Here is a 57,671-nt window from a genome sequence, read left to right as displayed (position 1 = left end):
TGCGCATAAAAAACCCCGCGAAGCGGGGTTTTTTATATTGCTGTGTGTACTTAAATTTTCTTTAACAAGGCAGGGATATTGACATCCTGCACTGCCACGCCCGGCCTCTGCGTTCCGCGACGGTCCTGAATCCACATATCTCCCATCATCTGATTTAAACCGCGATCCAATCCGGTCACCAGCCCTGCACCCGGGGTGAAGGTCAGCTCGCCAAAGTAGATCTGTTCGTCGTGGATATACCAGTCCACACGCACATAGTCGAAATCACTGGCCAGTTTCTTGCTCAGTTCCAGCGCATGCTCCAGCGAAGGCATGATTGGCGAGACATCCAGACCGGTATCACGAATCTTGTGATACGCCTCGCTGAGGTTGTTCACATAGAAATTCATCGACAGCAGCGGCTGGCAGCGGTTGTAGATCACCTGCAGCACATATTCGAACCTGCCATCACGCTTGTTGAACATGTGAAACTTGTAATCGACTGGCGCGCTTTTGCCATCACCAATGTACTTCTCCACCAGAATGCGTGGCTTGATGTAGCGATAGTGGATCTCACGCGCTTCGTTAGCGAAGTCGGTCTTCAGCCAGCGGTAACAGTCATGAATGATCTGCTGCTTGCGCAGGGCATCCGGCTCTTCCAGCAGAATCTCCACCATGTTGGAGGCGTGGTTCGGCTTGATCACTGTGCCTTTCCAGCAGGGCAGGCTGTTCAGCGTAGTCGGGTCAGTGGTTTCGTGAACCAGCGGGATCAGGTATTCATTACCGATTTTCTCAGCAATGAATTCGCGCACCGAGTATTTATCTGACAGGCGACCGTAATTCTGGTAGTCACCGAAGATAAATTTGCGATACAGCACCTTCTCGTTGAACACCTTTGGCTGACGCAGATTGGGCAGCTTTCTGAACTTGTGGAAGTAGTAGATGCGGTCCTGATAAGCCCAGGGCATCTTCTTGATAAAGTACTGCACACTTCTTCTGAGTTCTTCTTTCAACTTGAGCATATCTGACCTCATTTGTAGGTTTTGTAGTTGAGTGAGGAAACCTGAATCTTTTGAATGACGCCGTTTTTAAAGAAGTAATTCATGACGGTCAGGGACAAAAGCTCTGAAAGGAACACGCTCCACGCGGCTCCCATGATGCCGTGCCCCTGAATCAACCACCAGGAGAGCGGCAGACTAATGACCATCAGACAGATGATCTTCCTCAGCAGGTAGTTGAATCCTCCCTCTTTAACCATGTAGCGATACGCGACTGTCCCCATTGCCGAAAAGCTGGTCGCTATCGACAGCAGCGTAATGAGACTGCCTGACTGTGTGTATTCCGGCCCGTAGAGCGCAATGATGATCCGCTCGCCATAAAGCGAAATCACCAGCAGCATCAACAGCGAGACAGCCATAACATAGCCATTGAGCCGCGCAGCCAGCTTAATAGCGACCTCACCGCGCTCTCTGAAAATTTCAGTGAAGCAGGAGGTGATGAGCGCCACCGGGATAAAAATCCAGGAAGCGGAAATGGTATTGGCCGCCGCAAACAGACCCAGATCGCGCGCGGGCGCGGTGCCCGCCAGAAACATCTGAGCGGCTTTAACCTGCACCGAGATAAAGATGCTGGAGATGGCCAGCGGCAGACCGGCGTACATCAGATAACGCAGATAGGCGGTGCGCTTTTCGCGCGGCGGCATCTGATCCTGATGGTCCTGATAGAAGTTGCGGCGTTTAATCAGGTAAGGCACCAGTGTCACAGCCACAATCGACAGCGTCAGCCAGAGCGGATTAAGACGCAGCCAGGCGATAGTGAAGCTGATGGCAAAGCTCAGCAGCATGCCTGTTGCGTTGGCAATCGTGTTCAGCCGTGAGGCAAGCCGGGCGTTGTTATAGACGCTGAAAGTGTCCTGAGTGACAAACACCGAGGCCACAAATGAGGCCAGTGCAAATGCCAGGAAATTTTCCTGCATGTTGTACCAGACCCAGATTAAGACTGGCACCGACGTTGCCAGCAGCAGCACCATTCGCAACGTGCGTGCGATCGTCATCAGACGCAGACCTTTGGCCGCATTTTTGCTGACGCGTTTGAACAGAATGGTTTCGGTGCCAAAGATTGCAACAGTCTGCACCATTGCAAATAGTGAGGTAGAAAACGCCATCTGGCCGAACACGGTCGGACCAAAGGATTTCGCCACGTAAGACGTCACAAAAATGACGCCAAATACAGAGATGATCTTTTCAGACATCATCCAGGCGGCATTAGACATTACGCTCAATTTCATCGACTCTTCCTTAGTAATGCTCAACTACAACCGCTTCGGTACAACATCCCTGTAACGAATTAATAAGCGCGCAGTGGGCCTGGCGAAAATGTAAGACTTCAGACCAAACTGGTCCGAAAAAGTGAGAAGCAGATCATATTCCGAAGAGTGAATTCAGGATAATTCTTATTATAAATGGTGCGAATCACTTCAGATGGAAACGATTTCAGGCTGAAAGCAGAACAGCCCTAAAGAGCCTTATCAGCAAATTAATCTTGTCGGACAGACTAAATATCCAATGTACGTAGATTTTTTTCGTAATTTGGATGCGATGAATTTATAACAAAAACCCGCCTCCAGGAAGGTACGCCCGGCCGATAAGAATAAAATAAGATTTATCCCATGATGATATTTATTTCAAATATCTTAATTTAGGCTTCGCAATTCAACTCGCGCACTTTAATACTGCCTTAATAGAATCTTACAGTGCCAGAAATTATTAAAGTCATTCTCATCCATTAATCGATAAGAAAGGTAAGAGCATTTATGAGAAAGTCACGATACAGCGAAGATCAAATCACAAATGCCATTAAAGCTTCTGAATCAGGCGTGAAAGTCAGGGAAATCTGTCAGGAGTTAGGTATCTCCGAAGCCACTTTCTACAGCTGGAAGAAGAAGTTTTCTGGGTTGTCTTCGGAAGAAGGCAGGAAAATCAAGGATCTGGAAGATAAACTGCAGAACATTACACGTGAACTGCAGACCCTCAACTCTGACAAAGAGATGCTGCAGAGCGTGCTGAAGCACTTCTTTACGACGAATGAAAAACGTCAGGCTGTGGATTTTCTGCAGAGTACTTTTGACATCGGCACCCGCCGCAGCTGCCGCTTATTAGATATCAGCCGCAGCGTGTACCACTATCCGTCAGGCACGGAGAATCGCTGAAGCCAATGCTACCGCGCTTTTTAGACTTAACGCTGAGATTTGTTCTTACCAGAAGAGATGAAGATCATTTAACAGGACAATTGCGGCCCCCTTTTCCGCTCCATTTATAACTAATGAATGGCTTCACGGCTAAGCTTCTTTTTTTGCGGTAAAATTGATTCACAACAGCAAAAGTCTCGCATTCTACGCCTTTTCTTCCTCTCCCGGCTCCGTTAACACGGGGCCGGGCCCCTTCTTTTTCCGATAAGCTCTGCTAATCGTCAGAACGAAATACACCGGATATGATTAAGCTGCCTTAAACACCGGACAAAAAACAAACATCTCTTTATTAAGTTAACAGTGGACCTGACGGCATTTTTTCCGGCTTCGCTTTAATTGTTGTCGGCGCGGTTTATTGCATTAACCGCCACCAGGAATAATCCATGAAAAATAGTTTATTGCTCCTTAACACTATCGTTATCTGACGTGTACCGGGTTCTCTTCATTGCGCATCATTGATGCCAGAGATTAATATTTAAATATTAACGCAGCGGCGGAATTTTCTTACTCCCTTATCTCTGAATGAAGTTAATCGTGGTTTTTAACCTGCTTTTCTCAGGGCCAGACCACAATAAAAAGCCGTGGATAAAAGCGTCATGTTCACAATGATGCGTTTTTTTCCCTGATTACTGACCGATATCTGAACAGTGAATCCCTTTTCGTTTTGAAAAAGCAGGGGCTGGAGACAGTAAAAGGGGTGTTTTTTTACCTGCTGACGGGCGACAGAGGGGACAACAGTAGGGGTTGGCGCATGCCCACGGCACAATGAAAACGATTTCGCGGCATAAATCTGCCGATGAGCATGCAAATCGGCATAGGACTTAATCTTAAAATGCCGCGCAGCGTCGTCTCTGCGCGGCAATGACCTGCTGCTTTGCGTGGGGGTTTAGTCGTTCACCGACACCACCCGCGGCTGCGGTTTGATGCGCATGGCCCAGATGACTCCAGCCATCAGACAGAGAATCCCCGTAACGGTAAGCGACGGCGGCCAGCGTTGATACCAGAGAAAAGTCCATAACAGGCCGAACAGGATCTCGAAGACAATCAGCGGCCCCATCAGCACGGTGGGCAGACGCTGACTGGCTGCGTTCCAGCACAGGGTGCCGAGCCAGGAACAGAACAGGCCGATCGCCAGCATCAGGGTGATAAATACCACGGGACGCGGACCAAAGGGCAGCGAAAATGCGGGCTGTTGCCAGGCGATTTGCACACTGACCAGCCCATACATCACCAGCGCCATTGGCAGCGTTACCAGCCCCTGCGCGGTTGCCCAGGTCGAGGGCCGCAATCCGGGATGCGTGCGCAGCCAGCGGGCGTTGCGTAGCGGATACCAGGTCCAGCAGACCACGGCCAGCAGCGCCAGTACAATTCCGGTCAGGTAACGGCTGAGATCCAGCGTCTCGCCCTGATTCTGTAACTCCGCCGCGTTCACGCAGAGCAGCCCAACGGCCATCATGATTAGCGCCGGTAGCAGCCGCCGCCATGACAGCCGTCCTTCAAGATGGCCGTAACAGAGATTGGCAGTCACGGCGATCACCACCGGCAGCGTACCGATAATCATCGTGGAAACCGGTCCGCCGGTCCGCTGAATGGCACTTGCCAGAAAGGCATAGTAGAAGAGGTTTCCCACCAGCGAGAGTTTAATCGCTTCGCGCCAGTCTGCCTGCACCAGCTGACGCAGGCGACGACGATCGTACCAGGCCAGCGGCAGCGCAATCAGCCCGAACGCCACATAACGGCCCGCCGATTGCAGTGCGCCAGGGTAATCGGGCACCAGCAGCGGCCCGACAAAGATCAGCCCCCACATCAGCCCGGCAGTGATAGCAAAGATGACGCCAGCAAACATGATTTTTTTCCTGTATGGCATTTTTGTGCAGTCTGGCGGGTTCGGGCGGGGAATGCTTGTAGCAGATTGCGCTTGTATCAGGGCTGAAAGATCTGCTTCTGATAGCGGCCAGGCGTAATGCCATAGCGGTTAGCAAAGGCGCGGGTCAGATGCGCCTGATCGGTTAACCCGACCGCCGCTGCAACGCTGGCAGCGGCTTCGCCGCGCGCCAGCCGCTGTTTGGCGTCGTAAAGCCGGAACGCCATCAGCATCTGATGCGGGGTAACGTGATAATGCTGGCGAAAAGCGCGTAAGAAGTGCCACGGCGATAGCGAAGCCAGCGCCGCCAGCTCCTCCAGCCGTACCGGTTCTGCAAGGTTTGCACGCAGATAATCACGCACCGGGTCAAAGCGGTGGCCGGTTCCGGCCTGCCCCGGCGAGGCCATGCGTGCCCGCGGACGGATGTGCAGCAGCAGTTCCGCAAGCAGACTATGACGCGCCAGATCAGACTCCGCCTGCCAGAGTGCGGCCAGCGTGCGCGAAAGCGGCTGCGCCACGCGTGGATCGGTCAGCAGCGCCTCATTGAACCACCAGCCACGGTCGCCGGTCAGTTCATCCATCAACTGGGGCTGAATATAGATCATCTGATAGCGCCACCCCTCATCACAGGCTGACTCACCGGTATGCAGCTCATCCGGGTTCATGGTCACCAGCGAGTTCACCGGCGCGGTATAGTGGGTACCGCGATAGCGAAAGCGCTGCGCCCCCGCTTCAATAGTGCCAATGCCAAAGGCTTCATGGGTATGAGGTTCAAAAGCGTAGCGGGAGATGTGAGCCTGATAGAGTTCCACACCGGGCAGGCCGGCCGGTTGCTGAAACTGTGCGCGGTCTTTTTCACAGGGAAAAACAGCCGGAACACCTTCCACTTCTCTCTCCTTATTTATCCGATGTCGGATTAGCATGCCTGCGACCGGGGGGAAAATGCAAAAGATTGCTATCCGCCGCGCCGCAGGTAACACTCTTTTTTTATTCTGAGGGAGTCAGCATGGCACAGCGAGTCGTCATCGTCATAGATATGCAGAACGGCGTGTTCAGCACACCCCGTTTCGATCAGGCAGGTCGGATCGCCCGGATCAACCGGCTGACCGAACACGCCGATACCGTCCTTTTTATTCAGCACCGCGAAGGCACGATGTGCGAGGGTGATCGCAGCTTTGATCTGTTGCCGGAACTGGTTCAGCCTGCGGGCGCGCATTACGTGACGAAAACCGCCTGCGACAGCTTCTGGCAGACAGAGCTGGCTGCGCTGTTAACGCGTCTGGAGGTGGAGGCATTTGTCGTGTGCGGCTGTGCGACGGACTACTGTCTGGATACCACGATTAAGGTGGGCGCCAGTGCGGGCTATGCGATTACCGTGGCGGCAGATGCGCACACCACTGCCGATCGCCGCTGGGTCGGGGCCGAAGCGCTGATTAATCAGCACAATGACGTATGGGCCTCACTCCTGATCCCGGGCAACGTGCCGCGCGTGATGAGTACCGATGCCGTGCTGGCAGAATGGTCATAGCCACACAGCCGGGGCCGCACATAAAAAAAGCCCGCATAGCGGGCTTTTTAAACGCGTCAGACCATAGAATCAGAATGGAATATCGTCGTCGAAATCCATTGGCGGTTCATTGTTATTGCTGGCCGGTGCGCTCTGAGGCTGCTGCTGTGGACGGGACTGCGCGCCGCCGCTGAACTGATTGTTGTTGCCCTGCGGCTGCTGCGGCTGGCCCCAGCCATTGTTGTTGCCACCGCCCTGTGCACCTGCACCGGCGTTACCGCCCTGCTGACGGCCACCCAGCATCTGCATGGTGCCGCCGACGTTAACCACAACTTCAGTGGTATAACGTTCCTGCCCGCCCTGATCCTGCCATTTACGGGTACGCAGCTGACCTTCGATGTAAACCTGCGACCCTTTTTTCAGGTATTCGCCTGCGACTTCAGCCAGTTTGCCAAACAGCACCACACGGTGCCATTCGGTAATCTCTTTATTTTCACCGGTCTGCTTGTCACGCCAGCTCTCAGACGTCGCCAGCGTAATGTTCGCAACCGCGCCGCCATTAGGCATATAACGTACTTCCGGATCCTGACCCAGATTCCCGACAAGAATCACTTTGTTAACGCCACGACTGGCCATGTTGCTGTCTCCCGATGAGTTAATGCATACAGTCTAATCCATCAATTCTAACACGTCCTGCGTACTGTTTCCCACTTTCGAGCCGCGTTCCGGTTTTAATCTCTGGGGCGCCCGGACCACAGAGTACTGGATATTTATTCAGTCTATTTTTTGTGCCATAATGACACGTTTATTCTGGCCGTGTCGGCAAGGCGCGGTGAGTGCTGCTAATCCGGGAAAGGTGAATGGATAAGATCGAAGTTCGTGGTGCCCGCACCCATAATTTGAAAAACATTAACCTGACCATCCCACGCGACAAACTCATTGTGGTGACCGGCCTGTCAGGCTCCGGTAAATCCTCACTGGCGTTTGATACGCTGTATGCGGAAGGTCAGCGCCGCTACGTAGAATCGCTTTCTGCGTATGCGCGCCAGTTTCTTTCGTTAATGGAGAAGCCGGACGTCGATCACATCGAAGGTTTATCGCCCGCCATCTCTATCGAACAGAAATCCACCTCGCACAACCCGCGTTCGACGGTGGGAACCATCACCGAGATCCATGATTACCTGCGTCTGCTGTTTGCCCGCGTGGGCGAACCGCGCTGCCCGGATCATGATGTGCCGCTGGCGGCGCAGACTGTCAGTCAGATGGTCGATCAGGTGCTCTCTCAGCCGGAAGGCCGTCGCCTGATGCTGCTGGCGCCGGTGATTAAAGATCGCAAAGGCGAACATACCAAAACGCTGGAGAATCTGGCGGCACAGGGCTATATCCGTGCGCGTATCGATGGCGAAGTGTGCGACCTCTCCGATCCGCCGAAGCTGGAACTGCAGAAAAAACACACCATCGAAGTGGTGATTGACCGCTTTAAAGTGCGCGACGACCTGTCGACCCGCCTGGCGGAATCCTTTGAAACCACGCTGGAGCTCTCCGGCGGCACGGCGATTGTCGCGGATATGGATGACGCGGAGGCTGAAGAGCTGCTCTTCTCGGCTAACTTCGCCTGCCCGGTCTGTGGTTACAGCATGAGCGAACTGGAGCCGCGCCTCTTCTCGTTCAACAACCCGGCGGGTGCCTGCCCGACCTGTGACGGCCTGGGCGTGCAGCAATATTTCGATCCCGATCGTGTGGTACAGAATCCGGATCTCTCTCTGGCAGGTGGCGCTATCCGCGGCTGGGATCGCCGTAACTTTTACTACTTCCAGATGCTGCGTTCGCTGGCGGACCACCTCAGCTTTGATATTGAAGCCCCGTTCGGCAGCCTGCCCGACAATGTACAGAAGATCATTCTGTATGGATCGGGCAAAGAGAACATCGAATTTAAGTACATCAACGATCGTGGTGACACCTCGGTACGCCGTCATCCGTTTGAGGGCGTGCTGAATAACATGGAGCGCCGCTACAAAGAGACCGAATCTTCTGCCGTGCGCGAAGAGCTGGCGAAATTCATCAGCAACCGCGCCTGCGCCAGCTGTGAAGGCACCCGTCTGCGCCGCGAAGCACGTCATGTTTATGTCGAGAACACCACGCTGCCGACCATCTCTGAGATGAGCATCGGGCATGCGATGTCCTTCTTTGAAAATCTGAAACTCAGCGGCCAGCGTGCACAGATCGCCGAGAAAGTCCTGAAAGAGATTGGCGATCGCCTGAGCTTCCTGGTGAACGTCGGCCTGAACTATCTTTCGATGTCACGTTCTGCCGAGACCCTGTCCGGCGGTGAAGCGCAGCGTATCCGTCTGGCCAGCCAGATCGGGGCCGGGCTGGTCGGCGTCATGTATGTACTGGATGAGCCCTCTATCGGCCTGCACCAGCGCGACAACGAACGTCTGCTCGGCACGCTGATTCACCTGCGCGATCTCGGTAACACCGTGATCGTGGTTGAGCATGATGAAGATGCGATTCGTGCCGCTGACCATGTGATCGATATCGGTCCGGGTGCCGGTGTGCATGGCGGTCAGGTGGTCGCGGAAGGCACCGTGGATGAGATCATGGCGCAGGAAGCGTCACTGACCGGTCAGTTCCTGAGCGGCAAGCGTGAGATTGCGGTGCCGGAAGCGCGCGTTAAAGGCGACCCGTCTAAAGTGCTGAAGATTACCGGCGCGCGCGGCAACAACCTTAAGGATGTCACGCTGACACTGCCGGTCGGCCTCTTTACCTGCATTACCGGCGTGTCCGGCTCGGGTAAATCGACGCTGATTAACGATACGCTGTTCCCGATTGCGCAGCGGGCGCTGAACGGCGCGACCATTGCCGAACCGGCTCCTTACCGCGACGTGACGGGTCTGGAGCACTTCGACAAGGTGATCGATATTGACCAGAGCCCGATTGGGCGTACCCCGCGTTCTAACCCGGCCACCTACACCGGCATCTTTACGCCGGTGCGCGAACTCTTTGCGGGGGTGCCGGAAGCGCGTTCGCGTGGCTATAACCCGGGTCGCTTCAGCTTTAACGTGCGCGGCGGACGCTGCGAGGCCTGTCAGGGCGATGGCGTGCTGAAAGTCGAGATGCACTTCCTGCCGGACATCTATGTGCCGTGCGACCAGTGCAAAGGCAAACGCTATAACCGTGAAACGCTGGAAGTGAAGTACAAAGGCAAGAGCATTCATGAAGTGCTGGAGATGACCATCGAAGAAGCCCGTGAGTTCTTCGATGCGGTGCCGGCGCTGGCGCGTAAGCTGCAGACGCTGATGGATGTGGGTCTCTCCTACATCCGGCTCGGTCAGTCCGCGACGACGCTTTCGGGCGGTGAAGCTCAGCGTGTGAAACTGGCGCGTGAGCTTTCCAAACGCGGCACCGGCCAGACGCTCTACATCCTGGATGAACCCACCACCGGCCTGCACTTTGCCGATATCCAGCAGCTGCTGGAAGTGCTGCATCAGCTGCGCGATCAGGGCAACACCATCGTAGTGATTGAGCACAATCTCGACGTGGTGAAGACCGCTGACTGGATTGTCGATCTCGGCCCGGAAGGGGGCAGCGGCGGCGGTGAAATCCTGGTGGCAGGCACGCCAGAGACCGTAGCGGAGTGTGAGAAATCCCACACGGCGCGCTTCCTGAAGCCGCTGTTAGAGAAGTAATCCCCTCAGGCCCGCCGCGTGCGGGCCTTTTTGTTGCCCCTGCCGATTCAGCCAGAAAAATGCAGGATCAGGCAAGATTCAGACATGTATAGGCATATACGCTTTTCATCACGCTGACTATCCTTAAGCGGTTCCTCTTTGGCACGCCCTGCGTCGCCCTGTTTTTGCAGCCCGTTGACGGCTGCACTTCATCAGAAAAACTCACGACACATCGACACTGGAGACACCATGAATATTACGCATGCCTATGCTGCTCAGGATGCAAAATCCAGACTGGCACCGTTCGATTTCAAACCGCGTGAGCTGCGCGCCCATGACGTCCAGCTTGAGGTGCTGTTTTGTGGCGTTTGCCATTCAGATTTACATCAGGCCCGCAATGAGTGGAAAAACACGATTTTCCCTGTTGTACCGGGCCATGAAATCGTCGGTCGCGTGACCGCCGTTGGCCCGCAGACGCAGAAATATAAAGTCGGCGATCTGGTGGGCGTGGGCTGTATGGTTGACTCCTGTCGCAGCTGTCCGAGCTGTCAGCAGGGGCTGGAGCAGTATTGCGAAAACGGGTTCGTCGGCACCTACAACGGTGAAGATCGTGAAACCGGCGCGATCACCTACGGCGGCTACTCCACGTCGATGGTGGTGGATGAGAGCTTTGTGCTGCGCATTCCGGAAAACCTGGAGCTGGCGGGCGTCGCGCCACTGCTGTGTGCCGGTATCACCACCTACTCCCCACTTCGCCACTGGAACGTTGGCCCGGGCAAGAAAGTGGGCATCGTCGGGTTAGGCGGTCTGGGCCACATGGGCGTGAAGATTGCCCACGCAATGGGCGCGCATGTGGTGCTGTTCACCACCTCAGAATCCAAAATCGAAGATGGCAAACGTCTGGGTGCCGATGAGGTTGTTATCTCTAAAGATCCGGCGCAGATGGCGCAGCATGCCAACAGCTTCGACTTTATTCTCAACACGGTGGCGGCACAGCACGATCTCAACCCGTTCATTACCCTGCTGAAGCTGGATGGCAACATGACGCTGGTCGGTGCGCCGGAGCACGATCACCCGGCGCCTCAGGTGTTTAACCTGATCTTTAAACGCCGCAGCATTGCCGGTTCACTGATTGGCGGCATCGCAGAAACGCAGGAGATGCTCGACTTCTGTGGTCAACATAACATCACGTCAGACATTGAACTGATTGCGATGGATCAGATCAATGAAGCCTACGAGCGTATGCTGAAAAGCGACGTGAAGTACCGCTTTGTTATCGACATCAATACGCTGCGCGAACAGCCTGCCGCGTAACCGCCCTGCGTCCAACCCTCTTGCTCAGGTAAGAGGGTTTTTTGCCGTTTAACGGCCCGCCGCCACCTGCTGCCAGGAGGCGTCGATCAGGTAGTAGATCTGCGAATCTTTCAGCGAACCGTCGAGAAACAGCGTGCTCCAGTGGGACTTATTCAGATGCTCGCTGGGAATAATGTCGCTGTGCTCTTCACGCAGTAACTCGGCCAGTGCCGGCGTCGATTTCAGCGATATCGCAGGCCGTCCTTTGGCCTCGTGCACCATGGCAAACAGCACGCCGTTGCTCTTGATCTGTGTCGCCTTCCAGTCGCTGTGAACGCTCTGCTCCGCGCCCGGCTTGCTCATGCAGTAGGTCAGTAAGTCTGAGTTATTCATGACGATTCCCCCTGTAACGTCGCGACAATTCGCCTGGCACCGCCATCAATGCGATGCTCGCCCAGCCAGATACCCTGCCAGGTGCCCAGCACCAGACCTCCCCGCTGAACCGGTAAGAGTAACGACACGCCCAGGGTTGAGGATTTAATATGGGCGGGCATATCATCGCGTCCTTCATAATCGTGCTGATAAGGTGCATTTTCCGGTACGTGCCGCATGAAATGCTGCTCCATGTCGCTGCGCACCGTCGGGTCACAGTTCTCATTTAAGGTTAACGACGCCGACGTATGCTGTAACAGCAGATGCAGCAGGCCGGTTTTGATATCCCGCAGGCCGGAGAGCGATCCGACAATCTCATCGGTGACCAGATGAAAGCCGCGCGGCTTCGCGCTCAGCGTGAGGGTTTGTTGATGCCACATAACGGTTTCCTTAAACGGTTGTCCCGTTTAAGTGTGCAGCATGTCGCCCAAAGGTAAACCCTGCCCCATAAAAAAACCGCCGGAGCGAACCCGACGGTTTTGTTCACAGCGTGGCGCGTCGTTACATGACGGCGGCGAAGGCCTCTGCCACCTGATGCACGTTTTTGCTGTTAAGACCGGCGACGCACATGCGGCCGCTGCCCACCAGGTAGATGCCAAATTCGTTGCGCAGGCGATCGACCTGCTGCGCGCTCAGCCCGGTGTAGCTGAACATGCCGCGCTGCTTCAGCAGGTAGTCAAAGTTTTTGCCCGGCAGCGCGGTGCGCAGCACCTCGACTAATGACTCACGCATCGCGAGGATACGCAGACGCATCGCTTCCACTTCTGCCAGCCAGCTCGCCTTCAGTGCCTCATCATTGAGGACACGCGCCACCACCTGCGCACCAAAGTTCGGCGGGCTGGAGTAGTTACGGCGCACGGTCGCTTTGAGCTGGCCCAGCACGCGTGCTGACTCGTCGGCGCTGTCGCAGACGATAGAGAGACCGCCTACGCGCTCACCGTAGAGTGAGAAGATTTTGGAGAACGAGTTGCTCACCAGCGCAGGCAGACCGGCCGCCGCGACGGCACGCAGCGCATACGCATCCTGCTGCATACCGGCACCAAAGCCCTGATAGGCGATATCCAGGAAAGGAATCAGCTGCTGTGCTTTCAGCACCTCAATGGTTTCATCCCACTGCGCGTCCGTCAGGTCTGCGCCGGTCGGGTTATGGCAGCAGGGATGCAGCAGGACGATGCTGCGGGCTGGCAGGGTTTTCAGGGTGTTGATAAAGGCATCGAAGCGCACACCGTGGGTTTCTGCGTCATACCAGGGGTAAGTGTTCACATCAAAACCGGCACCGTTGAAGATCGCGATGTGGTTTTCCCAGGTCGGATCGCTGACCCAGACAGCGGACTGCGGAAAATAGCGCTTCAGGAAGTCTGCGCCGACTTTCAGCGCGCCTGAGCCGCCCAGCGTCTGAATCGAGGCGATACGGCCCGCCTGCAGCATCGGATGATCTGCCCCGAACAGCAGCGGTGCAATCGCACTCCGGTAGCTGTTAAGCCCTTCCATTGGCAGATAGAGCGATGCCTGATGCGGCTCAGCATAGATCTGCTCTTCAGCAGCCGCCACAGCCTTCAGCTGCGGGATGATGTTCTGTTCGTCGTAATAGAGCCCGATACTCAGGTTAACTTTGTGTTCGCGCGGGTCTTGTTTGAAGGCTTCCATCAACGACAGAATCGGATCGCCAGCATAGGCATCAACGTTTTGAAACACGGTTAAGGTCTCCAAGAGTGGTCCAGAGGTAAAACGGGTTAAACCCGGTAGCGTCCCGGACGGTGGTTCATTGCAATAATCAGATTCAGGATCACCGCTCCCGCAATTGAGGCGAGCAGGATCGGGCCGCTCACTACAAACAGGGACGCCAGCACGACGCAGGTATCCACCGCCATCTGCAGTTTTCCCGCGCGGATTCCAAAGCGGTCCTGAAGCCACAGCGCCAGAATATTGATGCCGCCCAGGCTCGCTTTATGACGAAACAACACTATAAACCCGATTCCCATGATGACGTTACCGAACAGTGTCGCATAGAAGGGGTTGAGATCGGAAAAGTGGACAAACAGCGGATGCAACTGGGTAAACAGCGACACCAGACCGACGGCGCTGAAGGTTTTCAGGGTAAATTCCCAGCCCATGCGTTTTATCGCCAGCCAGTAAAAAGGGATATTGATCAGGAAGAAGGCGCCGCCAAACGACAGCGGCGACAGGTAACTGATCAGAAAGGCGATCCCTGCGGTGCTGCCGGTCAGCGCCCCGGCCTGTTTCAGCATAATGACGCCGAATGAGACCATCAGGGTGCCCAGCACCATCGCCAGCGCATCTTCAATGCGTGAATGCGGGATGCGGGCGGGTTCTGCGATGTTATCCATGGCGGTTTTCTCAGTGCAAATGATGCGGTTCCAATGCAAAAAACGCACCATCGGTACCGCCTTCACCGGCGGCTGCGCGAATGCCCGCGATATCTCATTGATATCAAAGAGACTTGAGAACAGAACTTTTTGCCTGAACGCGGCTTGTCACCGTCATATCATGCGCAAAATCTCGTTATGATGCGCGTTATTTGCATGCTTTGCCGCCAGTGTGCACCAAAAGCGCACAATGTGCACCTTTTTAGCGCGTTCTGCTCTCCGGCATCATCATCAGCCCGTTCTCTTTCATGCGGCCCAGCACCACCGAGGTTTTCACATGGGAAACGCTCTGGTGACCCGCGACTAACTGACTGATCAGCGCACTCAGGGCGTTAAGATCGGCCACGGCGACTTTAAGCAGATAGTCCGCATCACCGGTGGTTTTATAGGCATCGACAATCGCCTGCTCCTGCTCCACCATGCGGTGAAAACTCTCGACATATTCCGCCGTGTGGTTAATCAGTCGTACCTCAATCAGTCCCACCATGCCCAGCCCGATGGCATCGGGCGAGAGCCGGGCGTGATAGCCCAGGATCAGGTTAGCCTGTTCCAGATTGATACGGCGGCGGGAGCATTGTGAGGCCGAGAGGCCGACCAGATCGCTCAGTTCCTGATTGGTCAGACGGCCGTTGGATTGTAATAAGGTCAGGATTTTAAGGTCGTAATCGTCTACGTGAGTCATTCCGTTTCCACAGCGTAATGTCGTCGCTTTGTTACAGATAACCCGATAACCCGAGAGGTTGTCCAACACTATTTTCTGATGATGGGAGCTGTCATGCACAGATCGTGCATGACAGCCCGGTGCAAAGATTATTCGTCGTCGTATTGCGGGCCTGCATAGTTATCAAAGCGTGACCACTGACCGTTAAAGGTCAGGCGCACCGTGCCGATCGGACCGTTACGCTGTTTACCCAGGATGATCTCGGCGATCCCTTTGAGATCGCTGTTTTCGTGATAGACCTCATCGCGATAGATAAACATGATCAAATCCGCATCCTGCTCGATCGAGCCCGACTCACGCAGATCCGAGTTCACCGGACGCTTATCGGCGCGCTGTTCCAGTGAGCGGTTGAGCTGCGACAGCGCCACAACCGGCACGTTCAGCTCTTTCGCCAGCGCCTTCAGCGAGCGGGAGATCTCCGCAATTTCCAGCGTACGGTTGTCCGACAGCGACGGCACGCGCATCAGCTGCAGATAGTCGATCATGATCAGGCTTAATCCGCCGTTCTCACGGTAGATACGCCGGGCGCGGGAGCGCACTTCGGTGGGCGTCAGGCCGGAAGAGTCATCGATATACATGTTTTTCTTCTCCAGCAGGATACCCATAGTGCCGGAGATGCGCGCCCAGTCCTCATCATCGAGCTGGCCGGTTCGGATGCGGGTCTGATCGACGCGGGAGAGTGACGCCAGCATACGCATCATAATCTGCTCGCTGGGCATCTCGAGGCTGAAGATCAGCACCGGCTTCTCCTGCAGCATAGCGGCGTTTTCGCACAGGTTCATCGCAAAGGTGGTTTTCCCCATCGAAGGACGGGCAGCGACAATAATCAGGTCAGAACCCTGCAGACCCGCCGTCTTTTTATTCAGATCCTGATAACCCGTATCGACACCGGTGACGCCGTCGTGCGGCGTCTGATAGAGCGATTCGATTCGGGAAACGGTCGACTCCAGAATCTGCTCGATATTTTTCGGACCCGCATCTTTATCTGCACGCGCTTCCGCAATCTTAAAGACGTTCGACTCCGCAAAATCCAGCAGCTCCTCACTGTTGCGCCCCTGCGGATCGTATCCGGCATCGGCGATCTGATTAGCGACAGCAATCATCTCACGCACCACTGCACGTTCGCGAACGATGTCCGCATACGCGCCAATGTTCGCCGCACTTGGGGTATTTTTTGCCAGCTCAGCCAGATAGGCGAAGCCACCCGCCATCTCCAGTTCGCCGCGCGTTTCCAGCGATTCGGAGAGCGTAATCAGGTCGATGGGTTTGCTGTTTTCCAGCAGCCGCTGCATCTCTGAAAAAATCAGCCGATGCGAACGGTTGAAAAAATCATTCGCGACGACGCGCTCAGAGACGTTGTCCCAGCGCTCGTTATCCAGCATTAACCCACCCAGCACAGACTGCTCCGCTTCCAGCGAATGCGGGGGCATTTTCACGCCTGCGAGCTGGCTATCCTGCGTTTCGTTCGATTTGTTGGTGGGTTTATTTCCTGCCATAGTGAATGCATTACCGATCTTCTGTGGGGACGCGCAAGTATACCTCAGTTAAGGGGCGCGCCTCACGCTCATGATAAAACAATCACAGGAGTCAGAATGGCAAAGCGTATTCAGTTCAGTGCGCACGGCGGGCCGGACGTTTTAGAATGGACAGATTTTGAACCTGCTGAGCCAGCGGAACACGAAGTTCAGGTAGAGCATCGCGCTATCGGCATCAACTACATCGATACCTATGTGCGCAGCGGCCTTTATCCGGTGGCCACGTTTCCTTCCGGCCTGGGGACGGAAGCGGCGGGCGTGGTGTCACGGGTGGGCCGGGGCGTCACCCTGTTTAAGCCCGGCGACCGCGTGGTCTACTGCCTGGCGTCCATGGGCGCCTATAGCGAAGTGCACAACGTGGCGGAAGATCGCCTGATGCATCTGCCGGAGGCGATCAGCTTTGAACTGGGTGCAGCCAGCTATCTGAAGGGGCTGACCACCCAATATCTGCTGCGCCAGACCCATAAAATCAGCGCCGGGGAAACCTTCCTGTTTCACGCGGCGGCAGGCGGCGTCGGACTGATCGCCTGTCAGTGGGCAAAGGCGCTGGGCGCGCACCTGATCGGCACGGTGGGTTCAGCGGAGAAAGCTACGCTGGCGCAACAGGCAGGGGCCTGGGCGACCATCAACTACCGTGAAGAGGACATTGCGCAGCGCGTCAGCGAACTGACCGACGGCAAAAAAGTGGGCGTGGTCTACGACTCTGTCGGCAAGGATACCTGGGAAGCCTCGCTGGATTCGCTGCGTCGTCATGGCCTGCTGGTCAGTTTCGGTAACGCGTCCGGACCGGTGACCGGGGTTGACCTTGGCATTCTGAATAAGAAAGGGTCACTGTTTGTGACGCGCCCTTCACTGTTTGGTTACATCACCAACCGCCAGGAGCTGGAAACCGCCAGTGCCGAACTGTTCTCGCTGCTGGCCAGCGGCGCGATTCGTGTGGACGTCCCGGCGCAGCAGACGTTTGCGCTGAAAGAGGCCAGCAGAGCGCATCAGATGCTGGAAAGCCGTGCCACGCAGGGCTCCTGCCTGTTAATCCCCTAAGCGTCAGCAACAAAAAGGGCTTCCCGCAGGAAGCCCTTTTCTTTTTTTCTTTTTTGTTCGCGCTGGTGTAGGGACAGCGGCGATGAATTCATGTCGAGTCGATGGCACATCGAATTGACGACAGCATCCTGCCAGAAAACATAAGTAAAAAATATGTTTAATTGCAGATCTGCATTAAACAATCTCTCACTCTGTGATCGTCACCGCATTTAACGCCAGCCTTTTCGGTCTAACCTGTTGATCTTACGACGCAGCCGGCGGCGGACTCGCGCGTCGCGGTCGCCAAAAAAAGCCCGATGCAGCCAGACGGCGATCACCGCCAGCACCAGCCACGGTAACACTTTGATAACAAGTGCGAACAGTCCCCCGACAAACATCACGAGAGTGGCCACCACCAGTGCCGCCAGTACGCCCAGCAGCGAAACGCCAGTGAGCAGCAGCATCAGGAAAAAACCCAATACGAATAAAATTTCCACGTCAGCGATCCTTTTTTGATAACAATTGTTATGGTTGTTACAAAAAGCATGCCAACTGATAACCACCTGCTTTTGCAGGAATGAAAGAAGAAGCCGACTCTCTTACCTGGTGAGAAAAACCAGATTATGGCGTAAAAAAAACCAGCCCAGAGGCTGGTTTTTTAATGCTCCAGAAGCGGATCAGGCCTCCTGCGGGATTTTATCCGCGACCAGCGACAGCGCCGCTTCCAGTACACGCACGTCCGCGCCCGGCTTGTGAGCATTTTCGCTGAGATGGCGACGCCACTGGCGCGCGCCAGGAATGCCCTGGAACAGCCCCAGCATGTGACGCGTAATATGGCCCAGATAGGTGCCCTTCGCCAGCTCCGCGTCGATATAAGGATACATGGCGCGCACCACCTCAACCGGATTCACCGCCGGATGCTGTCGGCCAAATAAAGTCTGATCAACCTGCGCCAGAATGCCGGGGTTCTGATAGGCTTCGCGGCCCATCATTACGCCGTCGAGGTGCTGCAGATGGGTCTGCGCCTCCTCCAGCGTTTTCACGCCGCCATTGAGGGCGATGGTGAGGTGCGGGAAATCCTGCTTCAGCTGATAAACGCGTGGATAATCCAGCGGCGGAATTTCGCGATTCTCTTTGGGGCTGAGGCCGGAGAGCCAGGCTTTGCGCGCATGGATGATAAAGGTGTCGCACTCGCCGCGCCCCGCGACCGTCCCGATAAAATCGGTCAGGAACCCATAGCTGTCCAGCTCATCAATGCCAATACGGGTTTTAACGGTAACCGGGATGGAAACCACGTCGCGCATCGCTTTAATGGCATCCGCGACCAGATTCGCCTCGGCCATCAGGCAGGCACCGAAACGGCCATTCTGCACCCGATCCGAAGGACAGCCGACGTTCAGGTTGATCTCATCGTAGCCACGCTGTTCTGCCAGCTTCGCACACTGCGCCAGCGCCGCCGGATCGCTGCCACCCAGCTGCAACGCAACCGGATGTTCGGCCTCACTGTAAGCCAGATAATCCCCTTTGCCATGAATGATCGCGCCGGTCGTCACCATTTCGGTGTAGAGCAGCGTGTCGCCGGTCAGCTGACGATGAAAATAACGACAGTGGCGATCGGTCCAGTCGAGCATAGGGGCGATGGAGAAGCGTTGCGAAGAAAAAGTAGCCATGTAGCGCAGACAATCCGGTAATTATGGGTGATGGAATTCTGTGCAAGGATAACACAAGGGCGGGCGATAGTGCATCGCCCGCCCCCAGGAGAACCGGAATAACGCGCTTAGAAGTTAAAGCCGAGCTGCGCCATTGCACCCCAGGTGTTATTAGCACCGACGGAGCCCGCCAGATCCAGATGGACGGTGTTGTTAAACGGCGAGAGACCAAAACCGGCGGTAGCCACATTCTCGTCGTTGGACCGCATGTCCGCACGATAGCCGGCGCGCAGCTGCAGCCAGTCGAGTACGCGGTATTCCGCGCCCACTGCCGCATACTGGCTGTTATCCTGGCTTTTGAAGCGTTTTGTCTCCGTCAGATCCACATCGCCTGTCACGGTAAATGGACCTTTATCCCAGGCCAGGCCGGTGGTGACCAGTGGGCGAATCTGGTAGGTATCGCGATAACCATTGACCTCCCGGGTCTGCAGGTCGCGCGACACCAGGTTCTGACCGGTGACGCCCAGCGTCCAGTTCTCAGCAAAGGTCGTCGCCAGACCGGCATCGACGTTGAACCCGGTATCTGTGCTGCGATACTGGCTGTTGTTGATGTCGTTCTTGTCGTAGTTATAGATGCTGGCGGTGTAGTTATAGAGCCAGGTTTTCTGCACTTTCGGCGTGACGCCCACCGACACCGGCTGACCGGCGATGGTGAACTCATGGGCGACCGCCACACCATAATCGGTGACGAGGGCCGCAAGGCCATTTGCGCTGGAGCGAAGCGTGTTCTGGTCGCCCTGACGAGGCAGTATCGTGCCATTAGCCACGCCGCGCAGATAGTCGATATCGCCCTGCACGACGTTAGCGCGAACGTGCGCGGTTCCGTAGGCTTTGGTAATGAATGCGAACGGCAGCGTCTCATTCGGAACCGTCACAGCAACGGCGACACCCGCCGAGCCATCAGCCTTATCGCCGCGCAAGTCACTCAGCCTGTTAGCCACATCACCCGAGGCCGCTCGCAGTTCAGGATAGCCACGAAAATAGTCTGCGGGCGTAAAGTTACCCAGGACTGAGCGGTAACGATCCACGGTGTCCGTAATGTCGTCGACCTTGTTAATCAGGTCATCTTTGTCGGTGACCTGAATACCGGCTGACGGAAAAATAATGCTGACGTTATCGTCGGGTCTGGCACGCGTCATCAATGCCGGGTTTGCCAGCACGGCGGAGCCATAGAGAGAAGAAGCGACGCCGGTGCCACCCATGGCGTCATTACGTGCATCGTACCAGGTCCCTGCCGCCATGGCGGAAGAAGAAAGGAAAAGCGCGGTCACCGCAGCGGAGTACTTCAGCGCCGGACGTTGAGCGGATTTTTTCACCATTTGCCTGCCATCACCTGAAAATTGTCATCAATACATTCAATGACTGAATAATTTGTTAGCCGTATTGTGAATGCTGGCTAACGCGTCGTTGCTGTGAATTCAAAGGAAACAGTGCCTTAATTCAAGGGATTGGACGTTTTCCAACCAAAAACATGTTGTGATTGTTCAAACTGAGTCGGGGGATTTCAAAAAATACCAGACGTTTCTTAAGTCTTTCTGAACATTACTTCTTAACTCCGTGAGATGCAAAGCAAAATGCCGATAAATTCCTCTTCCGGTTGATTCAGAATGGATCTGTTTTGTCGCCAGTAAGGGTAAAAATGCGGACCGGAATGCTGAATATGCTGGTTTAACAGGCAATTAATGCTGTTTTTTTCAGCCAGAAGCCACTTAAGCACCTCGCCGCTAATTGTGATAAAATAACATCACTTATCCAGCGGAGAATTTTCATGACAACCATGACGACGCAGCAAATTCTGACCCAGGCCGAAAAAATGTGCCTGCAGCGCGGTGTGCGTCTGACGTCGCAGCGTGCTGAAGTGCTGCGCCTGATGGCCGAACAGCCTGGCTCCATCAGCGCCTACGATCTGCTGGACCAGCTGCGGGTCAGTGAACCTCAGGCCAAACCGCCTACGGTTTACCGGGCGCTCGATTTCCTGCTGGAACAGGGCTTTATCCATCGTGTGGAGTCCAATAATAGCTACGTAATGTGTCACCATTTTGAAGCACCAGCACATACCTCGGTGATGCTGGTCTGCGATCGCTGTGCCGCCGTCACAGAAAAACAGGCGCAGGGCGTGGAGACCATTATCACGACGCTGGCGGGCGAAGCGCGGTTTGCTCTGCGTCATAGCGTGATCGAAGCGCATGGGTTGTGTGAAAACTGTGCGGAAGTAGCAGCCTGTACGCATCATGAAAGCTGTGAACATGATCATCAGGATGAGGGAAAAAAGCGGGGAAAACGGGGCTAGCGGCAACGCCTGAAGGCAGTTCCGGTGAGGCCTCACCGGAACAGAGGCTTGATTACCAGCGGTAATCTTTGTTGTGCGTTTCCCAGTCCGTTACTTCGCGCTCTGCTTCATCTTTCGCATAGCCGTAACGCTCCTGAATTTTACCCACCAGCTGATCGCGTTTACCTTCGATTACCTGCATGTCGTCGTCGGTCAGCTTGCCCCATTTCTCTTTCATCTTGCCTTTGAACTGCTTCCAGTTGCCGCTCGCTTCATCTTTATTCATGGCAGACCTCCAATCCTCGGGGTTTTATTAGCTGGCTACTCAACGTAACCTCGATACAAAGCGCTACTTAACTGCGCTGTATAGCGTTAATAGTAGTCGGTTTATTCCAGTTAGCAGAATAATACAGAATAATCTGTATCCTTTTGCCACCGCAGCTGGATCACGCCTCAAACCAGCTGTTCTGACGCCAGTGCCGGCGCCAGATGAGCCAGAGCGTCAGGCCCCGCAGCGCCAGAAACACGGTGACCGCCAGCCACAGTCCGTGGTTACCCAGCAGCGGTACGCTCAGCAGCGTCAGAAAGTAGCCCGCAGCGGCCATAACCATGCTGTTGCACATGTCACGACCGCGCGTTGCGCCGATAAACATACCATCCAGCAGGTAGCACCAGACGCCCGCCAGCGGCATGATCACCTGCCAGATCAGATAGCGATCGGCAGTCTGTTGCAGGGAGGTAAGTGAGGTCAGCAACGTTACGATCTGCGGGCCAGCGACCGCATAGACCAGTGAGAAGAACAGTGCAACGGCCACCGCCTGACGACAGGCAGCGTGCCAGACGCGCAGCAGTTTGCTGCCATCTTTTGCGCCATGTGCCTCACCGGCAAACGCCTCTACCGCATAGGCAAAGCCATCCAGTGCGTAAGCGGTGAAGGTAATAAACATCAGTAAGACGGCGTTTACCGCGACCACGTCGGGGCCGAGTCGTGCGCCCAGCACGGTCAGCGAGGCGAAACAGAGTTGCAGCATCAGGGAGCGCAGCATGATATCCCGGTTGAGGCGCAGCAGCCGGGCTGTGTCACCGCGCCAGCTCTGTTTCAGCAGGGCTGGCGTGATGCCGTGCCGTTTCAGTACCCGCCAGACCATGATACTGCCGACGCCCAGCGTGATATATTCGGCCAGTGCCGTGGCAGTGGCCGCACCCGCGACACCCCAGTGCCGCCCCATGACCAGCCAGAGATCGAGCACGATATTCACCAGATTCCCCACCACCAGCAGGATCACCGGCGCGCGTGCATACTGCACGCCCAGCAGCCAGCCCAGAATCACCAGGTTTGCCAGCGTGGCCGGCGCACTGAGCCAGCGAATCTGAATAAATTGTGCCGCCTGCGCCAGAACCTCGGGACTGCCGCCGACCAGCTGTGTCGCCAGCCGGATAATCGGATAGCGTAAGGCGATAAACAGCACACCAGCCAGCAGCGCAATCATCAGCGGCTGGACCAGCGCCCGCGCCAGCGCCGTCCTGTCGCCTGCACCCAGCGCCTGCGCCGTGAGGCCAGTGGTGCTCATTCGCAGAAAAAGCAGCAGCATAAAGAGGAAACTGGTGACGGTGGTCCCGACCGCGACTCCGCCAAGATAGACAGGGCTGTCGAGATGACCAATAACTGCGGTATCGACCACGCCCAGTAAGGGCACGGTGATATTTGAAAGGATCATCGGCAGCGCAAGCCGCCAGAGATTTTTATCGGTTGCCGTGATAAAGCGCATTCGCCGTTCCGTGCTCAGTGTCGCTGGGCAAACAGGGCCGCAGCAAAATCAGGGCAGACAGAATAGCATCAGAGAGGGCGAATGCACGCGGGCATAAAATCAGAGCCACTCGCCGTTGCGAACCACGCCTACCGCCAGACCTTCAATGGTCAGCGACTGCGCACGGGTATCAACCACGATCGGATCAAACTCGCTGTTTTCAGGCAGCAGATGGACGATAGCCCCCTGCTTTTTCCAGCGCTTCACCGTAACTTCATCATCAATGCGCGCCACGACAACCTGCCCATTACGCACATCCTGGGTTTTATGCACCGCGAGCAAATCGCCATCCATAATCCCGATATCTTTCATCGACATTCCACTGACGCGCAGCAGAAAGTCAGCCGACGGCTTAAACAGGCCCGGATCCACCTTGTAGTGGGTTTCGATATGTTCCTGCGCCATGATCGGCTCACCGGCAGCGACCCGGCCAATCAGCGGTAAGCCTTCTGAGGCTTCTTCTTCCATCAACAGACGGATGCCGCGCGAGGCGCCGGACACGATCTCGATGACGCCTTTACGCGCCAGCGCTTTCAGGTGCTCTTCTGCCGCATTCGGCGAACGGAATCCCAGCTGCGCGGCAATCTCCGCACGCGTAGGCGGCATGCCTGTTGAAGTAATATGGTCGCGAATCAGGTCATAGACCTGCTGCTGCCTGCTGGTTAATGCTTTCATCCCGCCCCCTGGTTGTTTATACAGTCGCTGTGAGTATATACAGGTATTGGCGAAATGGAAACCGATTGTCCCGCAAAACGCGGCTTCCGACGCGATATGGAACGCTTATCGCAAATGTGTCCAGAGCAGCGCGATCCAGACAAACAGCGCCAGTAAAATGGTGATCAGCACGGCGGCCGACCCCATATCTTTCGCCCGACCGGCCAGGGGATGAAGCTCCTGACCGATGCGGTCAACCACAGATTCAATCGCGCTGTTAAGGATTTCGACAATCACCACCAGCACCACGGAGCCAATCATGAGGATACGGGAGACGACATCCACATCCAGCCAGCAGGCGATAACGATGGCGGCCAGCGCGGCCAGCGCTTCCTGGCGAAATGCCGCTTCATGCTGCCAGGCAGCACGCAGCCCCTGCCATGAGTAACCTGCGGCTTTAACTATTCTGATAAGTCCGGTGGCATTATTTGCCATGATGGGGGAACCCTTTCATCGTATTGACGTCAATGTCTGGGCTGCGTGCAATTAGCACCACCACAGATCTTCGCTGCACTTTCTGGTATGCTTGCGGCGCTTTGCTAACAAGAGGCTTCATGTTGTCTATGTCAGGTTGGCGTAAACTTTATTACAAACTGCTTAATTTACCACTGTCGTTTTTGGTAAAAAGTAAGGCCATTCCGGCCGATCCCGTTTCAGAACATGGCCTGGATCCGACCCGGCCTATTATGTATGTTTTGCCTTACGATTCGAAGGCCGACTTACTGACTTTGCGTGCCCAGTGTCTGCGACATCATCTGCCCGATCCGCTCTCTCCACTGGAGATTGACGGTTCGCTGCTGCCGCGTCACGTTTTTATTCACGATGGCCCACGCGTCTTCCCCTATTTTGTGCCCAGCGTCGAATCTGTGAAAATCTTTCACGACTATCTCGATCTGCATCGAAACAATCCCACGCTGGATATTCAGATGCTGCCGGTCACCGTGATGTTTGGCCGCGCGCCCGGACGTGAAGTGCAGGGTGAAGCGACGCCGCATCTGCGGGTCCTGAACGGCGTACAGAAATTCTTTGCCGTCATCTGGCACGGGCGCGACAGTTTTGTCCGCTTCTCGCCCACCGTCTCGCTGCGCCGCATGGCAACCGAACACGGAACGGACAAGTCGATCGCCCAGAAGCTGGCCCGCGTGGCCCGCATTCATTTTGCCCGCCAGCGGCTGGCCGCGATTGGCCCGCGTTTACCGGCGCGTCAGGATCTCTTTAATCGTCTGCTGCAGTCCAAAGCGATTGAAAAAGCGGTTGAAGATGAAGCCCGCAGCAAAAAAATCTCCCATGAGAAAGCGCAGCAGAATGCCATCGAGATGATGGAAGAGATTGCGGCCAACTTCTCCTACGAAGCGATTCGCGTGACTGACCGGGTAATGGGCTGGCTCTGGAGCCGCCTCTATCAGGGCATCAACGTCAACGGCGGCGAAAAAGTGCGTCAGCTGGCGCAGGATGGTCATGAGATCGTCTACGTGCCCTGCCACCGCAGCCACATGGATTATCTGCTGCTTTCTTACGTGCTCTACCATCAGGGACTGGTGCCGCCGCATATCGCAGCCGGGATCAACCTTAACTTCTGGCCGGCAGGCCCGATTTTCCGTCGTCTGGGCGCGTTCTTTATCCGCCGTACCTTTAAAGGCAACAAGCTCTACGCCACGGTGTTCCGCGAATACCTCGGCGAGCTGTTTACCCGCGGCTATTCGGTTGAGTACTTCGTTGAAGGGGGCCGCTCACGCACCGGTCGCCTGCTGGACCCGAAAACCGGCACTCTGGCGATGACGCTGCAGGCGATGCTGCGCGGCGGAAACCGCCCGATCACGCTGGTGCCGATCTACATCGGCTATGAGCACGTGATGGAAGTGGGGACTTACGCCAAAGAGCTGCGCGGCGCAGCGAAAGAGAAAGAGGGCTTCATGCAGATGGTGCGTGGCTTACGCAAGCTACGCAATCTCGGTCAGGGCTACGTTAACTTTGGCGAGCCGATGCCGCTGGTCAACTATCTCAACAAGCGCGTGCCCGAATGGCGCGATGCCATTGATCCCATTGAGCCGCAGCGCCCAAGCTGGTTAACGCCGACCGTCAATGATATTGCAGCCAGTCTGATGGTGCGTATCAATGAAGCGGGCGCAGCCAATGCCATGAACCTCTGCGTCACGGCCCTGCTTGCCTCACGTCAGCGCTCACTCACCCGCGAACAGCTGATTGAACAGCTGGCATGCTATACCCAGCTTCTGCGCAACGTCCCCTATTCACCCAACGCGACGGTGCCCGATCTCACCGCGGAAGCGCTGCTGGATCATGCCATGGGCATGAACAAGTTTGAGAGTGAAAAGGACAGTATCGGCGACATCATCATTCTGCCGCGCGAGCAGGCGGTGCTGATGACCTACTATCGCAACAACATTCATCACATGCTGGTGATGCCGTCGCTGATTGCCGCCATTGTTCAGCAGCACCAGACGCTGAGCGAAGCCGAACTGCTGCGTCAGGTGAGCCTGATCTATCCGATGCTGAAGAGTGAGCTGTTCCTGCGCTGGCAGACCGATGAACTGCCGCAACTGCTGACCGATCTGTGTCAGGAGCTGGCGCGTCAGGGCCTGATCACGCGTGAAGCCGGTGAGCTGCGCTTTACTGCGGCACGCTATCGCACGCTGCAGCTGCTGGCGGCCGGGGTGCGTGAAACGCTGCAGCGTTACGCTATCACCTTCTCAATTCTCAGCGCCAAGCCGACGATTAACCGCGGCACGCTGGAAAAAGAGAGCCGGACGCTGGCACAGCGACTGTCAGTACTGCACGGCATCAATGCACCGGAGTTCTTCGACAAAGCCGTCTTCACCTCGCTGGTGCTGACGCTGCGCGATGAAGGGTATATCAGTGACAGCGGCGATGCCGATGTCACGCAGACCCAGGCGACCTGGCATATCCTGGCGGATCTGGTGACCAATGACGTTCGCATGACGATTGAAACCGCCGTGGCGCACGACTGACACCTGCGTACAGCAAAAAAGGCGACCTCATAAGGTCGCCTTTTTTATGCCCAAAACTTCGGAGCAAAAGAGATCTGGAAGCAATAAACAGGCTCAACACGCCGGGAACACGGTCAGAAGAGGAAAGCGTCCCGCGCCACGGATGGCGCGGGCCGAGCATGACAGGGATGGCGGCTTTTGCGTCTTTCCGATCTGATCGTGTTTCCTGCGCACGCTCGATCTCGCCGCTAAATGAGCCTTTTTACACCCAAAACTTTCAGAACAGCTGGCTGAACGGCGGCGTATTCATCAGCACGCCCAGGAACAGCACCATCCCGACATAGTTGTTATTCAGGAACGCCTGAAAACAGAGCTGACGCTCGCGCCCGGCGATCAACTTCTGCTGATAAACAAACAGCGCCGCCGCCAGCAGCAGCGTCCAGTAGAAAGCGCCATTCAGATGCAGCAGCATCCCCACCAGCGCCATCAGCACCAGCGTCGCCAGCTGCAGCAGGCCGATAATCAGCTTGTCGAAACGGCCAAACAGAATCGCGGTCGACTTCACGCCAATCTTCAGATCGTCATCCCGATCCACCATCGCATACTGCGTATCGTAGGCGACCGTCCAGCAGATGTTGGCAATAAAGACCAGCCAGCAGACGAGAGGTAAGGACTCACTAACTGCGGACCACGCCATAGGAATTGCCCAGCCAAAGGCAGCGCCCAGTACCACCTGCGGCAGATGGGTATAGCGTTTCATAAAGGGATAAACCCAGGCCAGCGCCAGCCCCACGACGGAGAGCATAATCGTCATCAGGTTCATGGTCAGCACCAGCGCAAAGGCCGCCAGTGCCAGGATCACAAACAGCAGCTTCGCCTCTCTGGCGCTCACCGCTCCGCTGGCCAGAGGGCGGTGCTTCGTGCGCTCGACATGACCATCCACCTTACGGTCGGCATAGTCATTAATCACACAACCCGCCGCGCGCATCACAAACACCCCGGCGACAAAGACCGCCAGCACCGGCAGCGGCGGCACGGCCCTGTCTGCCAGCCACAACGCCCAGAGCGTGGGCCACAGCAGCAGCAGCGTCCCGATCGGTTTGTCGATACGCATCAGACGGGCATACGCCCGCCATTTCATCGTCATACTCGTTTGCACTACAGAGCCCTCAATCCCGATCGCGATAGAATGGCGATGCGGGTAAAAACAGTTCAGTCAACAGCAGCGGTTTGCCGGAGAGACGCAGGCGTGAACGCCGCCCCCATAATCCCTCCACCTGCCCCGGTTCGATAAAATCACGTGTCAGGGTCGACGCGGAGAAAAGATAGCGGCCCAGAGGACGGGTGCCGAGCTGTTGCAGCATCGCCTCCGGCCCGTTGAGAGTGCTTTCCGGTACCAGTGTGCGGCCAGCCAGCCAGGGCTGACCGTCGCCAGACAGCAGCACTTCCCGCAGCCAGAAGCGTTCATCGTCCGGCAACAGCGCCTTTTCCTCGCCCAGTTCGCGGGCGTCGATAAAGCCTTCACGCAGCGGCTGTACCGTGACCCGCTGACAATGCTGCTCAAAGCGGCGCGTCATTGAGTCCTCCTCCATCAGCCAGTCAAGCTGGGCGGGCGCAGGGGCTGCCTGCGACGGAGAAAGCCAGTTGAGCGCACGTAATAAGCTGAGCGCGTCTTGCGACATAGCACCACTCCCAGTAATTTTCAGGTCGGTAGTTTAGCGCAGAGACGCGATGCGAACACCTGCCGTCGTAGCCAACGGCAGAGAGATTACTCGCGTTTGAGCCGGTTGCTGTTTGCCAGCCACAGCGTGACCACCAGAATCAGTATCGCGGCCGAGTAACAGAGCGTATCGAAGGGATTTTTATGGTCGACGATGATCAGGCGGATAATGGCCGTGATCCCGATATAGACAAAGTAGCGCAGCGGAAAGTGATAACCCGACTGAAAGTACTTCACAATCAGCGCAATAAACTCGAAATAGAGGAAATAGATGACGATTCCCTCAATCAGCAGGTAGGAAGAGGCCTGCTCGCCGGTGTTGAACAGTACGTTTGCCAGGTGGATTGTCTCTTTGCCCAGGAAGACGATAAGGATGATCGCCAGACTCAGCAGACCCAGATTGAGCACCCACTGCAGCAGCGTGGCAAGGTGGCGGGCAAACGGATTTTTTTCACTCATGTTGCGCCTTAAAAAAGAGTTATCAGCGCAGGCTATCATGCGCGAGTGTGACACAAATCACAATATTGACTCAGGCCTCCACATCCACACAGAGCGCATCGTAACGCCAGTATTCGCAGTCACAATCAATGACTTCCCGATGCTGATTGCGATTGATACGGGTGATTAGCAGGCCGGGGCTGCCGGATGCCACATTCAGCGTCGGCGCGGCAATCTCCGGCAACGGACCGGGCAGGATGGTGAAACGCGCTCCGCCGTAACGGATGCCGTAACGCTGGTCGTAGAGATCGGTCAGTGAACATGTCAAATCTTCGCCAAGTAAACCCGGGAAAAACCGGGGATTGAGGTAGTGTTCGACATAGAGCACCGCGCGGCCATCAATGCGCCGCAGGCGGCGGATGCAGTAAACCGCCGTACCCGGCGCCAGCTGTAAGGCGGTCGCCACGCTGTCGTGCGCCGTGACCGCTTCGGCGGCAATCACTTCGGTGGTTGCCTGCCGTCCCTGCGCGCGCGCCATGGCATGAAAATGGCTGTGATGCAGCGGGTTATAGATCAGCCGCGGTGGCGCAATAAACCAGCCGCGCCGCAGCTCCCGGTAGATCACCCCCTGCGCTTCCAGCTTGCCCAGGGCTTCCCGCAGGGTAATGCGGGTGGTGCTGAACGCCTCGCTCAGGGCGCGCTCGGCGGGCAGGCGTCCGCCGCTGAACTCGCCAGAGTGAATGCGCGTCAGCAGGGCGCTGGCAATCGCATCCGCCGATTTGAGTACTGGTGACGCCACAACATTCGCCTCATTTTAGTGCGACCCCGCACGCTTACTGTTCAGGTAACAGCGTCAGCGACCAGCTGACGGGTCGCCGTTTTCTTTACCCATCCCCCGCTCCGCGCCGCCTTGTCATAAATCGTTCACAGTCAGGGGCTACATTGGCTCGGTTCTTGCTGGACTAGACCAGACAGGCCCATCAACTTACACCCGGAGCAACTGAGATGAAAGCGTTTATCGCCTCTGTAGTAGCCAGTGCTGTTGTGCTTACCCTGCCCGTCGCGCAGGCCGCCGATAACGACCTTGCCGCGCTGGAAAAAGCCGCGCGCAGTGAAGGTCAGGTCAACAGCGTCGGAATGCCGGACAGCTGGGCCAACTGGAAAGATACCTGGCGTGACATCAGCAGCAAATATGGCCTGAAGCACAGCGACACGGATATGTCGTCAGCCCAGGAGCTGGCCAAATTTGAGGCGGAGAAAGAGAACGCCAGTGCTGACATCGGTGACGTTGGTGCCGCCTTTGGGCCCATCGCCGTGGCTAAAGGTGTGACCCAGCCCTATAAACCAACCCACTGGGATCAAATCCCGGACTGGGCCAAAGATAAAGAGGGGCACTGGGCGCTGGCCTATACCGGCACCATCGCCTTTCTGATCGACAAGCAGCAGGTGAAAGATATTCCCCACAGCTGGGCCGATCTGAAGAAAGGTAAGTATGTGGTTACTATCGGCGACGTCGGCGTGGCAGCTCAGGCGGCTAACGGCGTACTGGCGGCAAACTACGCGCTGGGCGGCGATGAGAAGAACCTGAAACCGGCGCTGGCCTTCTTTGCCGACCTGGCAAAACAGGGGCGTCTCGGCGTGACCGATCCGGTGATTGCCAACATTGAAAAGGGCGAAGTGCAGATGGCGGTCGTGTGGGACTTTAACGCCCTTAACTACCGCGATCAGATCGACAAAACGCGCTACGAGGTCGTAATCCCTTCTGACGGCTCCGTGACCTCCGGCTACACCACCCTCATTAACAAATACGCGAAACACCCTGCGGCAGCGAAACTGACCCGCGAATATATCTTTTCCGATCAGGGACAGATCAATCTGGCGAAAGGCTATGCCCGCCCGATCCGTGCTGAGCATCTGACGCTGCCGGCGGACGTTCAGGCTCGCCTGCTGCCACAGTCGGAATATCAACATGCCCGTCCGGTTAAGGACCAGGCTGCGTGGGATAAATCGTCGAAAATGCTGCCGCGCCTGTGGCAGGAAAACGTCATCATCAACATGCAGCAGTAGTCTCTGGCGGGGAGAACGGAATGAAAACGATTCTGGTGGTGCTGGACGGTCTGAGCAATCAGGTCGCACAACATGCAATGGGTTATCTGCATGCCGAATGTTCGCAGGGCAGCGGCTTCTACTACCCTATGACCTGTGAGCTGCCGTCACTGTCTCGCCCGCTTTATGAGTGCATTCTGACCGGTGTTCCGCCGGTCAGAAGCGGCATTATTCATAATGGCGTCAGCCGGCTGAGTCGCGAACGCAGCGTGTTTCACTTTGCGCGGGCCGCCGGACTGACGACGGCGGCCGCTGCCTATCACTGGGTGAGCGAGCTGTATAACCGGACGCCGTTCGTCGCGGCGCGCGACCGGCACACCGACGCGCCGGACCTGCCCATCCAGTATGGCCATTTTTACTCTGATGACAGCTATCCCGACTCGCATCTGTTTGAAGATGCAGAGAGCCTGCGGCTGCGCCACGATCCCGATTTTCTGTTGATCCACCCGATGAACATCGACGATGCCGGGCACAAGTCGGGCCTCTGCTCGCCGCAGTATCGTAACCGGGCACGCATCGCCGATGGCCTGCTCTCGCAGTGGATGCCGCAGTGGCTGGCGGAGGGTTATCAGGTGATGGTCACCGCCGATCACGGCATGAACGACGATCGCTCCCACGGCGGGATTCTGCCGGAGGAAACCACCGTGCCGCTGTTTGTCTTTGGCCGCGCGTTCTCGCTGCAGCCGGACCTTGCGCCGCAGCAGACTGACCTCTGCGGCACCCTGTGCGAGCTGCTGGCGGTCGCGCATGACAAGCCGGTCTGTCGCGGGCTGCTGGTGGAGCGGTCACAATGAAAGGCAAAGGGATCGCGCTGTTGCTGCTGCTGCCTTTTTCCCTGTTCTGGATCGCCTTTCAGCTGGCCCCGCTGGTGTGGATCGCCATCAACAGCTTCTGGAGCGAAATGAACAGCCGGTGGGGCTGGGATAACTATCAGGATATCCTGACCTCACCCTTCTATCAGCAGGCGTTCCGCTTTTCGCTGGATATCTCGCTCTGGTCAAGCCTGTATGGATTACTGATTGCGCTGGTGACCGGCTATTCACTGCATCAGCTCGGCGGCGGACGGCTGCAGCGCTTTCTGCTCTCCTTTACCAACATGACCAGTAATTTTGCCGGTGTGCCCCTGGCCTTTGCCTTTGTGATCCTGCTGGGGCTGAACGGCTGCCTGACGCTGCTGCTGCGCCACTATGGTGTGATTGAGAGCTTCCGGCTCTTCTCGCGTAACGGCATGGTGCTGGTCTACACCTGGTTCCAGATCCCGCTTGGCGTGCTGCTGCTCTATCCGGCGTTCGACGGGCTGAAAAAAGAGTGGCAGGAATCGGCGGCGCTGCTGGGTGCCAGCCGCTGGCGCTACGGATGGCACATCGGGCTGCCGATTCTCTTTCCGGCGCTGATCGGAACCTTTGTCATCCTGCTGGCAAATGCGCTGGGCGCTTACGCCACGATTTACGCCCTGACCACCGGAAACTTCAACGTGGTGCCAGTGCGCATTGCCGCGCTGGTCTCCGGCGATATTTCGCTGGACCCTGCCACCGGCAGCGCGCTGGCCATGCTGCTGGTGGCAATCATGGCGCTGATCACCCTGGTGCAGCAGTATCTGGTGCGCCGCAGCTATCTCAATGCGAAGCAGCCATAACAGGAGCCGCCATGTCACGCGCCGAACATCTTTATCATCGCCTCATGGTCGGGCTGCTTTTTACCCTGCTGGCGCTGCCGCTGCTGGCCACGCTGCTCTATGCGCTCTCATCCGACTGGAGCAACACCATTCTGCCGCAGGGCTATAGCCTGAAGTGGTTCATCCAGCTCTGGAGCGACCCGCGCTTTCTGACGGCACTGGGGCACTCTCTGCTGATCTGCTTTGGCGCGCTGCTCTTCTCGCTGGTGCTGGTGCTGCCTGCCATGTTTGTGATCGCTTACTATTATCCGCGGCTGGATGCGGTCATGAACGTGCTGATCCTGATGCCATTCGCCGTGCCGCCCGTTGTGTCGTCGGTGGGTCTGCTGCAACTCTACTCCGCCTCCCCGCTAATGCTGACCGGTACACCCTGGATTTTAATCGGCTGCTATTTCACTATCGCGCTGCCCTTTATCTATCGGGCGCTGGCAAACAATATGCAGGCAATCAACCTCAAAGAGCTGATCGATGCCGCACAGCTGCTGGGCGCCAGCACCTGGCAGGCGGCGCTGTGGGTCGTGCTGCCCAACCTGCGTAAGGGGATGCTGATTGCCGTCCTGCTCTCGTTCTCCTTTCTGATCGGCGAGTTTGTCTTCGCCAACATTCTGGTCGGCAACCGCTACGAAACCCTGCAGGTCTACCTCTTCAACATGCGCAACGGCAGCGGTCACTTCACCAGCGCACTGGTGATCTCCTATTTCGTCGTCGTGCTGCTGGTCACCTGGCTGGCTAACGCCCTGAATCCTGAACGAGGCTGAATATGAGTTATCTGGAAGTCAGAGAGCTGAACAAGTCCTATGGACCCACACCCATTTTTGAACAGATCGATTTCAGCGCCGCAGAAGGGGAATTTGTTACCCTGCTGGGCCCCAGCGGCTGCGGCAAATCGACGCTGCTGCGCTGTCTGGCGGGATTAACCGACGTCGACAGCGGTGAAATCCGGCTGGAGGGCAACGATATCGTGCCGCTGGCCCCGCAGAAGCGGGCCATCGGCATGGTGTTTCAGAGCTATGCGCTGTTTCCTAATATGACGGTGGAGAAGAACGTCGCGTTTGGCCTGAAGATGCAGAAACTGCCCGAGGCGCAGATCCGTCAGCGGGTCATGGAGGGACTGGAGCTGGTGGAACTGAGTGACTATGCACACCGATATCCGCATCAGCTCTCGGGCGGGCAGTGTCAGCGCGTGGCGCTGGCGCGTTCGCTGGTGACGCGCCCGCGTCTGCTGCTGCTGGATGAGCCGCTGTCGGCGCTGGACGCGCGCATTCGTCGCCACCTGCGCGATCAGATTCGGCGCATCCAGCGCGAACTGAAGCTGACCACCCTCTTCGTCACCCACGATCAGGAGGAGGCGCTGACGCTCTCCGACCGTATCGTGCTGATGAATCGCGGGAAAATCGTGCAGAACGGCGATGCGGAGGCGCTTTATACTCAGCCTGTCGATCTCTTTGCTGCCGGGTTCATTGGCAACTACAACCTGCTGAGCGCCGCAGAGGCGACGCGGCTGACTGGCCAGTCCTTCGCCAGCCAGGTCGCCATTCGCCCTGAATCGATGCGCTTTACCGCGCCGGGCCAGGGGATCCCCGCTGAAATCCTCAGCCACAGCCTGCTGGGCAACGTCATCCGCTACCGTATCCGGGCAAACAGGGTCGAACTTTCGGTGGATGTGCTTAACCGCTCGGCGGCTGATTTGCACCCCGCTGGCAGTCAGATTGGTCTACAATTGGAGATGTCGACTTTGCGCCAGGTGGCTTAAAACACAGGAAAAAATCACGCACAGCGCGGCAATCCCCTTCGCAGATTGCGCTTCCCGTCAGGCTGGCAGTCTGTGTTTTGCGCCTGACGAACGAGGAGCGCCGCCCCGTGTTAACTCTGCTTAATCTGCTCTCTGCTGTGGCCCTGCTGGTCTGGGGCACCCACATCGTGCGAACCGGTATCATGCGGGTCTACGGCGCGGATCTGCGGCGGGTTCTGAGCCGCAGCATCGAAAAAAAACCGATGGCCTTTCTGGCAGGCATTGGCGTCACCACGCTGGTGCAGAGCAGTAATGCGACGACATTACTGGTCACCTCTTTCGTGGCGCAGAATCTGGTCAGCCTGACACCCGCCCTGGTCGTCATCCTGGGCGCCGATGTCGGCACGGCGATCATGGCGCGTATTCTGACGTTTGATCTCTCCTGGCTCTCACCGCTGTTTATCTTCTTTGGCGTGGTGTTTTTCCTCAGCCGCAAGCAGACGCGCGCCGGCCAGCTGGGTCGCGCCAGCATCGGTCTGGGTCTGATCCTGCTGGCGCTGCAGCTGATCGTTGCCGCGGCGCGCCCGATAACTCAGGCTGCCGGTGTCCAGGTCCTCTTCTCCAGCCTGACCGGCGACGTGATGCTCGACGCGCTGCTGGGCGCGGTCTTCGCCATCATCAGCTACTCCAGCCTGGCCGCCGTGCTGATCACCGCCACGCTGACCGCAACGGGCGTGATCTCGTTCAAGGTGGCGCTCTGTCTGGTCATCGGTGCCAATCTGGGCAGCGGCCTGCTGGCGATGATCAACGCCAGCGGCTCGAATGCGGCGGGCAAACGCGTGGCGCTTGGGAGCCTGTTGTTCAAACTGATCGGCTGCATCCTGGTCCTGCCGTTTGTCGATATCGTGGCGAGCTGGCTCGATAAGCTACCGGTTAACGACGAAGAGTTAGTGATCTTCTTCCATGTGTTTTACAACCTGATCCGCTGTGTGGCGATGGTCCCCCTGACTGATCAGATGGCGCGTCTCTGCCGTCGCCTGATCGCCGACGATGTCGACACCGCGCTGCATCTTAAACCCAGACACCTCGATCGCAGCGCGCTGGATACGCCCGCGCTGGCGCTGGTCAATGCGGCTCGCGAGGCGCTGCGCATCGGGGATGTGCTGGAGCAGATGCTGGAGGCGTTCAACAAAGTGGTGCATGGCGAATCCCGCGAGGAGCGCACGGTCCGGCGGCTGGATGATGATGTGGATGTGCTCTACACCGCCATTAAGCTCTATCTGGCACGAATGCCGAAAGAGGATCTGCCGGAAGAGGACTCCCGCCGCTGGGGAGAGATCATTGAGATGTCGCTGAACCTGGAGCAGGCCGGAGACATCATTGAGCGGATGAGCAGCGATGTGGCGGACAAGTCCCTGGCCGCCGGCCGCGCCTTCTCTGCCGAAGGCTTAAAAGAGCTGGAGGGGCTGCAGGAGCTGTTGCTCGCTAACCTCAGAATGAGTCTGTCGGTGTTTCTGTCGCACGATGTCACCAGCGCCAGACGTCTGCGTCGGGCGAAACATCGCTTCCGCCTGATGATCAGGCGCTATTCACACGCGCATGTCGATCGTCTGCATCAGCAGAACGTGCAGAGCATCGAAACCAGTTCACTCCATCTTGGTCTGCTCGGGGATATGAAACGTCTTAACTCGCTGTTCTGCAGCGTGGCCTATACCGTACTGGAGCAACCCGACGATGAGCGTGACTACGAATAGGTCCTGAATCGACGGTTGCGCCGTAGGGCGACGCAACCGGGATCGTCCCGCTATCCTGCGAGGTTACGGGGCCTTCTTCTTAATCGCTTTTCCTGACCAGTAACCTGCCAGCAGTGAGCCTGAGAGGTTATGCCACACCGAGAACAGCGCGCCTGGCAGGGCGGCCAGCGGCGAGAAGTAGAGTTTGCCCAGCGTCGCCGCCAGACCGGAGTTTTGCATGCCCACTTCCAGCGCCAGGGTGCGGCAGGTCGACTCATCAAAGCCAAACAGCTTACCGCCCCAGTAACCGCCCAGCAGACCGATCGCGTTATGCAGGATCACCGCTGCAATCACCATCAGACCTACCGAGCCGATAAAGCCCTGGCTGCCCGCCACAACCGCGCTGATGATCAGCAGAATGCAGATCATCGAAAATGCAGGCAGCCACGGCTCCACCCGGCGAACCACGCTGTTCATGCTGTGATGAATGATCAGTCCCAGGGTAATCGGGATCACGACGATCTTCACGATGCTCAGCAGCATACCTGCCACATCCACCTGAATATGGGTGTCAACATAGAAGCGGGTCAGCAGCGGCGTAGCAAAAACGCCCACCAGGGCTGAAACCGAGGAGATAGTCACTGACAGCGCCACATCCCCTTTGGCCAGATAGATCATGACGTTGCTGGCGGTACCGCTGGCCACGCTGCCGACCAGGATCATGCCGGCGGCCAGATCGGGCGGCATATTGAACAGTTTTGCCAGCCCCCAGGCCGCGAGCGGCATGACCAGATAGTGCAGAAAGGTCCCGGCAATGACCGGCGCAGGCCGGATAAGTACCCGTTTGAAATCATCGATATTCAGGGTCACCCCCATGCCGAACATAATCAGCATCAGCAGATAAGTGACCCAGGGTCCGATGCCGAGAAAGGTGCCGGGCGAGAAATACGCAGCGGCAGATAATAACACGGCCCAGAGCGGGAACAGGCGGGTCAGGGTGGCAAGCATAGCCAGACTTCCTTATAAGAATGTGATGTTTTATGCAGCGTTGCCTTAGCGATACGTCATGCAGGAACGACTGCCGTGACGAGGGCGGAATCATAACATCTCATGATCGGGACGTAAGGCGAAGATAGAGCAAGGCGGGAAAATGCGGATTGACTGCTGCCGATCTACAGAATATCGACGAAATTACGCTGCTTTTACCTGTTAACTGTGGCAGATCACACCAGCCGCAATCGGCATCAACCAGAGCATCTGCAGCTGAACCTATGCCAGACTCGCGAAATCGATCCACCGCCCGGAAAGGCTGCGGGCAGACGAGTATGCCCGCAAGCGTCCACTGCCCCAGCAACCCCGAATTGCCTGTCATTCACTGCCGCTGAATGAGTCAGGTCAGCGACGGGATTGTCAATCCTGCGCAGCGCAGCGCAGAGGGTCGAAGGTGAGCAGGAAAGCGCGCGTCGCCTTGTGACGGGGACAGGCTGAAATAACGATCTGATGGCATGAACAGGACGCGTAACGCTAAACGACCGTCCAGAGGCGGCCCGTTCAGTCAGGCTCTCAGGCCGCGTGAAGGCGGCCTGAGAACAGCGTGCTTACTCGAACAGATTATGATGCAACGTCCGCACCACGCTTTCCGCATCGTTGCCAGGCACCAGGAAGCAGAGGTTGTAGCTGCTGGCACCGTAGCAGATCATCCGCAGGTTGAAGGGATCAAGTACCCCAAACACCTCTTTGCCAACGCCGCAGGCTTTTGACAGCTGGTTGCCAATAATCGCCACCAGCGCCAGATCTTCTTCCACTTCAACCCGGCACAGCGACGAGAGTTCCGTCAGCAGCGCCTGGGTCAGCAGGCTGCCACTGGTCGAGGTAGAGCCGGTGGTATCAAGAGTCAGCGCCACGCTCACTTCGGAGGTGGTAATGAGATCAACAGAGACGTTGTGACGCGCCAGAATCGCGAAAAGCTCAGCGAGGAACCCAAATGTGTGCAGCATGTTCAGGCTGTGCAGCGTTAACAGCGTCTGCTTGCGGCGCAGGGCCAGCGCCCGGAACAGCGGCGGGTTACGGGTTTCATTGCAGACGCGGGTGCCGCCTGCTGCCGGGTCCTTGCTGGATCCGACAAAGACCGGAATGCCGCGACGTACGGCGGGCAGCAGCGTGGCCGGATGCAGCACTTTTGCACCGAATGTCGCCATTTCGGCCGCTTCTTCGAACGTAATCTCATCGATGCGTTTTGCCGTCGGCACCACGCGGGGATCGGTGGTATAGATGCCCGGTACGTCAGTCCAGATATCCACCCGCGCCGCATTGAGGGCTTCACCCAGCAGCGCCGCCGTGTAATCACTGCCGCCACGTCCTAAGGTCGTGGTGCGCCCTTCACTTTCGCTGCCAATAAAGCCCTGTGTCACCACCAGCGCCTGGCCGATGCGGGGCTGCAACTGTGCCGTCGCCTGCTCCGCCAGCACGGCGACATCTGGTGCGGCACGGCCAAAGTGGTCATCTGTACGCATCACTTTGCGGACATCAAACCACTCGGCGTTCACCTGGCGTTCACGCAGAATTTCCACAAACAGCAGCGTAGACATCAGCTCGCCGTGGCTGACCAGTTCATCGGTCAGGGCATGTGAGTTGGCCAGCGAAGCGGCTTCGGAGAGCATGCTGATGTTGTCGATCATCCGATCGATTTCATCGCGGATCACAGCCGGACGCTGCAGACGGTCAACGATGGCATACTGAATGCGACGGATATCCTCAAGCAGCACCGCACGCTGGGCAGCCGGCTGGCCTTCTGCCAGCGCCACCAGCAGATTGGTAATGCCCGCTGAGGCAGAAAGCACGACCAGACGCGTATTCGCATCCTGCAGGACGACATCGGCACTGCGGTTCATCGCTTCAAAATCGGCCACGCTGGTGCCGCCGAATTTTGCCACTATCAGAGTTTGAGACATGTAGGACCTCGTGTCAGGTTATCTTGTTCTCGCCGCAGAAAGGGTCGAGAAACATTCTTTCAGCCAGGCACAAGGAAAGAGCAGAAACGGGCAGACCAGATCGGATAGACGAGTCACCCAGAAGCGCCCCACCTTGCGAAACGTCGACTGCAGACGTTTCTGGTGACAACCCAGAGGATTCAGCCTCTGTAGCCGACAGACAACACACCGTGTGCTGAACCGCCTCGGCGTCGCTCCCCATCATGTGTTTTCACCGGATACGGTTCCTCCAACACACTGCCTGGGCGACGCGCCTCTTCTGGCTTGCGCACAGGTGCGCAAGTAGGCGCATAGATCTAGCCTTTTCTGGCCCTGCTGTCAACGCCAGTAAGGCCCGGATTGCCGCATCAGAAAACAAATTGCCCTGCGCCGCAGCGGCTAGAGTGCTTAATGGGTTCAGCTCATGCAGGTATCACTGATACCGCACAACGTTTTGTGCCGGCTTTCGCGGCACACTTTGCCACGTCGTGTTGCTGTGCCGCACGCCCCTTCGCGCCACGCAATGCTGGCGAAAAGCGGCCGGTGTTCCGTGCGTCAGCCCGACGGGCACTGACAAAATTTTTCCCTTTCAGTTACAACTGTGGTCATACTGAAACGCTAAACGGGCAGGATCTGCCCCCGATGGAATGACGGTTCTTAATATCAACAAGAGTGTTGCCATGAAAAATATCAATCCGACACAAACCGCAGCCTGGAAAGCGCTGCAACAGCATTTTGAGCAGATGAAATCGGTGGAAATTGCCGACCTGTTCGCCCAGGATGCCGATCGTTTTGCCAAATTCTCTGCCACCTTTGATGATCAGATGCTGGTGGATTTCTCCAAAAACCGCATCACCCAGGAAACCCTCGATAAGTTACAGGCGCTCGCGAGAGAGACCGATCTGAGCAGTGCCATTCACGCGATGTTTTCGGGCGAGAAAATTAACCGCACCGAAGATCGCGCGGTGCTGCATGTCGCCCTGCGCAACCGGAGCAACACGCCGATTCTGGTGGATGGCAAGGATGTGATGCCAGAGGTCAATGCGGTGCTGGAGAAGATGAAAGCCTTCTCCGAACGCATCATCAGCGGCGAATGGAAAGGCTATACCGGTAAGCCAATCACCGACGTGGTGAATATCGGTATCGGCGGCTCCGATCTGGGTCCGTTTATGGTGACGGAAGCGCTGCGCCCGTACAAAAACCATCTGAATATGCATTTTGTCTCCAACGTTGACGGCACCCACATCGCCGAAACGCTGAAAGATCTCAGCCCGGAAACCACGCTGTTCCTGGTCGCCTCAAAGACCTTCACCACGCAGGAAACCATGACTAACGCCCACAGCGCGCGCGACTGGTTCCTGAAGAGAGCCAGTGACCAGCAGCACGTTGCAAAACACTTCGCGGCACTGTCGACCAACGCCAAAGCGGTGGGTGAATTTGGTATCGATACCAACAATATGTTCGAATTCTGGGACTGGGTGGGCGGTCGCTATTCACTCTGGTCAGCCATCGGTTTGTCGATCATCCTGTCCATCGGTTTCGACAACTTTGAGCAGCTGCTGAGCGGCGCACACGCCATGGACCAGCACTTCGCCTCTGCCCCGGCGGAACAGAACCTGCCGGTCCTGCTGGCGCTGATTGGCATCTGGTACAACAACTTCTTCGGTGCCGAAACCGAAGCCATTCTGCCTTACGACCAGTACATGCATCGCTTTGCTGCCTATTTCCAGCAGGGCAATATGGAGTCGAACGGCAAGTATGTGGATCGCGACGGTCATCCGGTGGATTACCAGACCGGCCCTATCATCTGGGGCGAACCGGGCACCAATGGTCAGCATGCCTTCTATCAGCTGATCCATCAGGGCACCAAGCTGATTCCATGTGACTTTATTGCGCCGGCTATCACCCACAATGCGCTGGCGGATCACCATCCGAAACTGCTCTCAAACTTCTTCGCCCAGACCGAAGCGCTGGCGTTTGGTAAGTCACGCGACGTGGTCGAGAAAGAGTTTACCGATGCCGGTAAGTCGGCTGAGTCCGTGGCCCATATCGTGCCGTTCAAGGTGTTTGAAGGTAACCGTCCGACCAACTCCATTCTGCTGCGTGAGATTACGCCTTACAGCCTGGGCGCGCTGATTGCCCTGTATGAGCATAAAATCTTCACTCAGGGCGCTATCCTGAATATCTTTACCTTCGATCAGTGGGGTGTGGAATTAGGTAAGCAGCTGGCGAACCGCATCCTTCCGGAACTGGAAAACAACGACGAGATTACCTCGCACGACAGCTCCACCAATGCCTTAATTAACCGCTATAAGTCCTGGCGTTAACCGGCGTTAAATAAACAGGGCAGCGACGACGCTGCCCTTTTTTTGTCTGTTTTTACCGCGTAATGGGCCAGTTATTCTTTACCAGGTGAAAAATAAGACGGGAAAAGTCTTAAAACCGCCTGAGGTAATTCTGATCCTGAGGGGATAAACCAGGCAATTATTCAGTTTAAAATGGCCCTGAAATTGCGTCACTTCACATATTAGCTATTGATTATTAAGCGGATTCAGTTTTATCCATTTTGAGTAAATTCTGATTATTCTTATTCCGTACCAGATATAAATAAAAAAGAAGATTACGCTTTGCAACCTATTCGCAGGCAGCGGAATATCCGGTATGCGCCTGAAACCCTCCCATATAAAGAGCAGTTATCGCCAATACAGCTCATTAAATCATGTCGCTGTGCCGCTTTTTGCCCTGGTTTTTATGGCACTGAACTCTGATATTTTGTTGCCCTATAATGAACGCGCCCGCAATGGGCCTGTCCGTCACACGAAGAGCAGATTATCTGCATCATCCGTAAGAGCAGATTATCTGCATCATCCGTGTTGCCGGTCAGCAATCCTTCATTCACTCAATGCAGGAAACGTTGTTATGAAAAAAACTCTGGTTGCCGGTGCAGCCCTGATCCTCGTTGCTGTCTCCTCTGGCGCTTATGCTGCGCCGCAGGAAGCGGGTGAAGCGGGTACTGCAGCAGGCGCGCAGGCGGGAGCAATCTCGTCCGGCACGTCCACCGCTGTGGGTATCGGCGCACTGGGCGCGCTGGTCGGGCTCGGCATTGCCGCTTCAGGCGGTGGTGACGGCGCGAATACCGGTACAACAACCACCACCACGACGAGCACCACTCGTTGATGGCTGCCCGGGAGATGTCTGATGGCCGTCCGGTGACCCACGGGCAAGGCTGAACACTCATCGGTGATTCAGCGGCGCAGCGTAGTCGCCTGTATTGCCATCAGCACGAACGGGCAGAGCACTTTTAAACATAACCACACGTCTGTGTGGTTATTTTTACTTTGGCATGACTTATCAGGGACACACAGTGCGCCAACTTCCTCTGCTGCTCGCTTGCCTGCTGCTGCAGGCCTGTACACAAACGCAAAAAGGTCTTGAACAGACGTTGCTGCTGGCGGTTAACGGTCCGGACGACGTCACCGTCACCGATCAACAGGTCACTCATCTCCCCTATGCCAGTCTCTATGCTCGCCTGAACAACGGCCCGCGCATTTTTGTGGTGCTGGGTTACAACGAACAGGGTCAGCAGAAATGGGTGACGCAGGATCAGGCGATGCTGGTAACACAGCATGGCCGTCTGGTGAAAACCCTGGGCCTGACCGATAACCTGCTGAGCGTCAGCAATCTGCCACAGGATCCGCTGGCAAACGCCCTGCAGCTCAGCAACGGCGCAGGCTGGACCCGCATCGTGCAGTGGACCGAACAGAGTAAGGTTCGCGGTGCAACCGTGCGTTCAACCTTCCGGCGCGGCACCGACGAGGTGCTGACGGTCGCGGGCAACCGTATTCCCTGCCGTGTCTGGCATGAGCAGGTGAGCATCGATAGCCTGCACCGCGAGTGGGAAAACACCTTCTGGATCGATAACAGCAGCGGCGATGTGGTGCAGGCCCATCAGATGCTGGCGGCAGACGCCTTCCCTGTTGAAACCACCATTCTGAAGCCGGCGAAATCATGAAAAAAATCACTTTCTTGCTGGCCGGGCTGAGCCTGTTCAGCACCGCAGGCGCGCAGGCCGCTGCGCAGGTTACCGTCCATGCACCGCACAACGGTGGCCAGGCTGAACTGAGCCAGGTCGCCGATCTTTCACAGCTGGTGACACTGCCTCCGCTGCAGGCGAATACGGACTGGCGCAGCACCTTTATTGCCGAGCGCGGTGCCACCGCCATCGCCCAGCAGCACTATCAGCAGACGCTGGGCGCGTTACGTGCCTGGCGCAGTGACAGCAGTGGCGAGCGGGCCGCGGCCATCGATGAGGTGATCCGTCAGCTCAGCGCCATCAGGGTCACCGGGCGTCAGTTCACCTCGCTCGATCCGGACTGGATCCGTCTGCATCCGGCAGACAATCGCCGGCTCGAAGGCAGCTACGACCTCTGGCTGCAGGCCCCGTCCGACACCGTGCTGCTGCTCGGCGCACTCAGTGGCGCAGGCAAAGTAAGCTGGCAGCCAGGCAAGTCGGTACGCGACTATCTGGAGGGTCATGACGCCCTGTCGGGCGCAGAACGCAATGTTGTTACGGTGATTGCGCCGTCGGGGGCCACACAGCAGGTGCCCGTCGCCTACTGGAATCATCGTCATGCGGAAGTGGAACCCGGCAGCGTGATCTGGCTCGGCTTCTCCTCATGGAGCCTGCCAGGCAGCAGCGACGATCTCAATGACCGCATCCTCTCCGTACTGACTCACCGGATACCAGACTGATGAAAAAACGTTATCTCTTCAGCCTGTTGGCTGTTTCTGTGGCGGCGGCCTGTCAGGCGCAGGCGGACACCTGGCCCGCACCGGTGGGCCCGTCACAATCCGATTTTGGCGGCGTGGGTCTGATGCAGGTGCCGACAGCACGTATGGCCAGAGAAGGAGAGTTCAGCCTCAATGCGCGTGACAACGACCAGTACCGTTACTACTCCGCCTCGCTGCAGCTCTTCCCGTGGCTGGAGACGACCGTGCGGTATACCGACGTGCGGACCCGCCAGTACAGTGCGGTGTCAGAGTTCAGCGGCACCCAGAGCTATAAAGATAAAGCATTCGACCTGAAACTCCGCCTGTGGCAGGAAGGGTTCTGGTTGCCGGAAGTGGCGGTAGGCACCCGCGATCTCGGCGGCACCGGCCTGTTCGACAGCGAATATCTGGTGGCGACCAAAGCCTGGGGACCGTTCGACTTTACCCTGGGCCTGGGCTGGGGCTATCTCGGCAACAGCGGCACGGTGAAAAACCCCTTCTGCTCCTACAGCGACAGCTACTGCCAGCGGCCACGGGTGGGCGAAGCCGGCTCCATCAATGGTTCGCAGATGTTTCACGGTCCGACAGCCTTTTTTGGCGGCGTAGAGTATCAGACGCCGTGGCAGCCGCTGCGCCTTAAAATGGAGTATGAGGGCAACGACTACCAGAATGACTTTGCGGGCCGGCTGGATCAGCGGAGTAAGCTCAACGTCGGAGCGATCTATCGCGTAACCGATTGGGCGGACATCAATGCCAGCTACGAACGCGGCAACACCTTTATGTTTGGTGTGACCTTCCGCACGAACTTTAACGATCTGCGCCAGGCACATATCGACAGCGCGAAACCTGCCTATCAGCCGCAGCCGCAACCGGCTCTGCTGGAGACGACGGTGGTGGGCGATCAGCTGGTCGCGCTGAAAGAGAATGCCGGGCTGGATGGCCCACGCATTCAGACCCAGGGCCACACGCTCTATGTGTCAGGCGAACAGACGAAATATCGTGATACCCGCGAAGGCGTCGATCGCGCTAACCGCATCATCATGAACCACCTGCCTGATGGCATCGACACCATCAATGTCACCGAGTCGCGCTTTAACATGCCGCAGGTGACCACGGAAACGCAGGTCGCCAGCCTGCGTAAAGAGCTGGAAGGTTATCCGCTGGGTCATGAGCAGCCGCTGCAGCAGGTTCGCAAAGAGCCGGTCGATCCGGGCAATACGGAACAGGGGATGTTTATCCGCAAAGATCGCCTGAACTACAGCCTGTCGCCGGTGCTGAATCAGTCGGTGGGCGGACCGGAAAGCTTCTACATGTATCAGGTCGGCGTCATGGGCAACGTCGATTACTGGCTGACGGATCACCTGCTGGTGGGCGGTAGCCTGTTTGGCAACCTCGCCAACAACTATGACAGGTTCAACTACAACGGCGCGCCGGCGGACTCCACCCTGCCTCGCGTGCGTACCCACATCCGCGACTATGTGGAGAACAACGTCTACGTCAACGATCTGCAGGCAAACTATATGGGCCACCTTGGTAACGGCTTCTATGGTCAGGTCTACGGCGGCTATCTGGAGACAATGTACGGCGGCGTGGGCGGCGAGCTGCTCTACCGTCCGGTTGATGCAAACTGGGCGGTGGGCGTGGATGCCAACTACGTCCGTCAGCGTGACTGGGACAACATGATGCAGTTTAACCGCTACAAAGCGGCCACCGGCAACCTGACCGCTTACTGGCGTCCGTGGTTCATGCAGGATGTACTGGTGAAGACCAGCGTGGGTCAGTATCTGGCGAAAGATAAAGGCGTGACGGTCGATGTGTCGAAGCGATTCGACAGCGGCGTGATGGTCGGGGTGTATGCCACCAAAACCAATGTGTCGTCTGAAGAGTATGGTGAAGGCGACTTCACCAAAGGCTTCTATATCTCCATCCCGATGGACCTCTTCACCGTGACGCCGACCCGTGGCCGTGCGCAGGTGAACTGGGTGCCGCTGACGCGTGATGGCGGTCAGATGCTGGGTCGTAAGTACCAGCTCTATGATCTGACCGCCGATCGCGACGCGCGCTTTAACTAAGCCGGGGCGGCTTTCGGGCCGCTTCATGCGGTTAACAGAAAGCAGGCTCAGGGAGCATACGCCCTACGTAAAGACGCAAAGATGCCATCCATGGCAGCTCAACGTGGGCCATCCACGGCCCGCGATGCTTTACTCCAGGCGTATGCTCCCATCGCTTTAACGTCGGCACGCTTTTCAGGAAGCCACCGGTATGCATGAGCTGGCTGAGAGGCCCGGCCGGAGTGACTCTCAGCGATGAAGGGGCCTGATGTGCAGGGAACACGGTCAGAAGAGGAAAGCGTCCCGCCGCCTGGAAAAAAACGCCGGGAGCGTTGTTTGAACAACGCAAAGCGTTGGCCCGGTCAGGACGCACCTCAGGGATGAGGTGCGTCATCGCGCGGGCCGGGCGGCCAGGAACTGGCTTTAGCGCCTTGACGATCTGACCGTGTTTCCTGTGCTGGCTCGATATTACAGCTGACCAGTCCGGTGCAGCTTATCCCTCTTCAGGCGGCCTCCCGGCTGTTTTTTTAGTCCGCATCGTAGCCGAGATGGGGTGCCAGCCAGCGCTCCACCTCACTCACTGGCATTCCTTTGCGTGCCGCATAATCCTCCACCTGGTCACGCTGGATCTGCGCGACAGCGAAATAGCGACTCTCGGGGTGACTGAAATACCAGCCTGATACGGACGCGCCGGGCCACATCGCATAGGATTCAGTGAGTTTCATGCCGGTCTGCTGCTCCACCGCCAGCAGACGCCAGATGGCGGCTTTTTCGGTGTGCTCCGGACAGGCCGGATAGCCGGGTGCCGGACGTATTCCCTGATAATTTTCGCGGATCAGCGCTTCGTTGCTGAGATTTTCGTTTGGCGCAAAGCCCCAGATCACTTTTCGCACCCGCTCATGCAGATATTCGGCAAAGGCTTCGGCCAGACGGTCCGCCAGCGCCTTGACCATGATCTTGTTGTAATCATCATGCTGGCGATCATAAGCCTCCGCCAGCGCATCCTCTTCCAGCCCGCCCGTCACCGCGAACGCCCCCAAATAATCCGCCTTTCCTGAGGATTTCGGGGCCACAAAATCGGCCAGGCAGTAGTTCGCGAACTCCGTTTTCTCCGTCTGTTGACGTAAGTGATGACTTACACACAAAATCTCCTCGCGCCGTTCATCCCGGTAAATATGGATATCATCGCCGACCCGGTTCGCCGGGAAAATCCCGACCACGCCCCGCGGCGTAAGCAGGGAGTGTTCGCTCAGCCTGTCGAGCATCGCACAGGCATCGGCAAACAGACGCTGTGCTTCTTCGCCCACCACCTCATCCTCCAGGATGCGGGGATACTTGCCGGCCAGCGACCAGGTCATAAAGAAGGGCGTCCAGTCGATGTAGTTGCGCAGCGTCTCAATGCTCACTTCCACCTGACTGACGCCAGGCCGATGCGGCACCGGCGGCGTATAGCGCTGCCAGTCAATGACGGTGGCGTTATCGCGCGCCGCCTGCAGCGGGATCGGCGGCGTGCGGGGCTTCTTACGCGCGTGCTGGATGCGCACGGTCTCGTACTCCCTGCGGGTCCGCGCGATGAATTCCTCTCTTAAGGTCGGGGAGAGCAGCGACGACACCACGCCCACGGTGCGTGAGGCGTTCTGCACGTAGACGGTCGGGCCGCTGTAGTGCTGCTCAATTTTGACGGCGGTGTGCGCCTTAGAGGTGGTCGCGCCGCCAATCAGCAAAGGCAGCGTAAAGCCCTGCCGCTCCATCTCTTTCGCCATGCTGACCATCTCATCCAGCGACGGCGTGATCAGGCCCGACAAGCCGATAATATCGGCATTCACTTCCCGCGCGGTTTTGAGGATTTTCTCGCCCGGCACCATCACGCCGAGATCCACAATCTCGTAGTTATTGCACTGCAGTACCACGCCGACAATATTCTTGCCGATGTCATGCACATCGCCTTTCACCGTGGCCAGCACGATTTTGCCGTTGCTGCGCCCCGCCTCTTTGCTGGCTTCAATAAAGGGTTCCAGATACGCCACCGCCTGCTTCATTACGCGCGCTGACTTCACGACCTGCGGCAGAAACATTTTGCCTTCGCCGAACAGATCGCCCACCACATTCATGCCCGCCATCAGGGGACCTTCGATGACCTCAATCGGACGCGGCATCTGCTGGCGCGCCTCTTCGGTATCCTGTTCGATAAAGGTCGTGATCCCTTTGACCAGCGCATACTCCAGCCGCTTCACCACATCCCAGCTGCGCCACTCCGCCAGCTGCTGCTCCTGCGCCTCCTCGCCTTTGCCGCCACGGTATTTCTCTGCCAGCGCCAGCAGCCGCTCGGTGCCCTCATCCCGGCGGTTCAGAATTACATCCTCTACGGCGTCGCGCAGTTCCGCTGGCAGATCGTCATAGATGGCCAGCTGACCGGCGTTGACGATACCCATGTCCATGCCGTTGCGGATGGCGTAATAGAGGAAGACCGCATGTATCGCTTCACGCACCGGGTCGTTGCCACGGAAAGAAAACGACACGTTGGAGACGCCGCCGGAGATCAGCGCATGGGGCAGCTCGCGCCGGATATCTTCACAGGCGCCGATAAAATCCGCGGCGTAGTTATTGTGTTCGTCGATGCCGGTAGCGACCGCAAAGATGTTGGGGTCAAAGATAATATCTTCCGGCGGGAAACCGACCTGCTCCGTCAGGATCCGGTAGGCCCGGCGACAGATCTCAATTTTGCGGGCACGGGTATCCGCCTGGCCTGCTTCATCAAACGCCATCACCACCATCGCCGCGCCGTAACGCCGCACCTGACGCGCCTGGTGAATAAAAGCCGCTTCGCCCTCTTTCATCGACACCGAGTTCACAATCCCTTTGCCCTGAATGCACTGCAGCCCTTTTTCAATCACCGCCCATTTCGAGGAGTCGATCATGACAGGCACACGGGCGATGTCGGGTTCACCCGCGATCAGATTCAGAAAGCGCACCATCGCCGCTTCGGCGTCGAGCATCCCCTCATCCATGTTGATGTCGATGATCTGCGCGCCGTTCTGTACCTGCTGCAGCGCCACCTCCAGCGCCTCGCTATATTTCTCCTCTTTAATCAACCGCCTGAATTTAGCTGAGCCGGTGACGTTGGTGCGCTCACCGACATTCACAAACAGCGATTCGGCGGTGATGTTCAGCGGCTCAAGGCCGGAAAGGCGACAGGCCACGGGGAGGGTCGGCAGCGGGCGCGGTGCGACCCCTTCAACCGCTGCGGCCATCGCCGCGATATGCTGCGGCGTGGTGCCGCAGCAGCCGCCAATAATATTCAGGAACCCCGCCTTCGCCCACTCGCCAATCTGCCCGGCCATCCGCGCCGCATCCAGATCGTACTCTCCAAACGCATTGGGCAGACCCGCGTTGGGATGCGCGGACACGTAGCCTTCCGCAACCCGCGACAGCTCGGCCACGTACTGGCGCAGCTCATCCGGCCCCAGCGCACAGTTCAGCCCGAAGGAGAGCGGTTCCGCGTGGCGCAGGGAGTTGTAAAAGGCTTCGGTCGTCTGGCCGGAGAGCGTGCGGCCGGAGGCGTCCGTAATAGTGCCGGAGATCATCAGCGGCAGTACGACCCCCAGCGCCTCCATCTCCGTCTGTACCGCATAGACCGCCGCTTTGGCATTCAGCGTATCGAAGATGGTTTCAATCATGATGATGTCCGCCCCACCCGCCACCAGCGCGCGGGTTGATTCGCGATAGGCCGCCACCAGCTGTGTGAAGGTAATATTGCGGAAAGCGGGATCGTTAACGTCAGGCGAGATCGAGCAGGTGCGGTTGGTCGGACCGAGTACCCCCGCCACATAGCGCGGACGATCTGGTGTTTTTGCCGTCCACGCATCGGCGCAGGCGCGCGCCAGCCGGGCGGCTTCAAGATTGATCTCCGCCGCCAGGCTCTCCATCTGGTAATCCGCCATCGCGATCGACGTGGCGTTAAAGGTGTTGGTTTCGAGAATATCCGCACCCGCAGCCAGGTAGGCGTCATGGATCTCGCGGATCACCTGTGGCTGACTCAGCACCAGCAGATCGTTATTACCTTTCAGATCACAAGGCCAGTCAGCAAATCGGCTGCCGCGAAACGCCTTTTCTTCCAGCCCGTAGCGCTGGATCATGGTGCCCATGCCGCCATCCAGCACCATAATGCGTTGTGCGAGCTGCTGATGTAACGCGTCGATTTTTCTGCTCACTGTTGCCCCATCCCCGTCAGTCTGCTGGCGAAAACCCCAGTTTGCATTCTGGCACAAGCTGGTCAGGCGACAAAGTGAGCACAGATGAGACATTTTCAAAACGACTCTACAGGTCTGACCAGAAAACCAGCGTTTGCAAACAGCCTGATTAAAACGAAAATGATTTCCACAATGCAAAAGGAGAAACATGATGGCAACGCCGGTTCCTGTTAAGCGTGGCAAGAAACCCCGAAGCTCACCTGCCGCCGCGTCTGCGGGGGGACAGGTGCAGTCGCTGACCCGCGGCCTGACGCTGCTGGAGTTGATTGCCGATTCACATGGCAGCGTCGCCCTGACCGAGCTGGCGCAGCAGGCGGGTCTGCCGAACTCCACCACGCATCGTCTGCTCAGCACCATGCAGCAGCAGGGCTTTGTCCGCCAGATCGGCGATCTCGGGCTCTGGACGATGGGCGCGCACGCCTTTGTGGTTGGCAGCAGTTTCCTGCAGAGCCGTAATCTGCTGGCGCTGGTGCATCCGGTGCTGCGCAGCCTGATGGAGCAGTCTGGCGAAACGGTCAATCTGGCGGTGCTGGATCTCAGCGATTATCAGGCGGTGATTATCGACCAGGTGCAGTGTACCCAACTGATGCGGATGTCTGCGCCGATTGGCGGCAAGCTGCCGATGCACGCGTCAGGCGCGGGCAAAGCGTTTCTGGCGCATCTGGGCGAGGATCAGGTTACGGCCCTGCTGCATCAGAAAGGCCTGCACTACTACACGCCGAAAACCCTGATGTCACCGCAGAGCCTGAAAGAGAATCTGGCGCAGGTGCGCAAAGCGGGCTTTTCACTGGATGACGAGGAGCATGCGCTGGGGCTGCGCTGTGTGGCCGCGCCTATCTATGATGAACATGGCGAGGCGTTTGCCGCGCTCTCCATCTCCGGCCCCATTGCCCGCATGACAGATGACCGCATTACCGAACTGGGGGCGCTGGTCATCCGGGAAGCGCGTCAGGTCACGCTGGCGTACAGCGGTCGTTAATCGCTTCAGCGCCGTAGCAGACGCTGAAACGCTGCGTCTGCCGCCAGGCGATCACCTCTTCCACATGGCCCCGGGCGATGCGCTGCTGCTGTGTGCGCCACCAGCTGGCATCGAATAGCTCCGGGTGCAGCGTCAGCAGCAACGCGCCGGTTTCGGCTTCACTGCATAACGCATAGCGAAAGGTTTCCGGAAAGACATCGTCCGGCCCGACGCTGTACCACGGCTCGGCGCTGAGCTCATCCTCCTCATAGCGCGCCGCCGGCACCTCACGAAAGTTCAGATCCTGCATCGGGCGAATCTCATCGTAGTCGTAGAAAATCACCCTGCCATGGCGGGTAATACCAAAGTTTTTAAACAGCATGTCGCCCGGAAAAATATTGGCCGCCGCCAGCTGTTTGATGGCATTGCCATACTCATCAATGGCGTGCTCACGCTCGGCGGCGCTGGCCTGCGCCAGATAGAGATTAAGCGGTTGCATACGTCGCTCCAGCCACAGATGACGAACGATCAGGCGATCCCCTTCGACATGCAGTTTCTCCGCCACGCAGGCGTACAGTTCCGCCAGCAGTGCTGGTGAAAGGCGCGCCAGCGGCAGCGCAAACTGTTCGAACGCCTGGGTATCCGCCATTCGTCCCACGCGGTCGTGCTCTTTAACCTGCTGATAGCAGGCGCGGACCTGCGCTTCCGTCACCTCTTTTTGCGGTGCAAAGCGATCCCGGATGACTTTAAACACCCAGTCAAAGCCTGGCAGCGTAAAGACCAGCATCACCATGCCACGCACGCCGGGCGCAATCTCAAACGCCGCCCTGTTCTCAGCCAGCGCCTGAAGATATTCGCGATAACATTCGGTTTTACCGTGCTTCTGACAGCCGATCGCCATATAGCGCTCCGCCAGCGTCTTGCCAGGCAGAATCGGCTGCAGCCAGGCGACCAGCGCCGCAGGCACCGGGGCAAACACCATGAAATAGGCACGGGCAAAACCGAAAACGATGCTGGCGTCGTCTACATCGGTCAGACAGGTGTCGATCCACAGTTCGCCCGCGTCACTGCGCTGGATAGGCAGCAGGCAGGGAAAGATCCCCCCAGGCAGATGCAGACGCGCCACCAGCCAGGCGGTTTTGTTGCGGTAGAAAAGCTCGCTGTTGACCTCAAGCCAGCCCTGGTTCAGCCGGGGAAAGTGCGCCTGCAGGTGGCGGACAATCCAGCCGACATCGCGCGCACGATGCTGCCACGGCAGGGTTAAAGGCAGGTCATCCAGCACCTGATCCACCAGCGCCAGCCAGCCCCGCTGCGGCTGATAGCTGCGCGACAGCGGACGCAAGGGCGTGGCAGGTGCGCTCCCGGATTGAGAAGTAAAGATAAACAGCCGGTCTGGCTGCAGATCGGCATGGCCATGTAACCGGCAGTAGACGGAATTGAAAAAGCTTTCGGCAATTTCATGCCGGGGATAGCCGGGCAGCAGGCTCTGATAGTGATCCTTGACCCGCAGCCAGAACGTTGCATCCCAGTCTGCCGCGCCGTTCAGCACCCGCAGCTGGTCAGCGACCAGGCTGACATGGTGATCATAAAGATGAATACGGGCTTTCATGGCATGCTGTACCGCCTGCCACTCCGCCTGTTCAAAGCGCTGCTGCGCGCCAGCCGTAATGTCGAGGAAGCGGCCGTACTGCGCATCAAATCCCTGCAGAATGGTGTGGGCGATCAGCGATTCGCGTGGCGGCATAATCGGCTCCGGTCAGTGCCCGCCCGCGCATGGCGGGCGGGGAAACAGTCAGCGGAAAGGGTCAGAACTGATGCTCTTCGGTGGAGCCGGTCAGCGCCGTCACCGACGATTTTCCGCCCTGAATAATGTTGGTCACCTGATCGAAATAGCCGGTGCCTACTTCCTGTTGATGCGAGGAGAAGCTGTAACCGCGATCGCGGGCGGCGAACTCCGGCTGCTGAACCTTCTCAACGTAGTGACGCATGCCTTCACCCTGTGCGTAGGCGTGAGCCAGATCGAACATGTTGAACCACATGCTGTGGATGCCCGCCAGCGTGATGAACTGGAAGCGATAGCCCATGTCGCTGAGCGACTGCTGAAACGTCGCGATGGTGCGATCGTCGAGGTTCTTTTTCCAGTTGAACGAAGGCGAACAGTTATAGGCCAGCAGCTTGCCCGGAAAGCGTTGATGAATGGCGTCGGCAAAGCGCTGCGCCATCGCCAGATCGGGCGTGGAGGTTTCGCACCACAGGATGTCAGCGTAAGGCGCATAGGCCAGTCCGCGGCTGATCGCCTGCTCAATCCCGGCGTGGGTGCGGAAGAAGCCCTCAGCCGTGCGGTCGCCGCGGATAAAGGGCCGGTCATACTCATCGCAGTCGGCGGTCAGCAGATCTGCCGCATCGGCATCGGTCCGGGCCAGCAGCAGGGTTGGCACCCCCATCACATCCGCAGCCAGCCGTGCCGCGACCAGTTTCTGAATTGCTTCCTGCGTCGGCACCAGCACTTTGCCGCCCATGTGACCACATTTTTTGACCGCTGCCAGCTGGTCTTCGAAGTGAACCGCCGCCGCGCCCGCCTGAATCATCGCCTTCATCAACTCAAACGCATTCAGCACGCCGCCAAATCCCGCTTCCGCGTCCGCCACGATCGGCAAAAAGAAATCAGTGTGGCGGCTGTCACCGGCTTCAATACCGCTGGCCCACTGAATCTGATCGGCGCGCTGGAAGGTCTGATTAATGCGCGTCACCACCTCCGGCACCGAGTTCACCGGATAGAGCGACTGATCCGGATACATCTGCCCCGCCACGTTGGCGTCCGCCGCTACCTGCCAGCCGGAAAGGTAGATCGCCTCAATACCGGCTTTCGCCTGTTGCAGTGCCTGCCCGCCCGTCAGCGCCCCCAGGCTGTTGATATACCCTTTCTTCGCCCCGCCGTTCAGCAACGTCCAGAGCTTTTCCGCGCCCCGCGTGGCCAGCGTACAGGCGGGCAGAACCGATCCACGCAGATTAACCACCTCTGCCGCGCTGTAAGGACGGGTAATTCCCTGCCAGCGTGCGGTCTGCCAGAGATGTTCGAGTTGTTCGATCTGTTGAGTACGTGTCATGGCAATAGCTCCTCTGTCTAAGGGATCAGGCGATAGCCTGGCAGGGTAAGAAAGGAAACCAGCTCGCGCTCCGTGGTGATCTGCGCCATCAGCTGCGCCGCATCGTTATAGCGACCGGCGCTGAAGTGCGTTTCACCCAGTGCGTTCTGCAGCAGGTGCAGCTCTTCATTCAGCCAGCGCAGAAACAGTTCGGCGGTGACCGGCTGGCCGTTACTGAGGTGCTGCTGATGACGAATCCATTGCCAGATAGAGGTGCGCGCAATCTCTGCGGTCGCCGCATCTTCCATCAGCCCGTCAATCGGCACGCAGCCATTGCCGCTGATCCAGGCCTCCAGATAGTGCAGCGCGACACGGATGTTGGCGCGCATGCCAGCTTCGGTTCGCTCACCCTGACAGGGCGCGAGCAACTGCTCTGCGGTAATGGGCGCATCCTCTTCACGCAGGACATGTAGCTGGTTTGAGCGGTCGCCCAGCGCAGCATCGAAAACCGCCATGGCGGTATCGGCCAGGCCAGGATGTGCAATCCAGGTGCCATCATGTCCGTTGCCGGCTTCCCGCTGCTTATCTTCCCTCACCCGCTGCAGCACCCAGGCGTTGCGCGAGGGATCTTTCGCGGGGATCAGCGCCGACATGCCGCCCATCGCAAACGCGCCCCGCCGATGGCAGGTTTTGATCAGCAGCCGCGAATAAGCATTCAGGAACGGCTGATCCATGGTGACGGACTGGCGATCGGGCAATACACGATCGGCATGCTGTTGCAGGGTTTTGATGTAGCTGAAGATGTAATCCCAGCGACCGCAGTTGAGGCCGGTGATGTGATCGCGCAGATTCCACAGGATCTCATCCATCTGAAAGACGGCGGGTAAGGTTTCGATCAGGACCGTGGCCTTGATCGTTCCGCGAGGAAGATCGAAGTGATCCTCACTGAAACTGAAGATCTCACGCCACCAGGCGATCTCCTGCCAGCTTTCGGTTTTTGGCAGATAGAAGTAGGGTCCGCTGCCTTTAGCCAGCAGAGGACGGACGTTGTGGAAAAAGTAGAGTGCAAAGTCGAACAACCCGCCCGGAATCGCCTCACCCTGCCAGCTGACATGCTTTTCTGACAGATGCAGGCCGCGAACCCGGCACATCAGAACCGCAGGATTGGCACCCAACTGATAAATTTTGCCGTTATCGCTGGTATAACTCAGCGTGCCCTGCACCGCCTCCTGCAGGGTCAGCTGCCCTTCGATCAGTTTTCTCCATTCCGGCGACAGCGAATCCTCAAAATCAGCCATGAAGACGTTTACGTTAGCATTCAGCGCATTGATCACCATTTTGCGATCGGGCGGGCCGGTAATTTCGACCCGGCGGTCGGCTAAGTCTGCCGGAATGGCTTGAATGCGCCACTCACTTTCTCTTATGGAAGCTGTTTCCATATCAAAGTCCGGCAGATAGCCTTGATCGTAGCGAAACTGGCGCTGTTGACGCGCTACTAACAGAGCCGTGCGCTGCGGGGCAAAGCGCGCGACCAGCCTCTCAAGGAAGGCGATTGCTTCAGGGGTTAACACCTGCTGTTCGGCGTAGTTAAAGGGCTGGCTGAAAATCAGGGAATGGTTGATCACTGAGTCTGTCATGCTGATGCTCTCCTGTATTCAAAGGATCGAATGCAGCGGATCCATGGGGTGCGGGTTTTATGAGCTACAGGATCAGAGCATAAGCATTTATTTTCTTAAATCAAAAACTATTTCCATTTTTATATAAAAGTAATCTTATCATCATGAATTTACTGGCATTAAATTCCGAGAAGATAAGGGAAACCTTTTCAGCTGCTGTTGTGCGGGCGAAAAAAAACCGTGCAGCCAGCAGCTAACACGGTTCAGTTGATCCCCGGTCGGGACTATTCCAGCGTCGGGTTCATGTGGCGCAGATCGAATGGCGTGATCTGATAAACGTAGTAGTTGAGCCAGTTGGAGAACAGCAGGTTGCCATGACTACGCCAGGTCGCACGCGGCGGCAGGGCCGGATTATCCTGCGGAAAGTAGTTATGGGGAACCTCCGGATTCACGCCTGCTTCATAGTCGCGATAATATTCACCCGACAGCGTCAGGGCGTCATACTCCGGATGGCCGGTAACAAATACCAGACGTTTGTCCCTGCTCGCCATCAGATAAGCACCTGTCTGTTCCGATTCAGCAAACAGCTCAAGGTCGGTGTAATCCCTGATCAGCTGAGCAGGAAAATCCGCATAACGTGAGTGAGGCGCCAGGAAATTATCATCAAATCCCCGCGTCAGTAACGCATGGGGATGCAGTATCTGATGCTCATAGACGCCCGACAGTTTGTTATGCCGGGTTTGCTTAGGGATGCCGTAGAGAATATTGAGCGCGGCCTGCACCGCCCAGCAGACAAACAGGGTCGAGGTAACATGCTCGTTTGCCCAGTGCAGCACGCGCTGGATCTGCGGCCAGTAGGCGACATCATTAAAATCGACCAGTCCGAGTGGTGCACCTGTAACGATTAAGCCGTCATAGTTGTCATGCTGGATATCTTCAAAATTGCAGTAGAAGTTATTGAGGTGCTCAGAGGGCGTGTTGCGTGACTCGCGGCTGTCGATACGCAGCAGCTGAATATCGATCTGGAGTGGCGAGTTGGAGAGCAGACGCAGAAACTGATTCTCCGTTTCGATCTTCTTCGGCATCAGATTCAGTATCAGCACTTTAAGCGGGCGGATCTCCTGAACACTGGCACGGGACGAGGTCATCACAAAGACGTTTTCGTCGCGTAAAAAATTCACTGCCGGTAATTCGTCGGGGATCCTGATTGGCATAGCCTGCGCACCTCTTTCAACCATATAAACGTTTAGACATCTGGATGCCCAACATTAGCCTGATCGATTGTGATTGTCGAGGTTTGATGCAGAAAATGAAAATGTTTCAGCTTAAAAACTGGCAGAGTACAGACGTAAAAAAGCCCCGCACTCGCGTGCGGGGCTTCTTCACTTATATAATGCCTGGCAGTTCCCTACTCTCGCATGGGGAGGCCCCACACTACCATCGGCGCT

The 57,671-nt window shown here is 57.2% G+C and carries 48 protein-coding genes and 1 riboswitch; of the genes, 19 read left to right on the top strand and 29 right to left on the bottom strand.

Annotated elements, in window-relative coordinates; translation table 11 throughout:
- Nucleotides 1–50: 50 nt before the first annotated feature.
- Complete coding sequence (locus tag RT657_RS04420) at nucleotides 51–1,001, bottom strand: ATP-grasp fold amidoligase family protein (protein WP_313652764.1); 951 nt, start codon at nucleotides 999–1,001, stop codon at nucleotides 51–53.
- Between the two features lie 8 nt (nucleotides 1,002–1,009).
- Nucleotides 1,010–2,266, bottom strand: a complete 1,257-nt coding sequence (locus RT657_RS04415) for a polysaccharide biosynthesis protein (protein ID WP_313652763.1) — start codon at nucleotides 2,264–2,266, stop codon at nucleotides 1,010–1,012.
- 525 nt (nucleotides 2,267–2,791) lie between these two features.
- Between RT657_RS04415 and RT657_RS04410 the strand changes: the two genes are divergently transcribed.
- Nucleotides 2,792–3,187 carry a transposase gene (locus RT657_RS04410; protein WP_313652762.1) on the top strand — a complete coding sequence of 132 codons (396 nt, stop codon included), beginning with the start codon at nucleotides 2,792–2,794 and terminating at the stop codon, nucleotides 3,185–3,187.
- Between the two features lie 925 nt (nucleotides 3,188–4,112).
- Here the strand turns inward: RT657_RS04410 and RT657_RS04405 are convergent.
- Nucleotides 4,113–5,072, bottom strand: coding sequence for a DMT family transporter (locus RT657_RS04405; RefSeq protein WP_313652761.1), 960 nt, complete (start codon nucleotides 5,070–5,072; stop codon nucleotides 4,113–4,115).
- 77 nt (nucleotides 5,073–5,149) lie between these two features.
- On the bottom strand, nucleotides 5,150–5,977 hold the full coding sequence (locus tag RT657_RS04400) for an AraC family transcriptional regulator (protein ID WP_313652760.1): 828 nt from the start codon (nucleotides 5,975–5,977) through the stop codon (nucleotides 5,150–5,152).
- A 119-nt stretch (nucleotides 5,978–6,096) separates the two neighbouring features.
- On the opposite strand from RT657_RS04400, the gene RT657_RS04395 reads away from it, so the two are divergent.
- Entirely contained in the window at nucleotides 6,097–6,618 is a 522-nt protein-coding gene (locus tag RT657_RS04395; RefSeq protein ID WP_313652758.1) for an isochorismatase family protein, read from the top strand.
- Between the two features lie 69 nt (nucleotides 6,619–6,687).
- Here the strand turns inward: RT657_RS04395 and ssb1 are convergent, their stop codons facing one another.
- Nucleotides 6,688–7,233 carry a single-stranded DNA-binding protein SSB1 gene (gene ssb1, locus RT657_RS04390; RefSeq protein ID WP_150012023.1) on the bottom strand — a complete coding sequence of 182 codons (546 nt, stop codon included), beginning with the start codon at nucleotides 7,231–7,233 and terminating at the stop codon, nucleotides 6,688–6,690.
- A gap of 224 nt (nucleotides 7,234–7,457) precedes the next feature.
- On the opposite strand from ssb1, the gene uvrA reads away from it, so the two are divergent.
- Nucleotides 7,458–10,286: an excinuclease ABC subunit UvrA gene (uvrA, locus tag RT657_RS04385; RefSeq protein WP_313652755.1), complete on the top strand. Its 2,829-nt coding sequence runs from the start codon at nucleotides 7,458–7,460 to the stop codon at nucleotides 10,284–10,286.
- Nucleotides 10,287–10,514: 228 nt separating this feature from the next.
- Nucleotides 10,515–11,579: an NAD(P)-dependent alcohol dehydrogenase gene (locus RT657_RS04380; RefSeq protein ID WP_313652754.1), complete on the top strand. Its 1,065-nt coding sequence runs from the start codon at nucleotides 10,515–10,517 to the stop codon at nucleotides 11,577–11,579.
- 48 nt (nucleotides 11,580–11,627) lie between these two features.
- Here the strand turns inward: RT657_RS04380 and RT657_RS04375 are convergent, their stop codons facing one another.
- The 6 genes from RT657_RS04375 to dnaB form a co-directional block, all read right to left on the bottom strand.
- Entirely contained in the window at nucleotides 11,628–11,951 is a 324-nt protein-coding gene (locus tag RT657_RS04375) for an MmcQ/YjbR family DNA-binding protein (protein WP_111140206.1), read from the bottom strand.
- A complete protein-coding gene (locus RT657_RS04370; protein ID WP_313652752.1) occupies nucleotides 11,948–12,370 on the bottom strand; it encodes a secondary thiamine-phosphate synthase enzyme YjbQ in 423 nt (140 codons plus the stop codon). Before RT657_RS04370 ends, RT657_RS04375 begins: the two co-directional genes overlap by 4 nt.
- Before the next feature lie 121 nt (nucleotides 12,371–12,491).
- A complete protein-coding gene (locus RT657_RS04365; RefSeq protein WP_313652751.1) occupies nucleotides 12,492–13,685 on the bottom strand; it encodes an amino acid aminotransferase in 1,194 nt (397 codons plus the stop codon).
- A 38-nt stretch (nucleotides 13,686–13,723) separates the two neighbouring features.
- Nucleotides 13,724–14,338 (bottom strand): YitT family protein, encoded by a 615-nt coding sequence (locus RT657_RS04360; RefSeq protein WP_313652749.1) that lies wholly within the window; start codon nucleotides 14,336–14,338, stop codon nucleotides 13,724–13,726.
- A gap of 241 nt (nucleotides 14,339–14,579) precedes the next feature.
- Entirely contained in the window at nucleotides 14,580–15,059 is a 480-nt protein-coding gene (locus RT657_RS04355) for an Lrp/AsnC family transcriptional regulator (RefSeq protein WP_128084961.1), read from the bottom strand.
- A gap of 128 nt (nucleotides 15,060–15,187) precedes the next feature.
- Nucleotides 15,188–16,594, bottom strand: a complete 1,407-nt coding sequence (gene dnaB / locus RT657_RS04350; protein ID WP_313652748.1) for a replicative DNA helicase — start codon at nucleotides 16,592–16,594, stop codon at nucleotides 15,188–15,190.
- Nucleotides 16,595–16,690: 96 nt separating this feature from the next.
- Between dnaB and RT657_RS04345 the strand changes: the two genes are divergently transcribed.
- Nucleotides 16,691–17,674, top strand: a complete 984-nt coding sequence (locus RT657_RS04345) for a quinone oxidoreductase (RefSeq protein ID WP_313652746.1) — start codon at nucleotides 16,691–16,693, stop codon at nucleotides 17,672–17,674.
- Nucleotides 17,675–17,883: 209 nt separating this feature from the next.
- On the opposite strand, the gene pspG is transcribed toward RT657_RS04345, so the two are convergent.
- From pspG to RT657_RS04330, 3 genes are all read right to left on the bottom strand, one after another.
- Complete coding sequence (gene pspG, locus RT657_RS04340) at nucleotides 17,884–18,150, bottom strand: envelope stress response protein PspG (RefSeq protein WP_313652744.1); 267 nt, start codon at nucleotides 18,148–18,150, stop codon at nucleotides 17,884–17,886.
- Nucleotides 18,151–18,330: 180 nt separating this feature from the next.
- The gene (dusA, locus tag RT657_RS04335) at nucleotides 18,331–19,323 is read right to left on the bottom strand and encodes a tRNA dihydrouridine(20/20a) synthase DusA (protein ID WP_313652743.1); all 993 of its coding nucleotides are present in this window, start codon (nucleotides 19,321–19,323) and stop codon (nucleotides 18,331–18,333) included.
- Between the two features lie 107 nt (nucleotides 19,324–19,430).
- Nucleotides 19,431–20,681 (bottom strand): conjugal transfer protein TraF, encoded by a 1,251-nt coding sequence (locus RT657_RS04330; protein ID WP_313652742.1) that lies wholly within the window; start codon nucleotides 20,679–20,681, stop codon nucleotides 19,431–19,433.
- Nucleotides 20,682–21,130: 449 nt separating this feature from the next.
- On the opposite strand from RT657_RS04330, the gene zur reads away from it, so the two are divergent.
- Nucleotides 21,131–21,652 (top strand): zinc uptake transcriptional repressor Zur, encoded by a 522-nt coding sequence (gene zur / locus RT657_RS04325; protein WP_313652741.1) that lies wholly within the window; start codon nucleotides 21,131–21,133, stop codon nucleotides 21,650–21,652.
- A 52-nt stretch (nucleotides 21,653–21,704) separates the two neighbouring features.
- On the opposite strand, the gene RT657_RS04320 is transcribed toward zur, so the two are convergent.
- The 4 genes from RT657_RS04320 to RT657_RS04305 form a co-directional block, all read right to left on the bottom strand.
- On the bottom strand, nucleotides 21,705–21,917 hold the full coding sequence (locus tag RT657_RS04320; protein WP_313652739.1) for a CsbD family protein: 213 nt from the start codon (nucleotides 21,915–21,917) through the stop codon (nucleotides 21,705–21,707).
- A gap of 160 nt (nucleotides 21,918–22,077) precedes the next feature.
- Complete coding sequence (dinF, locus tag RT657_RS04315) at nucleotides 22,078–23,400, bottom strand: MATE family efflux transporter DinF (RefSeq protein WP_313652738.1); 1,323 nt, start codon at nucleotides 23,398–23,400, stop codon at nucleotides 22,078–22,080.
- Between the two features lie 99 nt (nucleotides 23,401–23,499).
- Nucleotides 23,500–24,114 (bottom strand): transcriptional repressor LexA, encoded by a 615-nt coding sequence (lexA, locus tag RT657_RS04310; RefSeq protein ID WP_111140194.1) that lies wholly within the window; start codon nucleotides 24,112–24,114, stop codon nucleotides 23,500–23,502.
- 105 nt (nucleotides 24,115–24,219) lie between these two features.
- On the bottom strand, nucleotides 24,220–24,588 hold the full coding sequence (locus tag RT657_RS04305; RefSeq protein WP_313652737.1) for a diacylglycerol kinase: 369 nt from the start codon (nucleotides 24,586–24,588) through the stop codon (nucleotides 24,220–24,222).
- Between the two features lie 128 nt (nucleotides 24,589–24,716).
- Here RT657_RS04305 and plsB point away from each other — a divergent pair, with 128 nt between their 5' ends.
- Entirely contained in the window at nucleotides 24,717–27,140 is a 2,424-nt protein-coding gene (gene plsB, locus RT657_RS04300; RefSeq protein ID WP_313653194.1) for a glycerol-3-phosphate 1-O-acyltransferase PlsB, read from the top strand.
- A 256-nt stretch (nucleotides 27,141–27,396) separates the two neighbouring features.
- On the opposite strand, the gene ubiA is transcribed toward plsB, so the two are convergent.
- The 4 genes from ubiA to RT657_RS04280 all read right to left on the bottom strand — a co-directional run bounded on the left by ubiA (nucleotide 27,397) and on the right by RT657_RS04280 (nucleotide 30,076).
- On the bottom strand, nucleotides 27,397–28,266 hold the full coding sequence (gene ubiA, locus RT657_RS04295; protein WP_313652736.1) for a 4-hydroxybenzoate octaprenyltransferase: 870 nt from the start codon (nucleotides 28,264–28,266) through the stop codon (nucleotides 27,397–27,399).
- A 22-nt stretch (nucleotides 28,267–28,288) separates the two neighbouring features.
- Entirely contained in the window at nucleotides 28,289–28,801 is a 513-nt protein-coding gene (ubiC, locus tag RT657_RS04290) for a chorismate lyase (protein ID WP_313652734.1), read from the bottom strand.
- 86 nt (nucleotides 28,802–28,887) lie between these two features.
- The gene (psiE, locus tag RT657_RS04285) at nucleotides 28,888–29,298 is read right to left on the bottom strand and encodes a phosphate-starvation-inducible protein PsiE (protein WP_313652733.1); all 411 of its coding nucleotides are present in this window, start codon (nucleotides 29,296–29,298) and stop codon (nucleotides 28,888–28,890) included.
- A 70-nt stretch (nucleotides 29,299–29,368) separates the two neighbouring features.
- Nucleotides 29,369–30,076 carry a UTRA domain-containing protein gene (locus tag RT657_RS04280; RefSeq protein WP_313652732.1) on the bottom strand — a complete coding sequence of 236 codons (708 nt, stop codon included), beginning with the start codon at nucleotides 30,074–30,076 and terminating at the stop codon, nucleotides 29,369–29,371.
- A 206-nt stretch (nucleotides 30,077–30,282) separates the two neighbouring features.
- Between RT657_RS04280 and RT657_RS04275 the strand changes: the two genes are divergently transcribed.
- The 6 genes from RT657_RS04275 (at nucleotide 30,283) to RT657_RS04250 (ending at nucleotide 36,544) form a co-directional block, all read left to right on the top strand.
- Complete coding sequence (locus RT657_RS04275) at nucleotides 30,283–31,344, top strand: ABC transporter substrate-binding protein (protein ID WP_313652731.1); 1,062 nt, start codon at nucleotides 30,283–30,285, stop codon at nucleotides 31,342–31,344.
- A 20-nt stretch (nucleotides 31,345–31,364) separates the two neighbouring features.
- The gene (locus tag RT657_RS04270) at nucleotides 31,365–32,177 is read left to right on the top strand and encodes an alkaline phosphatase family protein (RefSeq protein WP_313652730.1); all 813 of its coding nucleotides are present in this window, start codon (nucleotides 31,365–31,367) and stop codon (nucleotides 32,175–32,177) included.
- Complete coding sequence (locus tag RT657_RS04265) at nucleotides 32,174–33,019, top strand: ABC transporter permease subunit (protein WP_313652729.1); 846 nt, start codon at nucleotides 32,174–32,176, stop codon at nucleotides 33,017–33,019. The genes RT657_RS04270 and RT657_RS04265 overlap by 4 nt, the downstream gene beginning before the upstream one ends.
- 11 nt (nucleotides 33,020–33,030) lie before the next feature.
- Entirely contained in the window at nucleotides 33,031–33,816 is a 786-nt protein-coding gene (locus RT657_RS04260; RefSeq protein WP_313652728.1) for an ABC transporter permease, read from the top strand.
- Nucleotides 33,817–33,818: 2 nt separating this feature from the next.
- The gene (locus RT657_RS04255) at nucleotides 33,819–34,811 is read left to right on the top strand and encodes an ABC transporter ATP-binding protein (protein WP_313652727.1); all 993 of its coding nucleotides are present in this window, start codon (nucleotides 33,819–33,821) and stop codon (nucleotides 34,809–34,811) included.
- Between the two features lie 107 nt (nucleotides 34,812–34,918).
- Complete coding sequence (locus tag RT657_RS04250; protein ID WP_313652726.1) at nucleotides 34,919–36,544, top strand: Na/Pi cotransporter family protein; 1,626 nt, start codon at nucleotides 34,919–34,921, stop codon at nucleotides 36,542–36,544.
- A 63-nt stretch (nucleotides 36,545–36,607) separates the two neighbouring features.
- On the opposite strand, the gene panS is transcribed toward RT657_RS04250, so the two are convergent.
- Together panS and lysC are read right to left on the bottom strand one after the other, a co-directional pair.
- Nucleotides 36,608–37,531 carry a ketopantoate/pantoate/pantothenate transporter PanS gene (panS, locus tag RT657_RS04245; RefSeq protein ID WP_313652725.1) on the bottom strand — a complete coding sequence of 308 codons (924 nt, stop codon included), beginning with the start codon at nucleotides 37,529–37,531 and terminating at the stop codon, nucleotides 36,608–36,610.
- 590 nt (nucleotides 37,532–38,121) lie between these two features.
- Nucleotides 38,122–39,474, bottom strand: coding sequence for a lysine-sensitive aspartokinase 3 (lysC, locus tag RT657_RS04240; RefSeq protein ID WP_313652724.1), 1,353 nt, complete (start codon nucleotides 39,472–39,474; stop codon nucleotides 38,122–38,124).
- A gap of 113 nt (nucleotides 39,475–39,587) precedes the next feature.
- Nucleotides 39,588–39,780: riboswitch (Lysine riboswitch) on the bottom strand.
- Nucleotides 39,781–40,172: 392 nt separating this feature from the next.
- Between lysC and pgi the strand changes: the two genes are divergently transcribed.
- The 5 genes from pgi (at nucleotide 40,173) to RT657_RS04215 (ending at nucleotide 46,334) form a co-directional block, all read left to right on the top strand.
- Nucleotides 40,173–41,819, top strand: a complete 1,647-nt coding sequence (gene pgi / locus RT657_RS04235; protein ID WP_313652723.1) for a glucose-6-phosphate isomerase — start codon at nucleotides 40,173–40,175, stop codon at nucleotides 41,817–41,819.
- A 592-nt stretch (nucleotides 41,820–42,411) separates the two neighbouring features.
- Nucleotides 42,412–42,669, top strand: coding sequence for an exopolysaccharide production protein YjbE (gene yjbE / locus RT657_RS04230; RefSeq protein WP_313652722.1), 258 nt, complete (start codon nucleotides 42,412–42,414; stop codon nucleotides 42,667–42,669).
- A gap of 187 nt (nucleotides 42,670–42,856) precedes the next feature.
- Entirely contained in the window at nucleotides 42,857–43,504 is a 648-nt protein-coding gene (locus tag RT657_RS04225) for a YjbF family lipoprotein (RefSeq protein ID WP_313652721.1), read from the top strand.
- The gene (locus RT657_RS04220) at nucleotides 43,501–44,244 is read left to right on the top strand and encodes a capsule biosynthesis GfcC family protein (RefSeq protein ID WP_313652720.1); all 744 of its coding nucleotides are present in this window, start codon (nucleotides 43,501–43,503) and stop codon (nucleotides 44,242–44,244) included. Before RT657_RS04225 ends, RT657_RS04220 begins: the two co-directional genes overlap by 4 nt.
- Complete coding sequence (locus RT657_RS04215; RefSeq protein ID WP_313652719.1) at nucleotides 44,244–46,334, top strand: YjbH domain-containing protein; 2,091 nt, start codon at nucleotides 44,244–44,246, stop codon at nucleotides 46,332–46,334. The genes RT657_RS04220 and RT657_RS04215 overlap by 1 nt, the downstream gene beginning before the upstream one ends.
- Nucleotides 46,335–46,840: 506 nt before the next feature.
- Here the strand turns inward: RT657_RS04215 and metH are convergent.
- Nucleotides 46,841–50,524: a methionine synthase gene (metH, locus tag RT657_RS04210; RefSeq protein WP_313652717.1), complete on the bottom strand. Its 3,684-nt coding sequence runs from the start codon at nucleotides 50,522–50,524 to the stop codon at nucleotides 46,841–46,843.
- A gap of 190 nt (nucleotides 50,525–50,714) precedes the next feature.
- Between metH and iclR the strand changes: the two genes are divergently transcribed.
- Nucleotides 50,715–51,542, top strand: a complete 828-nt coding sequence (gene iclR, locus RT657_RS04205; protein WP_313653192.1) for a glyoxylate bypass operon transcriptional repressor IclR — start codon at nucleotides 50,715–50,717, stop codon at nucleotides 51,540–51,542.
- Here the strand turns inward: iclR and aceK are convergent.
- From aceK to metA, 4 genes are all read right to left on the bottom strand, one after another.
- Nucleotides 51,517–53,265, bottom strand: a complete 1,749-nt coding sequence (aceK, locus tag RT657_RS04200; RefSeq protein WP_313652716.1) for a bifunctional isocitrate dehydrogenase kinase/phosphatase — start codon at nucleotides 53,263–53,265, stop codon at nucleotides 51,517–51,519. The genes iclR and aceK overlap by 26 nt on opposite strands.
- A gap of 61 nt (nucleotides 53,266–53,326) precedes the next feature.
- On the bottom strand, nucleotides 53,327–54,628 hold the full coding sequence (gene aceA / locus RT657_RS04195) for an isocitrate lyase (protein ID WP_313652715.1): 1,302 nt from the start codon (nucleotides 54,626–54,628) through the stop codon (nucleotides 53,327–53,329).
- 17 nt (nucleotides 54,629–54,645) lie between these two features.
- Nucleotides 54,646–56,244 carry a malate synthase A gene (gene aceB / locus RT657_RS04190; RefSeq protein ID WP_313652714.1) on the bottom strand — a complete coding sequence of 533 codons (1,599 nt, stop codon included), beginning with the start codon at nucleotides 56,242–56,244 and terminating at the stop codon, nucleotides 54,646–54,648.
- Between the two features lie 263 nt (nucleotides 56,245–56,507).
- Nucleotides 56,508–57,437 (bottom strand): homoserine O-succinyltransferase, encoded by a 930-nt coding sequence (gene metA, locus RT657_RS04185; protein ID WP_313652712.1) that lies wholly within the window; start codon nucleotides 57,435–57,437, stop codon nucleotides 56,508–56,510.
- Nucleotides 57,438–57,671 lie beyond the last annotated feature (234 nt).

Origin of the sequence: Pantoea sp. (genome assembly GCF_032114055.1) — a bacterium.
Lineage (GTDB): Bacteria > Pseudomonadota > Gammaproteobacteria > Enterobacterales > Enterobacteriaceae > Pantoea.
The sequence above is the reverse complement of the archived record's forward strand: the minus strand, read 5'-3'. Positions and strand labels throughout refer to the sequence as shown.

Coding starts and splice junctions, on each gene's coding strand:
- RT657_RS04420 (WP_313652764.1), bottom strand. CDS start 1,001: ATGCTCAAGTTGAAAGAAGAACTCAGAAGAAGTGTGCAGTACTTTATC.
- RT657_RS04415 (WP_313652763.1), bottom strand. CDS start 2,266: ATGAAATTGAGCGTAATGTCTAATGCCGCCTGGATGATGTCTGAAAAG.
- RT657_RS04410 (WP_313652762.1), top strand. CDS start 2,792: ATGAGAAAGTCACGATACAGCGAAGATCAAATCACAAATGCCATTAAA.
- RT657_RS04405 (WP_313652761.1), bottom strand. CDS start 5,072: ATGTTTGCTGGCGTCATCTTTGCTATCACTGCCGGGCTGATGTGGGGG.
- RT657_RS04395 (WP_313652758.1), top strand. CDS start 6,097: ATGGCACAGCGAGTCGTCATCGTCATAGATATGCAGAACGGCGTGTTC.
- ssb1 (WP_150012023.1), bottom strand. CDS start 7,233: ATGGCCAGTCGTGGCGTTAACAAAGTGATTCTTGTCGGGAATCTGGGT.
- uvrA (WP_313652755.1), top strand. CDS start 7,458: ATGGATAAGATCGAAGTTCGTGGTGCCCGCACCCATAATTTGAAAAAC.
- RT657_RS04380 (WP_313652754.1), top strand. CDS start 10,515: ATGAATATTACGCATGCCTATGCTGCTCAGGATGCAAAATCCAGACTG.
- RT657_RS04375 (WP_111140206.1), bottom strand. CDS start 11,951: ATGAATAACTCAGACTTACTGACCTACTGCATGAGCAAGCCGGGCGCG.
- RT657_RS04370 (WP_313652752.1), bottom strand. CDS start 12,370: ATGTGGCATCAACAAACCCTCACGCTGAGCGCGAAGCCGCGCGGCTTT.
- RT657_RS04360 (WP_313652749.1), bottom strand. CDS start 14,338: ATGGATAACATCGCAGAACCCGCCCGCATCCCGCATTCACGCATTGAA.
- RT657_RS04355 (WP_128084961.1), bottom strand. CDS start 15,059: ATGACTCACGTAGACGATTACGACCTTAAAATCCTGACCTTATTACAA.
- dnaB (WP_313652748.1), bottom strand. CDS start 16,594: ATGGCAGGAAATAAACCCACCAACAAATCGAACGAAACGCAGGATAGC.
- RT657_RS04345 (WP_313652746.1), top strand. CDS start 16,691: ATGGCAAAGCGTATTCAGTTCAGTGCGCACGGCGGGCCGGACGTTTTA.
- dusA (WP_313652743.1), bottom strand. CDS start 19,323: ATGGCTACTTTTTCTTCGCAACGCTTCTCCATCGCCCCTATGCTCGAC.
- RT657_RS04330 (WP_313652742.1), bottom strand. CDS start 20,681: ATGGTGAAAAAATCCGCTCAACGTCCGGCGCTGAAGTACTCCGCTGCG.
- zur (WP_313652741.1), top strand. CDS start 21,131: ATGACAACCATGACGACGCAGCAAATTCTGACCCAGGCCGAAAAAATG.
- RT657_RS04320 (WP_313652739.1), bottom strand. CDS start 21,917: ATGAATAAAGATGAAGCGAGCGGCAACTGGAAGCAGTTCAAAGGCAAG.
- dinF (WP_313652738.1), bottom strand. CDS start 23,400: ATGCGCTTTATCACGGCAACCGATAAAAATCTCTGGCGGCTTGCGCTG.
- lexA (WP_111140194.1), bottom strand. CDS start 24,114: ATGAAAGCATTAACCAGCAGGCAGCAGCAGGTCTATGACCTGATTCGC.
- RT657_RS04305 (WP_313652737.1), bottom strand. CDS start 24,588: ATGGCAAATAATGCCACCGGACTTATCAGAATAGTTAAAGCCGCAGGT.
- plsB (WP_313653194.1), top strand. CDS start 24,717: ATGTCAGGTTGGCGTAAACTTTATTACAAACTGCTTAATTTACCACTG.
- ubiA (WP_313652736.1), bottom strand. CDS start 28,266: ATGACGATGAAATGGCGGGCGTATGCCCGTCTGATGCGTATCGACAAA.
- ubiC (WP_313652734.1), bottom strand. CDS start 28,801: ATGTCGCAAGACGCGCTCAGCTTATTACGTGCGCTCAACTGGCTTTCT.
- psiE (WP_313652733.1), bottom strand. CDS start 29,298: ATGAGTGAAAAAAATCCGTTTGCCCGCCACCTTGCCACGCTGCTGCAG.
- RT657_RS04275 (WP_313652731.1), top strand. CDS start 30,283: ATGAAAGCGTTTATCGCCTCTGTAGTAGCCAGTGCTGTTGTGCTTACC.
- RT657_RS04270 (WP_313652730.1), top strand. CDS start 31,365: ATGAAAACGATTCTGGTGGTGCTGGACGGTCTGAGCAATCAGGTCGCA.
- RT657_RS04265 (WP_313652729.1), top strand. CDS start 32,174: ATGAAAGGCAAAGGGATCGCGCTGTTGCTGCTGCTGCCTTTTTCCCTG.
- RT657_RS04260 (WP_313652728.1), top strand. CDS start 33,031: ATGTCACGCGCCGAACATCTTTATCATCGCCTCATGGTCGGGCTGCTT.
- RT657_RS04255 (WP_313652727.1), top strand. CDS start 33,819: ATGAGTTATCTGGAAGTCAGAGAGCTGAACAAGTCCTATGGACCCACA.
- panS (WP_313652725.1), bottom strand. CDS start 37,531: ATGCTTGCCACCCTGACCCGCCTGTTCCCGCTCTGGGCCGTGTTATTA.
- lysC (WP_313652724.1), bottom strand. CDS start 39,474: ATGTCTCAAACTCTGATAGTGGCAAAATTCGGCGGCACCAGCGTGGCC.
- pgi (WP_313652723.1), top strand. CDS start 40,173: ATGAAAAATATCAATCCGACACAAACCGCAGCCTGGAAAGCGCTGCAA.
- yjbE (WP_313652722.1), top strand. CDS start 42,412: ATGAAAAAAACTCTGGTTGCCGGTGCAGCCCTGATCCTCGTTGCTGTC.
- RT657_RS04220 (WP_313652720.1), top strand. CDS start 43,501: ATGAAAAAAATCACTTTCTTGCTGGCCGGGCTGAGCCTGTTCAGCACC.
- RT657_RS04215 (WP_313652719.1), top strand. CDS start 44,244: ATGAAAAAACGTTATCTCTTCAGCCTGTTGGCTGTTTCTGTGGCGGCG.
- iclR (WP_313653192.1), top strand. CDS start 50,715: ATGGCAACGCCGGTTCCTGTTAAGCGTGGCAAGAAACCCCGAAGCTCA.
- aceK (WP_313652716.1), bottom strand. CDS start 53,265: ATGCCGCCACGCGAATCGCTGATCGCCCACACCATTCTGCAGGGATTT.
- aceA (WP_313652715.1), bottom strand. CDS start 54,628: ATGACACGTACTCAACAGATCGAACAACTCGAACATCTCTGGCAGACC.
- aceB (WP_313652714.1), bottom strand. CDS start 56,244: ATGACAGACTCAGTGATCAACCATTCCCTGATTTTCAGCCAGCCCTTT.
- metA (WP_313652712.1), bottom strand. CDS start 57,437: ATGCCAATCAGGATCCCCGACGAATTACCGGCAGTGAATTTTTTACGC.